General features: G+C 33.1%; 36 protein-coding genes, 3 pseudogenes, 1 riboswitch and 1 other annotated feature. Of the genes and pseudogenes, 2 read left to right on the top strand and 37 right to left on the bottom strand.

The features are described 5' to 3' along the window. The 28 genes and pseudogenes from HMPREF3264_RS04125 to HMPREF3264_RS03990 form a co-directional block, all read right to left on the bottom strand. Positions 1 to 1,000 (bottom strand): AbrB family transcriptional regulator (locus tag HMPREF3264_RS04125; RefSeq protein WP_070872015.1); only part of this gene is annotated, 1,000 nt, incomplete at its 3' end. Positions 1,001 to 1,174: 174 nt separating this feature from the next. Continuing rightward, on the bottom strand, positions 1,175 to 2,458 hold the full coding sequence (gene hemL, locus HMPREF3264_RS04120; protein WP_002443297.1) for a glutamate-1-semialdehyde 2,1-aminomutase: 1,284 nt from the start codon (positions 2,456 to 2,458) through the stop codon (positions 1,175 to 1,177). Positions 2,459 to 2,486: 28 nt separating this feature from the next. Continuing rightward, complete coding sequence (hemB, locus tag HMPREF3264_RS04115; RefSeq protein WP_070872014.1) at positions 2,487 to 3,461, bottom strand: porphobilinogen synthase; 975 nt, start codon at positions 3,459 to 3,461, stop codon at positions 2,487 to 2,489. Beyond that, entirely contained in the window at positions 3,451 to 4,131 is a 681-nt protein-coding gene (locus tag HMPREF3264_RS04110) for a uroporphyrinogen-III synthase (RefSeq protein WP_070872162.1), read from the bottom strand. The genes hemB and HMPREF3264_RS04110 overlap by 11 nt, the downstream gene beginning before the upstream one ends. Before the next feature lie 35 nt (positions 4,132 to 4,166). Beyond that, complete coding sequence (hemC, locus tag HMPREF3264_RS04105; protein WP_070872013.1) at positions 4,167 to 5,093, bottom strand: hydroxymethylbilane synthase; 927 nt, start codon at positions 5,091 to 5,093, stop codon at positions 4,167 to 4,169. A 176-nt stretch (positions 5,094 to 5,269) separates the two neighbouring features. Then, positions 5,270 to 6,082: a cytochrome C assembly family protein gene (locus HMPREF3264_RS04100; RefSeq protein ID WP_070872012.1), complete on the bottom strand. Its 813-nt coding sequence runs from the start codon at positions 6,080 to 6,082 to the stop codon at positions 5,270 to 5,272. A 21-nt stretch (positions 6,083 to 6,103) separates the two neighbouring features. Beyond that, a pseudogene (gene hemA / locus HMPREF3264_RS04095) lies at positions 6,104 to 7,448 on the bottom strand (glutamyl-tRNA reductase). A gap of 192 nt (positions 7,449 to 7,640) precedes the next feature. Further along, positions 7,641 to 8,228: a ribosome biogenesis GTP-binding protein YihA/YsxC gene (gene yihA, locus HMPREF3264_RS04090; protein ID WP_002443309.1), complete on the bottom strand. Its 588-nt coding sequence runs from the start codon at positions 8,226 to 8,228 to the stop codon at positions 7,641 to 7,643. Between the two features lie 155 nt (positions 8,229 to 8,383). Continuing rightward, on the bottom strand, positions 8,384 to 9,646 hold the full coding sequence (gene clpX, locus HMPREF3264_RS04085) for an ATP-dependent Clp protease ATP-binding subunit ClpX (RefSeq protein ID WP_002443310.1): 1,263 nt from the start codon (positions 9,644 to 9,646) through the stop codon (positions 8,384 to 8,386). Positions 9,647 to 9,853: 207 nt separating this feature from the next. Next, positions 9,854 to 11,154 (bottom strand): annotated as a pseudogene (gene tig, locus HMPREF3264_RS04080) (trigger factor). 164 nt (positions 11,155 to 11,318) lie between these two features. Then, positions 11,319 to 12,242: a hypothetical protein gene (locus HMPREF3264_RS04075; RefSeq protein ID WP_070872011.1), complete on the bottom strand. Its 924-nt coding sequence runs from the start codon at positions 12,240 to 12,242 to the stop codon at positions 11,319 to 11,321. A 19-nt stretch (positions 12,243 to 12,261) separates the two neighbouring features. Then, positions 12,262 to 12,870: an NUDIX domain-containing protein gene (locus HMPREF3264_RS04070; RefSeq protein WP_070830931.1), complete on the bottom strand. Its 609-nt coding sequence runs from the start codon at positions 12,868 to 12,870 to the stop codon at positions 12,262 to 12,264. A gap of 129 nt (positions 12,871 to 12,999) precedes the next feature. After that, on the bottom strand, positions 13,000 to 13,356 hold the full coding sequence (rplT, locus tag HMPREF3264_RS04065; protein WP_044466739.1) for a 50S ribosomal protein L20: 357 nt from the start codon (positions 13,354 to 13,356) through the stop codon (positions 13,000 to 13,002). A 39-nt stretch (positions 13,357 to 13,395) separates the two neighbouring features. Further along, the gene (rpmI, locus tag HMPREF3264_RS04060; protein ID WP_001830767.1) at positions 13,396 to 13,596 is read right to left on the bottom strand and encodes a 50S ribosomal protein L35; all 201 of its coding nucleotides are present in this window, start codon (positions 13,594 to 13,596) and stop codon (positions 13,396 to 13,398) included. Between the two features lie 27 nt (positions 13,597 to 13,623). Next, complete coding sequence (gene infC / locus HMPREF3264_RS04055) at positions 13,624 to 14,151, bottom strand: translation initiation factor IF-3 (protein ID WP_002443322.1); 528 nt, start codon at positions 14,149 to 14,151, stop codon at positions 13,624 to 13,626. A gap of 27 nt (positions 14,152 to 14,178) precedes the next feature. Next, positions 14,179 to 14,302: a sequence feature (ribosomal protein L20 leader region), on the bottom strand. Positions 14,303 to 14,362: 60 nt separating this feature from the next. Next, the gene (locus tag HMPREF3264_RS04050) at positions 14,363 to 15,862 is read right to left on the bottom strand and encodes an amino acid permease (protein WP_070872010.1); all 1,500 of its coding nucleotides are present in this window, start codon (positions 15,860 to 15,862) and stop codon (positions 14,363 to 14,365) included. Between the two features lie 225 nt (positions 15,863 to 16,087). Further along, positions 16,088 to 16,263: riboswitch (Lysine riboswitch) on the bottom strand. 50 nt (positions 16,264 to 16,313) lie between these two features. Continuing rightward, positions 16,314 to 18,251 carry a threonine--tRNA ligase gene (thrS, locus tag HMPREF3264_RS04045; RefSeq protein WP_070872009.1) on the bottom strand — a complete coding sequence of 646 codons (1,938 nt, stop codon included), beginning with the start codon at positions 18,249 to 18,251 and terminating at the stop codon, positions 16,314 to 16,316. Positions 18,252 to 18,595: 344 nt separating this feature from the next. After that, positions 18,596 to 19,516, bottom strand: coding sequence for a primosomal protein DnaI (dnaI, locus tag HMPREF3264_RS04040; RefSeq protein ID WP_070830924.1), 921 nt, complete (start codon positions 19,514 to 19,516; stop codon positions 18,596 to 18,598). Next, complete coding sequence (locus tag HMPREF3264_RS04035) at positions 19,516 to 20,904, bottom strand: replication initiation and membrane attachment family protein (protein ID WP_070872008.1); 1,389 nt, start codon at positions 20,902 to 20,904, stop codon at positions 19,516 to 19,518. Before HMPREF3264_RS04035 ends, dnaI begins: the two co-directional genes overlap by 1 nt. 3 nt (positions 20,905 to 20,907) lie before the next feature. Then, positions 20,908 to 21,375: a transcriptional regulator NrdR gene (gene nrdR, locus HMPREF3264_RS04030; protein ID WP_002443329.1), complete on the bottom strand. Its 468-nt coding sequence runs from the start codon at positions 21,373 to 21,375 to the stop codon at positions 20,908 to 20,910. Positions 21,376 to 21,728: 353 nt separating this feature from the next. Continuing rightward, positions 21,729 to 22,754: a type I glyceraldehyde-3-phosphate dehydrogenase gene (gene gap / locus HMPREF3264_RS04025; RefSeq protein WP_070872007.1), complete on the bottom strand. Its 1,026-nt coding sequence runs from the start codon at positions 22,752 to 22,754 to the stop codon at positions 21,729 to 21,731. Positions 22,755 to 22,961: 207 nt separating this feature from the next. Then, positions 22,962 to 23,573, bottom strand: a complete 612-nt coding sequence (gene coaE, locus HMPREF3264_RS04020) for a dephospho-CoA kinase (protein ID WP_070872006.1) — start codon at positions 23,571 to 23,573, stop codon at positions 22,962 to 22,964. A 15-nt stretch (positions 23,574 to 23,588) separates the two neighbouring features. Next, positions 23,589 to 24,461, bottom strand: coding sequence for a bifunctional DNA-formamidopyrimidine glycosylase/DNA-(apurinic or apyrimidinic site) lyase (gene mutM / locus HMPREF3264_RS04015; protein WP_070872005.1), 873 nt, complete (start codon positions 24,459 to 24,461; stop codon positions 23,589 to 23,591). A gap of 15 nt (positions 24,462 to 24,476) precedes the next feature. Next, a complete protein-coding gene (gene polA / locus HMPREF3264_RS04010) occupies positions 24,477 to 27,107 on the bottom strand; it encodes a DNA polymerase I (RefSeq protein WP_070872004.1) in 2,631 nt (876 codons plus the stop codon). 291 nt (positions 27,108 to 27,398) lie between these two features. Next, on the bottom strand, positions 27,399 to 29,096 hold the full coding sequence (pnpS, locus tag HMPREF3264_RS04005; RefSeq protein WP_070872003.1) for a two-component system histidine kinase PnpS: 1,698 nt from the start codon (positions 29,094 to 29,096) through the stop codon (positions 27,399 to 27,401). Then, a pseudogene (locus HMPREF3264_RS04000) lies at positions 29,096 to 29,804 on the bottom strand (response regulator). Before HMPREF3264_RS04000 ends, pnpS begins: the two are co-directional and overlap by 1 nt. A 269-nt stretch (positions 29,805 to 30,073) precedes the next feature. Then, positions 30,074 to 31,342 (bottom strand): NADP-dependent isocitrate dehydrogenase, encoded by a 1,269-nt coding sequence (icd, locus tag HMPREF3264_RS03995; protein ID WP_070872002.1) that lies wholly within the window; start codon positions 31,340 to 31,342, stop codon positions 30,074 to 30,076. Positions 31,343 to 31,396: 54 nt separating this feature from the next. Continuing rightward, complete coding sequence (locus HMPREF3264_RS03990) at positions 31,397 to 32,515, bottom strand: citrate synthase (protein WP_070830907.1); 1,119 nt, start codon at positions 32,513 to 32,515, stop codon at positions 31,397 to 31,399. 349 nt (positions 32,516 to 32,864) lie between these two features. On the opposite strand from HMPREF3264_RS03990, the gene HMPREF3264_RS03985 reads away from it, so the two are divergent. Further along, positions 32,865 to 34,220, top strand: a complete 1,356-nt coding sequence (locus HMPREF3264_RS03985) for an amino acid permease (RefSeq protein ID WP_070872001.1) — start codon at positions 32,865 to 32,867, stop codon at positions 34,218 to 34,220. A gap of 170 nt (positions 34,221 to 34,390) precedes the next feature. Here the strand turns inward: HMPREF3264_RS03985 and pyk are convergent, their stop codons facing one another. The 8 genes from pyk to HMPREF3264_RS03945 all read right to left on the bottom strand — a co-directional run bounded on the left by pyk (position 34,391) and on the right by HMPREF3264_RS03945 (position 46,282). Next, a complete protein-coding gene (pyk, locus tag HMPREF3264_RS03980) occupies positions 34,391 to 36,148 on the bottom strand; it encodes a pyruvate kinase (RefSeq protein WP_070872000.1) in 1,758 nt (585 codons plus the stop codon). A gap of 20 nt (positions 36,149 to 36,168) precedes the next feature. Next, the gene (gene pfkA / locus HMPREF3264_RS03975; RefSeq protein WP_002443348.1) at positions 36,169 to 37,137 is read right to left on the bottom strand and encodes a 6-phosphofructokinase; all 969 of its coding nucleotides are present in this window, start codon (positions 37,135 to 37,137) and stop codon (positions 36,169 to 36,171) included. A gap of 178 nt (positions 37,138 to 37,315) precedes the next feature. Beyond that, the gene (locus HMPREF3264_RS03970) at positions 37,316 to 38,260 is read right to left on the bottom strand and encodes an acetyl-CoA carboxylase carboxyltransferase subunit alpha (RefSeq protein ID WP_070871999.1); all 945 of its coding nucleotides are present in this window, start codon (positions 38,258 to 38,260) and stop codon (positions 37,316 to 37,318) included. After that, on the bottom strand, positions 38,260 to 39,117 hold the full coding sequence (gene accD, locus HMPREF3264_RS03965) for an acetyl-CoA carboxylase, carboxyltransferase subunit beta (protein WP_002443352.1): 858 nt from the start codon (positions 39,115 to 39,117) through the stop codon (positions 38,260 to 38,262). The genes HMPREF3264_RS03970 and accD overlap by 1 nt, the downstream gene beginning before the upstream one ends. Positions 39,118 to 39,224: 107 nt before the next feature. Continuing rightward, a complete protein-coding gene (locus HMPREF3264_RS03960; protein WP_070871998.1) occupies positions 39,225 to 40,454 on the bottom strand; it encodes an NADP-dependent malic enzyme in 1,230 nt (409 codons plus the stop codon). A 315-nt stretch (positions 40,455 to 40,769) separates the two neighbouring features. Beyond that, positions 40,770 to 43,979 (bottom strand): DNA polymerase III subunit alpha, encoded by a 3,210-nt coding sequence (locus HMPREF3264_RS03955; RefSeq protein WP_070871997.1) that lies wholly within the window; start codon positions 43,977 to 43,979, stop codon positions 40,770 to 40,772. Between the two features lie 29 nt (positions 43,980 to 44,008). Beyond that, positions 44,009 to 44,947: a DHH family phosphoesterase gene (locus tag HMPREF3264_RS03950; protein WP_070871996.1), complete on the bottom strand. Its 939-nt coding sequence runs from the start codon at positions 44,945 to 44,947 to the stop codon at positions 44,009 to 44,011. A gap of 36 nt (positions 44,948 to 44,983) precedes the next feature. Then, a complete protein-coding gene (locus tag HMPREF3264_RS03945) occupies positions 44,984 to 46,282 on the bottom strand; it encodes a DRTGG domain-containing protein (protein ID WP_070871995.1) in 1,299 nt (432 codons plus the stop codon). 207 nt (positions 46,283 to 46,489) lie between these two features. On the opposite strand from HMPREF3264_RS03945, the gene HMPREF3264_RS03940 reads away from it, so the two are divergent. Then, positions 46,490 to 46,903, top strand: coding sequence for a universal stress protein (locus HMPREF3264_RS03940; RefSeq protein ID WP_070871994.1), 414 nt, complete (start codon positions 46,490 to 46,492; stop codon positions 46,901 to 46,903). Positions 46,904 to 46,993: 90 nt separating this feature from the next. Here HMPREF3264_RS03940 and HMPREF3264_RS03935 read toward each other — a convergent pair. After that, positions 46,994 to 47,499 (bottom strand): metal-dependent hydrolase (locus HMPREF3264_RS03935; RefSeq protein ID WP_070871993.1); only part of this gene is annotated, 506 nt, incomplete at its 5' end.

Below are 47,499 nucleotides of genomic sequence, written 5' to 3'. Positions count from 1 at the left end.
AGATTCTAAATATATGATAGCTTGATATCATTGCAACGTCAGCACCTGTTGCCATAGCCACAAGTACGATTTGACTCATACCACCTGGCGCTGCACCTAAGAATAATTCATTGATGGAATTATTGGTAAACACATGCACAATGACAACCATGATAAATGCAGATAGAATTAACATGATATTTTGAAATGCAATTGCTACAGCGATCCTGCCCTTTAAGTCATTCAGCAAATACGCAATTTGTATTCCGATGCGAATCATATACACAACTTGTGCAGACGCTAATAACCAATGATCTAATGTAAAAGTAAGATTTGTTGTCATGTTCCAAACTATAAGTACCACGATTGGCGCAAGTAACTGTTTTGTAGGAAAATTAATTTTAGCCATTAAAATATAAACAATTGCAACTAATAATAGTAGAAGTGCAATTTGCCATATTTCTAACGCTTGCGTGAATGGCACTACTTTCATGCTAGCTCCTTCAGAAGAACTACTAGAATCTCTGAAAAAGTAAGAAATCAGCGGTACTAAAATCACAACAAATATAATTCGTGAGGTTTGAGTTAAACTGACTACTAAAATATTTGCTCTTTTATCTTCTTCCGCCATTATTAACATTTGACTTAGCGCACCTGGAATCACGCTTAAAATAGCTGTTTCTGTGTTAACTTGAGCGATCTTTTTAAAGAAGTAAGCAATGAATAACGCTAGGACTAGTAATAGTACCGTAATAATGATGATGGTTAACCAATCATTCCTAATATCACCTATGACTGTCTTCGTAAAGGTAGAACCAATTTGTATACCTAAAAATATTAAACCAGTTTGGCTTAACCAAAATGGCCATTTGATTTCTAACTTGAAAACTTTCACACATAAAATTGCTGCAATCATCGGACCAAACATGAACGGTAATAATATATGTGAAAATTTTAAAATTAAACTTAAAATAATGGCTAAAGCTAAGACAATAAAGTTATTTCTTTGTATTTTATTCATCCTATCACGCCGCTTTCTTGAGTACAGAAGTTAAATAGAAATCGTTGAATCTTAAAATATATGATTCCTTTATCATTCCACTCAGACATTTACTGTCAATATGTTAAATGAGGCTGAGATAATCAATCATGTCTCAGCCTCACTAAATTGTTATCTTATATTAAATTAAATTTATCATACAATGCGACTTAAGGCATTATCAAATGCTTGAATCGTTTTTTCAATGTCCTCTTTAGTATGAGCCATTGATAGGAATGTTCCTTCAAATTGTGAAGGTGGTAAGAATACGCCCTCTTTTGCCATTTCTCTATACATATTACTGAATAGTTCTAAATCACTTTGATTAGCTTCATCAAAATTAGTTACTGGACCTTTATTTAAGAAATAACCAATCATTGAACCAGCTCTGTTAACTGTAATAGGCACATTATGCTTACCAAATACTTCTTTAAGACCTTTTTCTAAAATATCTCCTAATTCATTAAAATATTCGTACGACTCAGGTGTAAGTTGACTTAATGTCTCATAGCCACTCGTCATAGCTAATGGATTACCTGATAACGTACCTGCTTGGTAAATATTTCCAACAGGAGCGATTTGATCCATAATTTCTTTTTTACCGCCAAAGGCACCAACTGGTAAACCGCCACCGATGACTTTTCCTAAACAAGTTAAATCTGGTGTTACACCAAAGTAACCTTGGGCACAATTATAACCTACACGGAAACCTGTCATAACTTCATCAAAGATGAGTAATGCACCATATTCATTTGTAATATCACGTAAACCTTGTAAAAATCCTTCGACAGGAGGTACAACGCCCATATTCCCAGCAACAGGCTCAACAATCACACCTGCAATGTCGTCGCCATACTTTTCAAATGCGAGTTTAAGAGAATTTAAATCATTGTAAGGTACAGTGATAGTATTTTTAGCAATACCTTCTGGTACACCTGGAGAGTCCGGCAAGCCTAATGTTGCTACACCAGAACCAGCTTTAATTAGTAGCGAGTCACTATGCCCATGGTAGCAACCTTCAAATTTAATAATTTTGTTGCGACCAGTATAACCTCTTGCAAGACGCAATGTATCTAATGTAGCTTCAGTACCTGATGACACCATTCTAACCTTTTCTATTGATGGAACACGGTCAATGACAAGTTCTGCAAGTTTATTTTCTTGTAAAGTTGAAGCACCGAAACTTGTACCATTATCTACTGCTTCATGAAGTTTTTCTATAACTTGTTTATTTTTATGTCCTAAAATGAGAGGTCCCCAACTTAGAACATAGTCTATATACTCATTGCCATCGATGTCATATATTTTGGAACCTTCAGCATGATCCATAAAAATTGCAGGCGTATCAACTGATTTAAATGCTCTTACAGGACTATTCACCCCACCAGGCATAAGTTGTTCCGCTTTTTCCATTGCTTTAATAGATTTTTCATAACCCATAATTAAGTGCCTCCTTAGTAGCGTATTATTATTTATCTAAATAACGACAAATATCTTTTGCAAAATACGTAATGATTAAGTCAGCGCCCGCACGCTTCATAGAAACCATTTGTTCCATTACGATTTTTTCTTCGTCAATCCAACCGTTAAGTGCAGCAGCTTTAGTCATACTATATTCACCACTGACATTATAAGCTACTACAGGTACATTAGTATTGTTCTTAACATCTCTCACAATATCTAAGTAGCTTAATGCAGGTTTAACAATCATCATATCGCAACCTTCTTTAAGGTCACTTTCTAATTCTCTTAAAGCCTCTAGACGATTGGCAGGATCCATTTGATATGTTTTTCTATCTCCAAAAGATGGCGCTGAATCTGCAGCGTCTCGGAAAGGACCGAAGAAACTAGATGCATATTTAATACCGTAACTCATGATTGGAATATTTTCATAACCTGCTTGGTCTAAACCTTCTCTGATTTCAGCAACAAAGCCGTCCATCATATTACTTGGAGCAATAATATCTGCTCCTGCTTCTACTTGAGAAATTGCAGTTTTCACTAATAAAGGTAATGATTTGTCATTATCTACATCATGTGTATGATCATCTATCACACCACAGTGACCATGATCTGTATATTCACAAAGACATGTATCAGCAACAATTAATAAATCACTATACATTTTTTTAGCAATTCGAGTTGCCTCTTGAACAACGCCGTTATGATCATATGCGCCAAAACCTACATCATCTTTTTCATTCGGAACACCAAAGAACATAATTGCTCTTATGCCTAGGTCATAAGCTTCTTTAATTTCTTCATGTAATAAATTTAAACTAATTTGATATACACCTGGAAGAGATTGAATCTCGCTTTTAACATCATCTTTTTCAACCACAAAGATTGGATAAATTAAATCTTCTTTTCTCACATGTGTTTCTCTTACCAAATCACGCATTGTTTGTGAAGAACGTAATCTTCTATGTCTATCAAATTTCATTATTGTCCCTACTTTCTAAAATTTTATCTATTAATGATTCTGAAGTTTGTTGATCAGCAATCCGCACATTTTGATGATATTCTTTCAGCGTATCAGCCGTCTGTTTTCCTATCGCATAATAATGATTAAATTCTGGAATATTATTATCACTAAAATAATATCTAACAGCCGATGAACTAGAAAAAGTAATAGCATCAATGTGTTTTTCTTTTACTAATTGTTTTACTTCCTCAATATGGTGTTGATGCGGTACAGGTCGATACAAATCTATCTTAGTAACATCATTATATTTGTTCAATTGATTTGCTAATTTAGGCCGTGCGTACAGACTTGATGGAAGTAATATTTTTTGGTCCTTATTTTGAAATTCTGCTAAAAATCCTTCTTGTGAAAAATTTTGTGGAAGAAAGTCAACATGAATATTTAAATCTTGGCAGTATTGAGCAGTTTTAGCTCCAATAACTGCTACCTTTTTAACTTTAACGCTTTTTAAATATGCATAAAAGTATTTAACTGCATTTTTTGACGAAAAAATAAGCCAGTCATAGCTATGATTGAGCAAATGCTCATTAAAAGAAAGTCCTTGAATTTGTATCAATGGTTTGTGAATAATATCCACTAAATCACTTTGAACTTTACTTGTTTGCGTCATAACTATCACTGGTTTCATCATTTTAGTACCACCTCTAAGGTATGGTTATATAATTAATTTTCTTCATTTAACTTTCTAATGATTTCATAAGCACCTTGTTCTTTTAAAACACGACTTACTTCTTGGCCTAACTCAACAGGATTGTGACCTCTAGCGGTATGTTCATAACGCTCTTCTCCGTCAGGTGTCATAATTAATCCCGTAAATTCAATTTGACTATTACCGTCAATCGTTGCATAACCTCCGATAGGAACTTGACAACTACCATCCATCTCAGATAGGAAAGTACGTTCAGCTGTCACGCATTGTGCAACTTCGTGATTATGAACCTTTTTAAGTAGCTCAAGAAGTTCTTCATCATCACTTCTGCATTCTATACCTAATGCGCCTTGTCCGATTGCTGGTAAGAGAATATCTTTATCTAAATAAGTGGTAACGATATCATCTGACCAGCCCATACGTCTTAAGCCAGCTGCCGCTAAAATAATAGCGTCATAGTCTTCTGTTTCTAATTTATTTAAGCGAGTATCAATGTTTCCACGATTCCATTTAATTTCTAAATGTGGATACTTGGAAAGAATTTGTGCACCACGACGTAATGAGCTTGTGCCCACAATACTACCTTCAGGTAATTCACTTAAAGGTGTATGATTCTTCGAAATGTATGCGTCAAATGGTACTTCTCTATCCGGTATACATCCTAACGTAAGCCCTTCAGGGATAATGCTTGGTACATCTTTTAATGAATGGATAGCCATATCGATATCTTTATTAAATAATTCGTTTTGAATTTCTTTAACAAAAAGTCCTTTGCCCCCAACTTTAGATAATTGTTTATCAACTATTTTATCACCTTTGGTAACAATCTCTTTAATCTCAATATCTAAATCAGGTTCAATTTCCTTTAATTTATCTATAAACTGTTGACTCTGTGTTAAAGCTAATTTACTTCTACGTGATCCAACAACGAGTTTACGCATATGTTGAATGCCTCCTAGGTACTAGTATCTTCTTATAATGATTGAAATAGATGACAGACTGTAGATAAGCCTTTTTAAAACATGACAAAGATCTCAAGACTCTTTTATTTTAACAAAAGATTATTAACAGTCTGTTTTGTTTATTTTGCTTCGTCCTTAAGTGCTTAAATTTATTTTTAAGTAAAGTGGGCTGTAAAGAACAGATTAATCATACAAAGACAAAATAAAATGATATTAAAATACACTAAATTTCTTTGAGTAATCCATTTTTTGATACGTAAAAAAATGTAAACGCCATATAAGAATGTAATGACTGAAGAAAGTATGACTTTAGGATCTATAAATATTTTATTACCTACTGCGAAAACGCCCCATTGCGCACCTAATATAATACTTAAAATGAGTACAATAAAACCTGTTAGAGTTGAATAAAAAATAATTGACTCTAAAGTACCTACACTACCGATTCTAAAATAATTTTGATCAAAGTTTTTCTCTTTTAAGTTTCTATATTGAATAATATATAATAATGCATTCACAAATGCTACGGCAAAGAAAGCGTAACTTAATACAGCTAATCCAATATGTACAAGCAACAATTCGTTAATAACCGCTACTTGTTGGATTTGAGTTTGATAATTTTTCGGCTGGAACGTATTCATTGCCATAAGTATTAATCCTATAAGATTCAAGAAAAATACAGAAAAATTAAGTACTTTAATTAAATTCAATACTAGAGAAATCGTTATAATAATCCACGTCAACGTGAAAAAGACATCAAATATAGAATTTAAAGGGACCTTATCTGTTTGAATGATAAAAACAGATAAAGAGATTGTTTGTAATATCCAAACAATCCCTAGTGAATAAACGCCTAAAGTCCTAACTTTATAACTTTTTCTTATAAAGTCCACAAAGTAGCATACTATACTCAATATATAAATAATTAATATAAATTCATGAAATCTAATAAACAGGGTTTCTTGCATATTATCACCATATTAATATGCTTATTCAAAACTAAAAATTCGACGAGCAGAAATTTCCTTTGCTTTACTTTCTTTTTCTAGCTTAGCCTTCTCTCTAGGATCTTCGGCTTCAATGTCAAATGTTTTGAAATAGCTCTAATTTTTCAGTACTTTTCTTATCACTGCTTAATTCTTTAGCCTGTTTGATTGGATCTTTCAACATTTGGTTAATAATACTTTTTGTATGTTTAGAAATAACCTTTCTTTCTCTTTCTGAAAGATTCGGCAACTTGTGATCGATACTTTCCATCGTTTCAGATTGTATATTCATCGCTTTTTCTCGTAAAGCACGAATAACAGGAACAACACCTAACATATTGACCCATTCATTGTGGGAATCAATTTCATTAGGGATTTGTTGTGCAATTGCTTCGGCTGCAAGTTGACGTTCTCTTAAGTTTGCATCGACTAAACCTTTTAAATCGTCAACATCATAATTGAAAATATTCGTAATCGCATCAATTCCTGGTTCGATATCACGAGGAACCGCAATATCAATCATGACTAGTGAATCACCTTTTCTACGATCAGAAATTTGATCAATCATGTGATTGGTAATGATATAGTCTTGAGAACTTGTAGAACTAATCACAATATCAGTTTGCTCTAATAATGATGGCAAAGCATCTAAAGAATCGTAAGAGACATTGTGCTTATTAGCTAACACTTCAGCTTTAGCTACTGTACGATTGACGATAGTGATATTTGAAATTCCAGAACCTAACAGATTTAAGAGTGATAATTCGCTCATTTCCCCTGCACCAATAATGACAGCATGTTTGCTTTTCAATTTTCCGAATACCTTTTTAGCTAATTCAACGGCAGCATAAGAAACACTGACAGCATTATCTGCAATATCAGTTTCACTGTGTGCGCGTTTAGCAAAAGTAATCGCCTGTTTGAATAAATGATTAAATATTGTTCCAGTAGTACCTGTTTCTTGTGCTAAGAAAAATGCATCACGCATTTGACCTAAAATTTGAGTTTCTCCAAGTACTATTGAATCAAGGCCAGAAATCACACGCAATAAATGTTCTACTGCGTCGTCCCCCACTTTGACTTCTGACATTTCTTTAATATCATCTACTTCAAATCCAAAAGAACGTGCTAAGAAACGTTGAATATAGTAACGTCCTGTATGAATTTGGTCAACTACGGCGTATACTTCAGTACGATTACATGTAGATAATATGACGTTTTCTAAAATGGATTTCGTTTCATATAAATCTTCATGGGCTAATCGCAAGGCATCATCTCTGAAAGCTACTTGCTCTCTTAGTGCTACATCAGCAGTACGATGATTTATGCTAATTGCAATAAAATGCATTTATAACGCCCTCCATATACTAACAATAAACCAAGTATAACACATTTATTTACACAATTAAGTTGAATGCTCAAATAAATTAGAAATATTCTAATGTAACTTCAAATTTTTGTCAAAATAGTAACAAATCATTCAATCGAATTTACAAGATTTTATATTTCTGTGATTTTAATTACTTATACATAAGAATAGTTATAAATAAGAAGCAATGATATCCCAAACTTGCTGTTGATTACTATTTTTAATAGAAGAATAGCTGATTATTTCATCTTCCGGTTCAAGATCTAATTTTTCTTTAATATTTTTAATGTGTTTTTGAACTTTACCTTTAGCAATTTTATCCTCTTTGGTACAAATCACTAATGTTGGAATATCAAAATGTTTCAAATAATTATACATGAGTACATCATCTTCAGTTGGATTATGTCGTAGATCGACCAGTTGAATAACAAGTTGTAGATTTTCTCGTTGTGTTAAATACTCTTCAATCATTTTACCAAACTTTTCTCTTTGAACTTTACTCACTTTAGCATAACCATATCCAGGTACATCGACAAAGATAAGCTGTTCATCTATATTAAAGAAATTGAGCGTTTGCGTTTTCCCTGGTTGTTGGGAAGTACGAGCCATATTCTTACGTCCTATCATACTATTAATGAAAGTCGATTTACCCACATTAGAACGTCCGCTTAATGCAACTTCGGCCATCTCTGTTTCAGGGTATTGAGATTTTTGCACAGCACTGATGATTAATTCGATATTATTAGGATTGATATTCATATTTTATCCTCTCTTTATCACTTAAATTTAACTTAACTCTAACATTATAAATGATTTTATGTCGATAAGATATGTTTGAAATCATATTACGGTGTGATTTACATAAAAAAACTGAGCCACAACTTATGTGGCTCAGTATGTTTCATCAATATGAATTATGCTGAAGTTTTACTTTCGTTAACAAGATTACCTTCAGAATCGTATAGTTCAGGTTCAATTTCTTCATTAATTGTTTGTTCAGTAATAACAACTTTGCTTACATTTTCAGTTGAAGGAACATCATACATGATATCGATAAGTGCTTCTTCAATAATTGAACGCAAGCCACGTGCACCTGTTTTACGTTCGATTGCTTTCTCACTAATTGCTGATAATGCTTCATCAGTAAATTCTAATTCAACATTATCTAATTCTAGCATCTTAGTATATTGTTTAACTAACGCATTTTTCGGTTGCGTTAAGATATTTTTAAGTGCTGCAATATCTAATGTTTCAAGGTTAGCAACAATTGGTACACGTCCAATAAATTCAGGAATTAAACCATATGATTGTAAATCTTCTGGTCGAATTTGTTCTAATAAAGCTTCTTCATCATATTTATCAGCTTCATTACTAGCAAATCCAATTACTTTCTCACCTAAACGACGTTTGATTACTTCATCAATTCCGTCAAAGGCACCACCCAAGATGAATAAAATATTCGTAGTATCAATCTGGATTAACTCTTGGTTTGGATGTTTACGTCCACCTTGTGGAGGGACGCTTGCAGTTGTACCTTCTAAAATTTTAAGTAAGGCTTGTTGAACACCTTCACCAGACACATCACGTGTAATAGAAGTATTCTCAGATTTACGAGCTATTTTATCAATTTCATCGACATATATAATACCTTTTTCAGCTTTATCTATATCAAAGTCAGCAGCTTGGATTAAACGTAATAGAATATTTTCAACGTCGTCGCCGACATAGCCTGCTTCAGTAAGACTTGTAGCATCTGCAATCGCAAATGGTACATTAAGCGTCTTAGCTAATGTTTGCGCTAATAATGTTTTACCGCTACCTGTAGGACCAATTAATGCGATATTACTTTTTTGTAACTCTACATCATCTTCGCTAGGGCCTAATTGTTGGATACGTTTATAGTGATTATAAACTGCAACAGCCAATGATTTTTTTGCTTTTTCTTGGCCAATGACATATTCATTTAAATGATCCATAATTTCTTTAGGAGTTGGTAATTCAGTAAATCCTTCTGACGTATTTTGAGCTAATTCTTCTTCAACGATTTCTGAGCAAAGCTCAATACACTCGTTACAAATATATACGCCACTTCCTGCGACTAATTTTTTAACTTGATCTTGGTCTTTACCGCAGAAAGAACATTTTAAGTTTTCTTCATCTTCATTGAATTTGAACATTCTTTTTTACACCCCTATTCCTTAAAGACTATACTAGATTGCATTCTACAATGCAACTTTGTGCATTTACAATTTATCTGCTTAAATAGTTATAGCAGATACACATTACATGTATCTGCTACCTTTTTCACTTAGTCATTAAATATGAACAATCTTTGATTAATTATACTTTATTGACGATATCGTCAAAGTAACTTCACCTAATAATTAGTCTTCTTTTGTTGATTCAACATATTTAGCGTTATCTCTTAATAAATCGATAACTTTTTGAATACGTACATCATTTTTCACGATATCTGTATTACCTAAAGTTGATTTAATATCTTCAACTGAGATATTAAATTGTTCACTCATTTTTTCTAGTTCTTTATCGATATCTTCGTCAGAAACTTCAACATTCTCAGCATCTGCAATAGCTGTAAGCGTTAAGTTTGTTTTAACACGTTGTTCAGCATCATCTTTCATTTGCTCTCTTAATTGTTCTTCGTTTTGACCAGAGATTTGATAATACGTTTGTAAGTCTAAACCTTGTTGTTGAATTCTTTGACCGAATTCTTGAATCATACGGTCTAATTCAGTGTTAACCATAGCTTCTGGGATATCAATTGTTGTGTTGTCAGTAGCTTTGTTGATTGCTTCTTCTTTTTCAGTATTTTCAGCTTCTGTAGCTTTTTGTTCAGATAAACGTTTACGTAAGTTTTCTTTATATTCATCTACAGTTTCAGCATTTGAATCTAATTCATTTGCTACTTCATCAGTAAGCTCAGGCACTTCTTTATATTTGATTTCATTTACTTTTGTTTTGAAAGTAGCTTCTTTACCTGCTAATTCTTCAGCATGATATTCTTCTGGGAAAGTTACAACAACGTCTTTTTCTTCTCCAGTTTTCATACCTTCTAATTGCTCTTCGAATCCTGGGATGAATGAACCTGAACCAACTTCTAGGTCATAGCCTTCAGCTTGACCGCCTTCAAATTCTTCACCATCAACTGAACCACTAAAGTCAATGTTTACTGTGTCGCCATTTTCAACAGCGCCATCTTCTTTAACAACCATTTCAGCTAAGTGGCCTAAACTGTGATCAATAGATTCTTGTAATTCTTCATCAGTAAGTTCAGTGTCTTGTTTTTCAATTTCAAGACCTTTATATTCACCTAATTCAACTTCTGGTTCAACTGTAACTGTAGCATCGAAGATAAAGTCTTTACCTTTTTCGATTTGAGTAACACTTACTTCAGGTTGTGCTACTGGATTAATACCAGTTTCATCAATAGCTTCTCCATAAGCTTCAGGTAATAAGATATCTACTGCATCTTGGTATAATGCTTCTACACCAAAACGTTGTTCAAAGATTGGACGAGGCACTTTACCTTTACGGAAACCAGGCACATTAATTTGTTTAACTACTTTTTTAAATGCTTGATCTAATGCTTTGTCTACTTTTTCTGCAGGAACAGTAACTGTTAATACGCCTTCGTTACCTTCCTTTTTTCCCAAGTTGCTGTCATGTATAAATACCTCCATGATTGACTAATTTATTTTTTTCAACTTCCCTATTATATCATAGGTTTAAATCGTAAACAAACATTGAAAACACTGAGTTTTTCAAGTTTATTTATTTTCAATAGATACTATATTAAATTTCTTTTTCTAAATTTGCAACAAATGAATTTCAGTTCTCAATATCTAAAGATTTAATAAATTCTAATGTATTTAAATTCTCAACAGTTATTTCTATACCAATTAATGATTTAAAATAAACATCATAAGCATTAATCCATTCATCAATATGGTATAGGGATTTAATTTCTAATGGATATAAGAGTATTGAATGATTATTCATAATATGATGCGCTTCATCTACAATGTGTAATGCGCCTTCTTCAAGCCTTTGTATCACTTGAGGAATCACAGTTTCTTTCATCGTTGTATGTTCTAATCCAGTTAGGTTTGAAGGTATGACGTTTACCTCTTGATCATACTTTCTGATTACAATTTCATTATCGTATTCAGCAAATCTTAAATATTCTAGCATGAGGCTCATAATATTATGAGGTAATTTCAATGTTGATAATAAATGCGCAACACTCTCTTTAAATTGATAATGTCCATTATCAATCAGTTGTAAAACTAACGCTGTTTGTTCTCTACTATTATAATCTTCGAATTTTGAAAGAGATGATGAAATCATTTGTCGATCTTCATCTAATTTAGATTGTGCATACTCTTTTAAAGGAAAGAGTGCCATTCTTGTTTTATGATCACGCACTTCATCAATAATTTGATTGATTACTTCAACTGTCTGATAATATTGACCTAAACCATTTAAACTCTTAACGTAATAAATCATTAAGTCATCATAACAACTAAATCCACGCTTCAATAATATAATGGCTTCTTCTCTTAATTCTAAAAATGAACTCATTTGATTAAGCATCCAACATTTTTTCAAAGCAAGATCTTCAGTAAGTTCGAAATGTCTTTCGTAGATCTCAAATAGGTCATACATTTCTTCATAATCATGATTGTGTTGAGCATTTTTTATTTGCGTGATTATTTTTTGTTCAGATTGTGGAAAAGGAATTACATTCGACAATTATTATGCACTCCAATCTTTATAGGTCTTGAAGAATTAAAGCACTCCATGTCTCAAAATCATCGTAAGATTCAATACTTCCTTTTTCTACCCACTTTATTCTAAGTGTATCAGTTTCTTTTGCTTCAACATCAGAAGTTTGGACAGTAATTTTAAACACTACACCCATATGAACTTTACCTACTTCATTAGTATCATCATTAATAAAACCAATGTATTCCATATTTTGTGAATCTTCACTAGCTAGACCTACTTCTTCTTCCAATTCTCTTTGCGCATTAACTCTTAAAACTTCATTAATAGAATCTGCACCAACGACGTCATTCATGTGACCTCCTACACCAATAGAAGATTGACCGTGTAATCTCTCTTCTCCGCCACCAGATAGACGTTCGTAGACAAGAATTTCTCCTTTTTCATTTTCTAATAAACAATAAGAGATAAGCTGTTTAAACGTAGGATCTTCTTCCATATCACCACGTCTTTTGACTTCATATTCACTTAAAGCATTAAAGATGTCTTTTCCTTTAATATTATTTTTATGTAAAAAACCATTGAAAGCATTTTTATCATCATTAAATAATACACTTCTTGGTACAACGATAATTTGTTCATCAAATTTAGACATTTTTATCTCCTTTTGAATTTATACTTTTATACCTGTCATTTTAGCAAAAATCATTATATTTTGCGATTTAACACTTGCGATTTGGCAATAAAAAAAGAGATGACCTCTACATCATCTCTTAATCAATTATTATTTTAAAGCTTCTTTAGCTTTAGATACTAATTCACCGAAAGCTTTGTCGTCAGAAATAGCGATTTCTGATAACATTTTACGGTTAATGTCGATTTCAGCTTTTTTCAAGCCGTTCATTAAACGAGAATAGCTCATGTCATGTTGACGTGCAGCCGCATTAATACGAGTGATCCATAATTTACGGAAATCACGTTTACGTTGACGACGGTCACGGAAAGCATATTGACCTGATTTCATTACTTGTTGTTTAGCTACTTTGTATAATGTGTGTTTCGCACCGAAGTAACCTTTAGCTAATTTAATCGTTTTTTTACGACGGGCTCTTGTAACTGTTCCACCTTTAACTCGTGGCATAATAAATTCCTCCTTAGATATTAACTATCGTACTATTTCTTATTTTTTGTATGCTAATAATTGTTTTACACGTTTCATATCACTTTTAGACACTAATTTAGCTTTACGTAATTGACGTTTTTGTTTAGTGTTTTTATTTGCGAATAAGTGAGATGTGAAAGCTCTTGAACGTTTTAATTGACCTGAACCAGTTCTTTTAACACGTTTAGCTGCTCCACGGTGAGTTTTCATTTTAGGCATGATTCATTTCCTCCTATTAATTGACGATTATTTTTCATTGACAGGCGCTAACATAATAAACATTTGGCGCCCTTCCATTTTAGGTTTTTGTTCAACAGTTGCGATATCTTTACATTCATCTACAAATTTTTCTAATACGCGTTGACCAATTTCTTTATGCGTAATCGCACGTCCTCTGAAACGAATAGAAACTTTACATTTATCGCCTTTAGATAAGAATTTACGTCCATTTTTCAACTTAGTTTGGAAGTCATGTTCTTCAATAGTTGGACTTAAACGTATTTCTTTAACATTGATAACTTTTTGTTTCTTTTTCATTTCTTTTTCTTTTTTCTGTTGTTCGAATTTATATTTACCGTAGTCCATAATTCTCGCAACAGGTGGTTTAGCGTTTGGTGCTACAACAACTAAATCTAAATCTACACGTTCAGCCATTTCCAACGCTTCACGTTTAGGTTTCACACCAATTTGTTCACCATCTTGGCCTATTAAACGTAGTTCTTTTGCACGAATTTTCTCATTAATTTGAGTTTGATCTTTTGCTATGGTTGACACCTCCTAAAGTTTTACGAAATTGTCCCAAGCAAAAAAGAAGAGCGAGTATCACTACCCGCTCTTCTTTCACACATTTATTGTGTAACATGATTAACCTGCCAACTGCATTAGCGTCGCTACAGGTGAGAAGCGGGTGCTTCTACTTGGTTCGTTTCGTATTCAACGTTTACAATCATATCAGTAATAAACATGTAAGTCAATTGTTTTTTTATTATTTATCATGATGTCTAATTTCTTCCATTGAAACATCTTGTCTTAGATCCACTTTATTAAGTGGAATCATTTTAGTTTTATAGCGTAATTTATGATAAAGGAAGAAGATTAAAAATACAGGTATACCCATATAGGTAATTACAAATCTATTTAGGTCAAAATGTCCTGTTTTAATAAAATCAACATCTTGCCCGATAATAACAATCACACATAATATACCTGCGAATATAGGACCAAATGGGAAAAGTTTGGCTTTATATTTAAGCTTACTTTTATCGTAATCTTGTTTATCAAAAGCGCGTCTAAATCTAAAGTGACTAATCGCTATACCTACCCAAGCAATAAATCCTGTCATTCCACTCGCCGCAACAATATATTCATATGCATCGCCACTGAGGTGTTGTAAAGCGAAAATAAGTACAACTAGTACGCCAGTAGCAATTAATGATAAATAAGGTACACCACTTTTGTTTGTTTTGCCAAATGAAGCAAACGCAAGTTTATCTTTACTCATTGAATATAACATGCGAGTAGACGCGTACATTCCTGAATTTCCGGCTGATAGTACTGATGTAAGTATAACAGCGTTCATGAACGAAGCTGCAAAGGCAAGACCTGCATTCTTAAATACAAGTGTAAATGGTGAAGTAGAAATACTATCTCCGCCACCCATTAATGCCTTACTATCATAAGGAATCAACATACCTATGATAAATATTGCCAAAATATAAAATAATAGGATTCTCCAAAATACTTGTTTGATCGCCTTTGGAACAGCTCTTTCAGGATTTTCAGATTCACCAGCTGTAATACCTATTAATTCAGTACCTTGGAATGAGAATCCAGCTACTAGGAATACACCTAAAATAGAGAGAAGACTACCTCCAAGGTTTCCACCTAGGATAGGACCGTCACCTTTAGTGAATGTATCGAATCCTACAAATTCTCCACCCATGATACCTAGTATTGTTAATAAACCTATCACAATAAAGATAATTACAGTAACAACTTTAATTAAAGCAAACCAATATTCACTTTCGCCATAGACTCTCACTGATAAAGAATTTAATGCGAAAATAATAACTAAGAATATACAACTCCAAACCCAAGCAGGCATCCCTTGCATTGGAGACCAATACTGTATAACTTGAGCTGCAATCGTTACATCAGCTGCAACTGTAATAACCCAGTTAAACCAATAATTCCAACCTAAAGCAAATCCTAAAGAAGGATCTACGAATCTTGTAGCATACGTACTAAAAGATCCTGAAACCGGCAAATATGTCGCCATTTCACCTAGTGAAGTCATTAGGAAGAATACCATCGCGCCAATAATCGCATACGCAATTAATGCACCTAATGCACCAGCATCATGAATGGCACCACCTGAAGTCATAAATAGACCTGTCCCAATACAACCGCCAATTGCGATCATAGAAATATGACGATCTTTTAATCCTCTTTGAACACCGCCATTTTGATTTTCATTTTTACTCATAGAAGTTCCCTTTCCTTGTCTTAGAGGCTAACATGTAACTATTTCTCTGTGTAGAATAACTATACATGTCTTGTATGAAAATTTGATTAAAATCATACATAGTTATGAGTAGGCTTAATTTCATCATCATTGAATTGAAATTATACGAACTTTAGTTACACACAGAACTCAAACAAAAAAAGTGGTTACATACCTTTAAGATATGCAACCACTTTGCTTTTATCTATATAAGGTAGCACATCACATTCAGTGACAGTACAGCTTCTTATCGAAAACTGTCCCAACAAATGTAAATTATGGTTTTACATTTGTTTCGGCATTGTTACCTTTTGCTAATTCAACATATGTTCCATACAACTTCTGATTAGCTACTGATTAACAATGCAACCTCTAACTCTAATTTATATTTGATTCAATTGTAATATACATGATACAGCCTGTCTTTTCAAGCTTATCTATGTTTTTTCAAGCGGATTTCATCAACAAGATTCCAAATGAACTCATCTTTTTCAAGTGATTCTTGGTCTTCTGAACCATATTTTCTAACATTCACTTCGTTATTTTCCACTTCTTTGTCACCGACTACAATTTGGTATGGGATTTTTTGCATTTGTGCTTCACGTATTTTATATCCCATTTTTTCATTACGGTCATCAATTTCGACACGTACACCTTGTGATTTGAGCTCATCTTGTAATTGACGCGCATAGTCATAATGAATATCAACATTTACAGGAATAATTTCAACTTGTTTTGGCGCTAACCAAGTTGGGAATGCCCCTTTAGTTTCCTCAGTTAAGAATGCAACAAAACGTTCCATAGTTGAAACCACACCACGGTGGATAACAACTGGTCGATGTTGTTCGCCATCGCTTCCTATATAAGTAAGTTCAAAGCGTTCTGGTAATAAGAAGTCAAGTTGAGCTGTAGATAATGTTTCTTCTTTACCCATAGCTGTTTTAACTTGGACGTCTAATTTTGGACCGTAGAAAGCCGCTTCACCTATAGCTTCTACATATGGTAAGCCCATTTCATCAACTGCTTCTTTAAGCATTGATTCAGCTTTATTCCACATTTCGTCATCGTCCATGTATTTCTCTTTATCTTCAGGATCTCTATAGCTTAATCTAAAAGTATAATCCTCGAAACCGAAATCTTCATATACTTCTTGAATCATGTTTACAACTCGTTTGAACTCTTCTTTAATTTGATCTGGTCTTACGAAAATATGAGAGTCATTTAAAGTCATACCACGAACACGTTGTAATCCAGAAACAGCACCGCTTGCTTCATATCTATGCATTGTACCTAATTCTGCTATACGAATAGGTAGTTCACGATAAGAGTGTGGTTTATTGTTATAAATCATCATATGATGTGGACAGTTCATTGGTCTTAATACCATTTCTTCAGTTTCATCTAATTTCATTGGCGGGAACATATCCTCTTGATAATGGTCCCAGTGTCCTGAAGTTTTATATAAATCAACATTTGCGAGTACAGGAGTATATACATGGTCGTAACCCATGCTTACCTCTTTATCAACAATGTAACGTTCAATTTCACGTCGAATTGTAGCCCCATTAGGTAACCATAGAGGTAAACCTGCACCTACGAGTTGGCTATTAGTAAATAACTCTAAGTCTTTACCAATTTTACGATGATCTCGTTCGCGACGTTCTTCAAGCATTTGTAAATGCGCTTTTAGATCTTTTTTATCGAAAAATGCAGTACCGTAAATACGTTGTAACATCTTGTTATTACTATCACCACGCCAATAAGCACCAGCAGTGGATAATAATTTGAATTCTTTAATTTTTGAAGTTGAAGGTACGTGAACACCACGGCATAAATCAGTAAACTCACCTTGTGTGTATAAAGTAACATTTTCATCTTCAGGAATTGCATCTATCAATTCTAATTTATAAGGATCATCTTTGAAGAATTCTTTAGCTTCGTTTCTACTTACTACTTTTCTTTCAATTTTATAATTTTCATTGACGATTTGTTTCATTGTTTTTTCGATTTTGTCAAAGTCATCTGATGATACCTTTTCATCCATATCAAAATCGTAATAGAACCCACCTTCAATAACTGGTCCTACACCAAACTTCACATCTCCATATAAACGTTTTAAGGCTTGAGCCATTAAGTGAGCAGTTGAATGACGTAATACTTCAAGTGCTTCTTCACTTCCAGGTGTAACAATTTCAATTGATCCATCTTCTTCAAGCGGACGAGTTAAATCGACCATTTGACCATTAAATTTACCTGCTACAGCTTTCTTTCTTAAACTTGGGCTTATAGATTGAGCGATATCTTCTGTAGTTGTACCTTTATCAAACGCCTTTGAATTACCATCTGGAAATTGAATATTAATTTGATCCATACTTAACCCTCCTAAATAATAAAGCATCTGATCGTTGACTTGTTTAATAAATATCCATAAAAAACACAAAAAATCCCGCCCCAAACAAGGGACGAGATTATCGCGGTACCACCCTAGTCGTTTAACTCTTATTCTCATTAAAGAGTTAAACTTCTCTACATAAGATAACGGTCTTGAGCCGGATATTCATTACAAATATCATTTACTGAAGTAGTAATCATTTAATATGTTAGCCATATTCTCATTAGCTAATGACTTTCTGTGTAACAGTGATTAAATTATCTTGTCTTCAATAATTTCAACGATTTAGATTTAAGTCTATTATACACCTCATAAGATAAAATTCAATTGTTTCTATAATTTTTACCTTCAAGATAATATGAGTTGGATAGCGTCTTAACACGTTCGATAATACGAGCGGCTTTCGTTTTTTCAGATCCATCTCTTGTAATAGATAAGTGATGCTCAAGTTCACTATAATCAAAGTTAGAACTAAAGAAAGTTGGTAGTTCATGTACCATTCTATAATGTAGCAATGGTCCTATGATTTCATCCCTTACCCATGGCGTAACTTCTTCAGCACCAATATCGTCTAACATTAATATATTAGCTTCTCGCACACGTTCTAATTTTCTTTCGAAGCTACCATCCTTAAATCCACTCTTTAAAGTACGTATAAATTCAGGTAAATACACGATAGTAGAGGAAATCTTTTTAGACTTAAGTTGATTGGCAATTGCGCCTAGTATGAATGATTTCCCTGTGCCAAATGGACCATGTAAATACAGTCCTTTTACTTTTTCATCATTAGCAATAGCAGTACAAATTTCTTCTGCAGCCATCGCTACATCTAAACGATCGCGTTGGTCCATATAGATGTCTTTCAACTTGGCATTTAATGTATCTCGTTGCATATGATGAGAGGTTATGAGTTGAGAATTAAATCGTTCTTCGTCATGTTTAATTTTGCAAGGACACATTAAATATCGAATTTTTATTCTATCATTTTCTATGTAGAGTTCAGGTACATGTCCTTTTACAAAATTGGGGCAATCTTCGAAGCGATGACCATCGTAATGCTTTTGTTGATCTTTATATTCTTGCAATACATTTAAATCTTCATCAATCATCGCATTAGTAAGTTCAGATTGATGGTGCTCTAAAAATTGCTTAACATCTGGGTCATTAATTACGTCTTTTTTTATTTTTTCAATTCTTTTATCTAAGTCTTGTGACGACCCCATAATATTTTTGAAGCTTTTCATCACTCATCACCTTCCTCCCATTTTTTATTTAATTTCTCTAGGAATGCTTGACGGTCTTTTTCTAATTTATCGTCATTTTGTTTTGATTGTTTTTCGGAAGTGTTTGCAGATTGATTATCTCGATTTTCTAACCATTTTGGTGTTTTTTCTTTAGATATCAATTGTTTGTTTTGTCTTGAATAATTTCTACTTCCTTTATAATTCTGCTCATAATTTTTAGGTTGATTGACTTGAAGTGCATAATCATAAGCCTGTTTCGCAGTTTTAATGTCTTTTTTATTCCAATTTGACGCTATCTCAAATATATAAGATTTCGGCAACTTCATATCTTCTTTAAGCATAACAAATTGCAATAGAATATTAATGACACCAAAATTCATCTTCTCTCTATTCATTAATTCTTCAATCATACTTTTCTGAGATTGTGTAGGCTCTGACCCAGACCAACTTGCCAACATATCAATTGGACTTGTTTCATCAAGTAATTTCAACCATGCTTCAGTATCATTTTGAGGTGAGATTTCTTCACTATTTGATGAGACTTCTGATTGTTGCTCTTTTAATTGTAATTTGGGTAGATGATTTTCATGTTCTATTAGATAGTAAGAACGCGCCTGTTTCCGCATCTCTTCAAAAGATAATTGTTGCGCACTAGTAATTGAATTTAATATAACCTTTTTCATACCATCTGGGGTTAATCCATATAATGTGGCGAGTTGAACGATGAGTTCTTTAGCATCCTTATCAATGATTTCATTACTGATAAAATGATGATTTAACATTTGTTTTAATAAATCGAAATCGAATCTCTCATTAGATAAATCAACACCATCATAGTGCTTAATTTGCTTAAGTTTGGATAAATCTTGGTCCATCATTTTCTTAGGTACGCTAAATACTTCAGTAAACTTTCGTGTCGTTTGTTGATAATTACTTAAATCTTTTTTATCCCTTTCAAAATGAGCTTTAAGCATTTGATAACGATTCTTATCAACCTCACTATATAAAAATACAGAAAGCATCGGATCATTAAAAAATTGATATGCTGTTGGAGGTTGAATTAATTGATACACAAAATATGTTTGTTTCTCTTCGTGATTTACGAAAGTTTTGACCAATCCTATTGCTTCTAGGTAATCCATTTGCTTCCTAAAATCTAGAAGGTTGATTTTTAATTCATTCATAAATACATAATGTGTTAGCGGATAATGATTATTGTCATCAGTAAACTGATTCATAAAATGATAAAGTCCAATAGACTGGGGGCCAATTAAAGGCGTAAACAGACGATTTAGTATTTCTAAGTGTTCTGTCGTTAATTGAAATTCTTTAATCACTTCAAAGCCATCTTGAGGCCTCAAACCATATTCATAGGATTGTAATCCCATTGATTAATCACTCCGTTTGTTATCATTCAAAATCCCTTGCATGGAAGCAAGTAGTTGGTCCACATCTTTAAATTCTTTGTAGACGGAAGCAAATCTTACATAGGAAACTTGATCTACATGCATCAATAATTTCATTACATGTTCTCCAATGTCTCTAGAAGATATTTCAGTTTGTCCTTCATCTCTTAATTGCCACTCTACTTTATTCGTTATATCCTCTAATTGTTGATATCTTACCGGTCTTTTTTCACAAGATCTTACTAAGCCATTTAATATTTTTTCTCTTAAAAATTGCTCTCTAGTGCCATCTTTTTTAACAACGATAAGCGGACTTACTTCAATATGTTCAAATGTGGTAAATCGAGTACCACAATTTTCACATTCTCTTCTACGTCTTATTGCATTAGCTTCATCAGCATGTCTCGAATCGACTACTCTTGAATGCGTTGAATTACATTTTGGGCATTTCATTTATGTCACCCTCTTAAGTTTGATTATCGTTCATTATACTATAAAATTGGCTTGTAAAAAAGAAAGGTCCTTTAGACTAATAATCGAATTATTATACTTAATAACTGAAATATTTTAGAGTGGATGACATAGATAAATACAATAAGAATAAAAATGCATGTCACAAATTAATATTTCACTTTTATAATACAATATAAATTTTTTGACGTAGAAAATCACCATGACACAACAGGATTTTACTACTTTAAAAATGAGTGTAGTAATAAAAAAGCTCTAAGACAATTCTAAACTGAAATTATCTTAGAGCTATCGTATCGGATTTTATATACCAAATTGATTAAATATATATTTAATTAAACTGCTTTAACTGTTGCTTCATCTTCAATAAGCTGACCAATTTGTTCAGCAACTTCAACAACTCGGTTTGAATATCCCCATTCATTATCGTACCAGGCGATAACTTTAACTTTATTATCTCCCATCACCATTGTAGATTGTGCATCTAACACTGCTGAATTAGGGTTTGTATTAAAATCAACGGACACTAAAGGTGCATCTTCAACGTCTAATATGCCATCTAAGCCTGAATTTCTGAATGCATCATTTACTTCTTCAGCGGTTACATTTTTCTCTAAATCAACCACTAAATCCACTAGGGAAACATTCTTCGTTGGAACACGTAGCGCCATACCATGAAGTTTTCCTTCAACTTCTGGTAATACCTCTTTAAGTGCTTTAGCTGCACCAGTTGAAGTAGGTATAATACTTTCGTTACATGAACGTGCTCTACGTAAATCTTTATGTGGATTATCAATATTCTTTTGGTCATTTGTAATAGCGTGAACAGTTGTCATTAAACCATTTACAATTCCAAATTTATCATTTAAGACTTTAGCTACTGGACCTATACAATTGGTTGTACATGAAGCGTTACTAAATATATCATATTGATTAATATCTAGTTGATTATCATTAACCCCTTTTACAATCATTTGCACTTCTCCGCCTTTTGAAGGCCCTGTTAACAACACTTTTTTAGCCCCTGCGTTAATATGCGCAATCGCTTTATCACCATGATTAAATTTACCAGTTGCTTCGATAACAAGATCAATATCTAATTCTCTCCATGGTAAGTTTTCAGGGTTTCTATCAGATACTAATTTAATTTCATGATCTCCAACTTTGATACCATTTTCTGTTGGTTCTACTTTCTTATCGTATGTACCATGAGTTGTATCATAATTAATTAAATGTGCAATTGTTTCAGAAGGATAGCTTGCGTTAATAGCAACTACATTTAAATTTTCATTTTTTAAAGCTATACGTAATACCATTCTTCCAATTCTACCCATTCCATTAATTGCGATATTCGTTGACATTAAAAGCACCCCTTGAGCATTTATTTATATGTTATACTTTATAGGATTAGTATAACATAATTATTTATTTTTGAAAGCGTTTACTAATTGAAATGAATTACGTTTAGCTATCATTTTAAATAAGTTATACTTATGAGTGATTTTCTGTTTTCACGTAATACAAACAAAAAGCGTACACGATATCTTAATTCGCATACGCTCATACTCTTATTTAATTGAAGAATCGATGTATCCTTGTTCTTCAAGAAGTTGTTGTAAGTTTTGTTTTAATTCAAGTTTATCTCCTAAATTATCTATCACATGATCGGCCATTCTACTTTTCTTATCTATAGAAATTTGGCTATACACACGTGCTTTCGCATCTTCTTGAGATAAGTTATTTCTCTCCATTAAACGTTCTATTTGAATACTTTCGGATGTATATACCACCCATACTTCATCTACAGTATCTTGCAAATCATTTTCATAAAGTAAAGGAATATCCATAATCACATGATATCCTTCATTTAAATAACGATTTTTCTCATTTTCCATGATTTCACGTACTATGGGATGAACAATCTTATTAAGTTCTAATCGTTGTTCTGGATGTTTAAATACAAGTTCTCCCATATATTTACGATTCATTTCGCCATTTTTATCAATCGCCTCTGGACCAAATTTTTCTTTAATTTGTTCTAAACCCTTTGATCCTTTTTTAACCGCTTCACGGGAAGCAAGGTCTGCATCGACAACTTTAAAATCATATGCTGTTAATAATTCTGACACTGTTGATTTCCCAGTTGCGATACCTCCTGTTAGTCCGATAATCTTTGGCATAGTCTCACGCTTCCTTTATTTCTGACAATTTGGGCAAAAATGACTATTTCTAGTGGCAATCACTTTTGTTTCTATTTCATGCCCACAAATTTTACAGTACTTTTGTTTATATACATTTAAATGTAATTGCATCTCTCCTGTTTTACCGTCAGCATGGCGATAATCAGAGATACTCGTTCCACCGTATTTTATACCCTCTTTTAACACTTCTCGAACATAATAAAATAACATTTCTCTTTCTTGATGATTCAACGTGTGTGCAATTTTATCAGGACGAATTCCCGCTCTGAAAAGTGCTTCACAAGCATAAATATTACCGGCACCTGCAATCACTTTGTGATCAAGTATCATTTGCTTAATAGGTTTGTTTGCGTATTTATTGATATCAAAGCAACTTAAATAATACGCTAACGCTTCCTCTTCAAATGGTTCAGGTGCTATTTCTAAAAATGGAGGATAACTTTCAAATCCTGCGACATTTCTAATTTCACCGAAACGTCTGATATCTGAGTAGACTAACTTTTTCTCATTTTCAAGTTCAAAAATAACTTGCCAATGTTTACGGTAATTAGGTGTAGCAATGTCCTCTAGGTCGTCAACAACGAAGAATCCACCCGCCATGCCTAAATGACTAATTAAAATTCTTTGATCGTTATCTCTTTCGATATGAAGCACAATATATTTACTACGTCTTAACACTTGAGTAATTGTGTAGCCTTCGGTAAGCTTTGCAAAGCTATCTAACTCCATACCTTTAATGATTGTTTCTCTATTGTCTTTCTTACCTTTAATGACATTATCTGAAAAAATTACTTTTTTAATTCTTTCGTTTTTAATATAAGGTTCTATGCCTCGTTTCACATGTTCTACTTCTGGTAATTCTGGCATATTTATGTCCTTTCTTTATTTGGCATCATACCATGTTGGTCCATAGCTTGAATCTACTTTTAACGGTACATCTAAATCAAGCGCATTTTCCATAATTTCTTCAACAAATTCACTAAAGTCTTCAACTTCTGATTTAGGTAATTCAAAGATTAATTCATCATGAACCTGTAATAATAATTTTGCATGGTAGTTCGTATTTTTTACCTTTTCATTAAATTTAACCATAGCTAATTTAATAATATCTGCTGCACTACCTTGAATTGGAGTATTCATAGCAGTTCTTTCTGCAAAACTTCTTAAATTGAAGTTTCGGCTTGTAATATCTGGAATATAACGACGTCGATGTAACAGCGTTTCAACATAACCCTGCGCTTTAGCATCTTTGACGATATCTGACATATATTGCTTAACGCCTGGGAAACTAGCCAAATAATCATCAATAAATGCTTTCGCTTTCTTACGCGTAATACCTAGACTTTGACTTAAGCCATAGTCACTAATTCCATAAACTATACCGAAGTTAACAGCTTTAGCTTGTCTACGCATAAGGCTGTCTACGTCATTTGCTTCTACATTGAAAACTTTCATCGCAGTAGCTGTATGAATATCATGGCCATGTATGAAAGCTTCTTTTAAACTTTCATCTTGAGTAATATGCGCAAGCACACGTAGTTCAATTTGTGAATAGTCAGCTGATAAAATCACACTATCTTCTGAAGTAGGTTTAAACGCTTTTCTAATTTTTCTACCTTCTTCTAAGCGGATAGGAATATTTTGTAAATTTGGATCTACACTTGATAAACGCCCTGTTTGTGCAAGCGTTTGATTGAAGCGCGTATGAATTCTATTATCTTTGCTGATTACTTTTTGTAAGCCTTCTACGTAGGTAGATTGTAATTTAGAAAGTTGTCTATATTCTAAGATATGTTCAATAATTGGATGCTCACCTTTTAATTGTTCGAGTACATCAACAGCCGTTGAATATCCAGTTTTTGTTTTTTTAATCACTGGAAGTTTTAATGTTTCAAATAATACGACACCTAATTGTTTTGGTGAATTAATATTAAATTCTTCTCCAGCAGCTTCATGTATATTTTTAATAAGAACATCTAATTTTTCTTGAATTTCATTTTCCATATGCTTCAAATCATTCACATCAGTGTAGATACCAATTTCTTCCATTTCACTTAAAATTTTAGCAAGCGGAAGTTCTAAATCTGCAAGGAGTTCAACTTGATTATATTCTTTTAATTGTTCTTCCATTAATGGTTTAGCACTCGCAATGGCTTCTGTAATTGACGCAACGTGTTCATTTAAGATATTGTCTTCTGGAATATGATGTTTTTTTCCTTTTCCATAAATAGAAACATTATCTTTAACATAATTCTGTCCATATAACGATACGACTGATTTCACATCATCAATTGCACGTGATGGATCAATAATATAGCTTGCGAGCATAACATCAAATTGAACGTTTTGGATGTTAATATCTAAACGATGTGCAGCTACATACGTTTTCTTAGCATCATATACAGTCTTAACAGTTTGTGCATCTTCTAACCATTCGATTAAGTCTGAATGTTGTTTAATATCTTCTGCATTGATTACGATGTGCGTATCATCTGTGTATAATCCAAATTTTAATATATTATCTTTTAGATAATTGGTGTCTTCTAACTCAAAATGAATTGTGGCATGAGATAAATTTTTAAAATCAATGTGTTGAAAATCTGTTTCAACGTCAAACGTTTTATCTGTAACTTCCTCGTTATTCGCATCTTCATCAATATCTGATAACAATTGCTTAAATTCTAGCTTTTTAAATAACTCTATTTTTTCATGATTATCATCTTGGTTTTCCAATTTTGTATCTTTAAGAGAAACTTCAATTGGACTCTCAACATTGATTGTAGCTAGGTCTTTACTCATCAATGCATCATCTTTACTATTGATAAGTTTTTCTTTTAATTTTTTAGCAGTGACTTCGTCGATATTGTCATAAACGCCTTCAACAGAATTAAATTGATTAAGTAATTTAATTGCCGTTTTCTCACCTACGCCTGGAACACCAGGTATATTATCAGAAGTATCTCCCATCAGACCTTTCATATCGATAATTTGCTTAGGTTCTAAGCCGTTATATTTTTCAGCAATAAAACTTGGCGTATAGTGATCGACATCCGTAACACCTTTCTTGGTGTAATAAATAGTGACATTATCAGTAGCCAATTGTGTTAAGTCACGATCCCCAGTAATGATAATTGTTTCGTAACCAGCTTGATCTGCTTCTCTACTTAAAGTACCGATAATGTCATCCGCTTCATAATTCTCAAGTTCATATCTTTTAATATGATACGCATCTAATAATTGACGGATATAAGGAAATTGTTCACTTAGTTCAGGTGGCGTTTTTTGTCTACCACCTTTATACTCACTGTACTTTGAGTGTCTGAAAGTCGTTTTACCAGCATCAAATGCAACTAAAAAGTGATTAGGTTGTTCTTCTTTAATTATTTTTTCAAGTAACATTGCAAAGCCATACACAGCATTTGTATGAATACCAGCTTTATTAGAAAGTAATGGCAAAGCATAAAACGCTCTAAAACTTAAACTGTTACCATCTATTAACACTAATTTATCCAAAATACGTAACCTCCAGAACAGATTTACATACATTTTAGCATATAAAGTGGTACTTGTATTTCAATTGAAATACATAGTACCACTTACGCATGAGTTTTTAACTCATGTGTTCCTCTTTAGTCATTTAACGACTATAGAGCGTTTAGCTTCCCTTAGTGCATCATAGAAATGGTTAATGATTTATCATTTAGCAGTTCTTAGTGCATTTAACCTGAAGTTAAATGCAAACATTAGTTCTACCACCTCTTAATAAAAAAACTGAGACTTAATTGTCTCAGCTCCTTTAAAAATTTATTCATCTATAAAAGTTACTTTAAATGTTGAACCTTCTCCTGGCTTACTACTTACATTAATTCGACCATTATGCGCTTCAACAATATGCTTCGTAATAGACAGTCCGAGACCTGTACCTCCAGAATCTCTACTACGTGCCTTATCCACTCTATAGAAACGTTCAAAGATATGTTTTTGATCTTTGGCACTAATTCCAATACCAAAATCTTGAATTTCTAAATTAACTTTTTTACCTTCTCTATAAACTCGAACAATAACTTTACTGTCCTCAAGTGAATAATTAATTGCATTAGAAAGTAAATTTGTAATCACTTGAGCAACTTTATTCTCATGCGCTTCGATAATCACATCTTTCTCAATTTCTGACTTAATTTCGATATTTTTGTTCGTAGCTTGAGTTTGTAAATTATCAATCGTATTATAAGCTAACTCAGACAAATTCATATAGCTCGTTTCAATTTCATTTTGCTGTTCTATATGCGATAAATCTAATAAATCCATGACCAATGATTCAATTCTGTTCGATTCTTTTAAAATAATATTTAAAAACATCTCGAGTGATTGTTCATCATTTTTAGCCCCTTCAATGAGGGTTTCAGCAAAACCTTTGATAGAAGTAATTGGTGTTTTTAATTCATGAGAAACATTTGCTACGAATTCTCTTCTAAGATTTTCTAATTTTTGGAGATTCGTAATATCATGAAGAACAACAACCATACCTTGTAATTTCTTCTTAGATTTAGATAGTATTGGCACACAAGAAACATCAAAGTATTTCGTATGTACATTATTAATATCTACCTCTATTTGATCGTAGATAACCTTTTCAGTTCTGAAGCTCTCGATAATGAGCTTTTCAATACTATCATCAAGAAATCCAATATAGCTCTTATTTTCAACAATTTGCTCTGGACTAAAAACTTCATAATAGGCATGGTTGGCAACAACGATTTCTCCATGCTTGTCGATCATTAAAACAGAACTCGGTATATTTTCAAGTGTCGTTTTCAAACGATTGGACTGTATCTTTTGTCGATTATTTAATTTCTGTAACCTTCTAGCTAACTCATTCGTAGTCACAAATAATGCGCGTGTTTCTTTAACATTACTTTCAGGGACACGAACATGATAATAACCATCTGCTAATAGAGATGTCGCATACGTCACTTCATTAATAGGTCTTATATATGTTCGATTAATACTTCGTGAAGCTAAATAAACTGTGAACAATACGATGACGCCTATTATAGATAAGTATTTCCACATCTCTCTTTGAAGATTAATAATTTCATCATTAATACCACTTATGTATACAGTTTTATTACCTATACTTTCTTTAAAAGTATAGCGCATACCGATTTTTGTTTTCTTAGTTATTAAATCAGAAGGATTAGCTTCATTGTCAATTCTTTGATCAATTTTACTTTTATCACCAGAAGAGAATATGACGTGATTATCATCTGCATTCTTAATGACAACGACATTTTGTTGATTATCAGCAAGGTTATCGATTTCTTGACCTTTATTATGATTAAGAAGGTTCACATAGTTATGTGCTTCTTTTCTTAATTCACTAGTTTGATTGCTAGTTAAAGTTTGATAAATCGTATTATGAATAATCGCTCCTAAACCAATAAAACTAATAATCGTTATCGTACTAATTAATAATAATAAACGGTGATGGAATTTTAGCATTAAGCTTTAGGTCGCTCCAATTTATATCCTAAACCGCGTACCGTTTTAATTAATTTAGGTTGTTTAGGATTTTCTTCTAATTTATCTCTTAGGTGACTAATATGTACATCTACAATTCTAGAATCTCCAGCAAATTCATAATTCCATACAGAATTTAACATATGTTCTCTTGTAATCACGCGTCCTTGTCTTTCGATTAAGTATAATAATAATTCGAATTCTTTAGGTGTGAGTTCTAACAATTCTTCATCTTTATATACTTCGAAAAATTCAGGACGAATACGAATGGAATCAATGATAATATCTTCCTCATCCGTATCTTCTTTTTCAATTTCACTAACAAATTTTGAACGTCTTAAAATAGCTTTTACTCTCGCAACCACTTCTCTAGGTGAGAAAGGCTTAGTCATATAGTCGTCAGCACCTAATTCAAGGCCTAAAACACGATCAAATTCGTCATCTTTAGCAGTTAACATTAAAATAGGTACTAAATTTTTATCAGATCGAATTGATTTACACACCTCAATACCATCTTTTAGGTAACATGACGTCTAATACTATTAGCTCAGGTTGTTCATCTTCAACCTTTTGTAGTGCCTCTTCGCCGTCATAAGCGACTTCAACTATGTATCCTGCTGTTTCTAAATTATACTTTAGTAAGGTCACGATTGATTGTTCATCATCAACCACTAGTACTTTTTGTGACATGGTGTGCCTCCCTATTTTTTATTACATTTACATTATAACTGAAGTTCAAATAAAAATAACATAGCTACACATCAATTTTACATAAACTTAACAAAACATATAGATTTATAGTTATATTAAGAAAATATTTCTTTAATATTTCCTTAACATTAATTAAGTTATCACCTTTTGAATCATAAAGATATTGATAAATTAAAAATTTACATAATCTTTAAAAAACGGATTGGCAAGAGCCAATCCGTTTGATAACACTATCGATTAAAGCGTTATTATTTTAAGTTTTTGATTAATTCATCAGCAAATTCTGAAGTTGAAACTTCTTTTGCGCCATCCATTAAACGAGCAAAGTCATAAGTTACAATTTTAGAAGCGATAGTAGCTTCGATTGAATCAGTGATTTTATCAGCAGCTTCTTGCCATCCTAAGTGTTCTAACATTAATACAGAACTTAAGATTTCAGAAGATGGGTTAACTTTATTTAAACCAGCATATTTAGGAGCTGTACCATGTGTAGCTTCGAAAATAGCGTGACCAGTTTCGTAGTTAATATTTGCACCTGGAGCGATACCAATACCACCAACTTGTGCAGCTAAAGCGTCTGAAATGTAGTCACCGTTTAAGTTCATAGTCGCTACAACATCGTGTTCAGCTGGACGCGTTAAGATTTGTTGTAAGAAGATATCAGCAATTGAATCTTTGATAATAATTTTGCCTTCTTTTTCAGCTTTATCTTGAGCTTCATTAGCTGCGTCTTTACCTTCTTTTTCAACAATTTCATCATATTGTTGCCAAGTGAATACTTTGTCACCAAATTCGTTATGAGCTAAATCATAACCCCATTGTTTAAATGATCCTTCAGTAAATTTCATAATGTTACCTTTATGAACTAAAGTAACAGATTTACGATTATTATCTAATGCATATTGAATTGCAGCTCTTACTAAACGTTCTGTACCTTCTTTTGATACAGGTTTAATACCAATACCTGAAGTTTCTGGGAAACGAATGTTTGTTGCACCCATTTCGTTTTGTAAGAAATCAATTACTTTTTTAACTTCTGAAGTACCTTCTTTAAATTCGATACCTGCATAAATGTCTTCAGTGTTTTCACGGAAAATAACCATGTCAACATCTTCTGGACGTTTAACTGGTGAAGGAACACCTTGGAGCCAACGTACAGGACGTAAGCAAGTAAATAAATCTAATTCTTGTCTTAAAGCTACGTTAAGTGAACGAATACCGCCACCGATTGGAGTAGTTAAAGGACCTTTAACAGCAATTAAATATTCTTTAATTGTGTCTAATGTTTCTTGTGGTAACCATTCTCCAGTTTCATCGTAAGCTTTTTGTCCAGCTAAAACTTCTTTCCATTCGATACGTTTCTCACCGTTGTAAGCTTTTTCAACAGCTGCATCGATAACACGGCTAGCTGCTTTCCAGATATCTGGGCCAATTCCATCGCCAATAATAAATGGAATAATTGGTTCATTAGGTACATTTAAACCTTCATTAGTACGAGTAATTTTTTCTGCTGACATAAATCTAACCTCCAAGTATATTTAAGCTTTCAATTAATACTATATGTGATTTTATTATCTTTCTTCAATAGGAACATACTTACGATTTTTTTCACCAATGTATTGTGCTCTTGGTCTCATGATTCGGTTATCTCTATATTGTTCTAAGATATGAGCAATCCAACCTGATGTACGACTTACTGCGAAAATTGGTGTGAATAAATCGTGAGGAATATTCATACTGTGATAAACAGTTGCACTAAAGAAGTCTACATTTGGAATTAAACCTTTTTCTTCTTTCATGCGTTTTTCGATTGCTAGTGAAATATCAAATAATTCACTTTGACCTGTTTCTTCAGTGATTTTACGGCTCATTTCACGAAGATATTTAGCTCTTGGATCGCCATCTTTGTATACACGGTGACCAAAGCCCATGACTTTATCTTTATTCGCGAATCTTTCGTCTAAATAGCTATCAACATTTTCAATACTTCCTACTTCTTTTAACATAGCCATAACACGTTCGTTTGCACCACCGTGAAGAGGTCCTTTTAATGAACCAACTGCAGCAACAACACCTGAATACATATCTGAAAGTGATGAAACCGCACAACGTGCAGTGAACGCAGATGCATTTAATTCGTGATCAGCATGTAAAATTAATGCTTTATTAAATGCTTCAACTTCTATATCTGTAGGAAGTTCTCCTCTTAACATATATAAGAAGTTTGCTGCGTAACTTAAATCTGAATTTGGTTTTAAAGGTTCTTTCCCTTCTCTAACTCTTGCGAAAGCCGTTACTAGTGAAGCAATTTTCGCTTGAATGCGAATTGCTCTATCATATTTCTTCTCATCAGATTCATCTTCAGCATCTGGATCAAAGTGAGCAATATAAGATACAGATGTACGAACTGCTGTCATAGGATGAACATCATCAGTTACGTACTCTTCAAAGTGTTTGTATACTCTTGGATTAAGAGTCATGTACTCGAATAATTTCTCTTTCAATTCTTTAAGTTCATCTTTATTAGGAAGTCTATAATTCCATAATAAGAAAATGATTTCTTCGAATTGGGCATTTTCTGCGAGATCGTCAATATCATAGCCCGCATATGTCAATTGACTGTCAATTATTGAACTGATTTTAGTTTCAGCTGCAATAACCCCTTCTAAACCTCTTTGTAATTCTGCCATGATAAATTTCCCCTTTACTGTTTCTTTATGAAATGGCTTTCAACTAGTATTATAGCTAAATTCAAACAATTTGTGAAACATTATAAATCACTTTAAATATGTAAAAATGGTATATTGGCTTGACCTTTTTGTGTGTTATTATCTCTAAAAGAGCGTGAAATTCAACTTCAACCCATACTATTATTATTAAATTTCAAAAATGTAGTTATATTTTCGTTTAGTTATCAAGAATGATTACAAAAAAGAAATATACATTTTAGTGAATTTTCACACTTTTTTGCGAAAAGAATTGTATAAATAGCCTTATAAGTGCATAATATATATTATCTTATAGTAAGGGAGATGTCTTATGGCTGAAAATTTACAAAGAGAATTGAGCAATCGTCATGTTCAATTAATCGCCATCGGAGGCGCTATAGGAACGGGGTTATTCCTTGGTGCTGGTCAAACAATTGCAATGACGGGTCCCTCAATATTACTCACCTATATCATTATAGGTTTTATGTTATTCATGTTTATGCGTGGATTGGGAGAAATCATCATTCAAAACACTAATTTCAAATCATTTGCGGATGTTACGAACAAATACATAGGTCCATTTGCTGGCTTTGTTACTGGTTGGACTTATTGGTTATGTTGGATTATTACAGGTATGGCGGAGGTTACAGCTGTTGCTAAATACGTAAGTTTCTGGTTCCCAGAGATTCCTAACTGGATTAGCGCGTTATTCTGTGTACTTATTTTAATGTCATTCAACTTGTTAAGTGCCAAATTATTCGGCGAATTAGAGTTTTGGTTTGCTATCATCAAAATAGCTACAATTATTGCATTAATAGTTGTTGGTATTGTCATGATTTTATTTGCCTTTAAAACTCAATTTGGACACACAAGTCTAACTAACTTATATCAACACGGAATATTCCCTAAAGGAGCATCTGGATTCTTTATGTCTTTCCAAATGGCACTTTTCTCATTTGTCGGAATAGAAATGATAGGTGTTACTGCTGGTGAGACTAAGGATCCTGAACAAACAATTCCTAAGGCAATTAATAGCGTACCTATTAGAATATTAATCTTTTATGTTGGTGCTTTAGCAGTCATCATGTCGATTATTCCTTGGTACAAAGTTGACCCTGATAATAGTCCTTTTGTTAAACTATTTACTTTAATAGGTGTACCTTTCGCTGCTGGTTTAATCAATTTCGTAGTATTAACTGCCGCAGCATCATCTTGTAATAGTGGTATATTTTCAAATAGCAGAATGTTGTATGGATTATCTAATCAAAGACAAGCGCCACCAGCGTTCTCCAATACAAACAAAAATGGTGTACCACACACAGCTATTATTGCGTCATCTGCATTATTATTAATTGCAGCGTTATTAAATTATATCTTCCCTGACGCAACAAAAGTGTTTACGTATGTTACGACAATCTCTACTGTATTATTCTTGGTTGTATGGGCTTTAATCATCGTTGCCTATATTAATTACAGTAGAAAGAATCCTGAATTACACAAGAAAGCTACTTATAAATTACCAGGCGGGCAATTTATGGGTTATGCAATTTTAATTTTCTTTATCTTCGTATTCGCATTATTATTTGTTAATGTTGATACAAGAAGAGCCATTTATATAACTCCTGTATGGTTCGTTATTTTAGGATTAATGTATTTGAGATATAGAAAAGAAAGCAAACACGCATAAATAATCATAAAGGAGGATGAGATTATAAGTGATCTCATCCTCCTTTAATGTATTTACAGTAAATGTCTGAATTGAGAGCCTGCTTATATCAAGCGTATATCTATCTCTACATACTCAATAAAAAACACTCTCCAACATCATGTCGGAGAGTGTTTTCTCTAAATTGATTATTAAAGTACGTTTGCATAGCCTTCAAAGATTTTACCTTGAGCTGCGTCAACTGTAACTAACATATCATTTTTAATTTCTTTTGTTGCTTTTTCAACACCTACTACTGTTGGAATACCTTTTTCTAAACCAACGATTGCACTTGGTGATGTAATTCCATTTTCTTCAGTTACTAAACCGATTGCATTTTCAACATATGGAACTAACGTTTCGTCTACTGAATTAGTGATGATAACTTTATCAGATAAATCTTTACCTTCTAAGTCACTTGCACTGTCAGCAATAATGGCATGTCCTACTACAGAGCCACGACCTACACCTTGTCCACGAGCGATTTCATCGCCAACTAAGTGAATTTTCATCATATTAGTTGTACCTTTTTCACCAGTTGGAACACCAGCAGTAATGATGATTAAATCACCGTTAGAAACTCTTCCAGTTTCAACTGCTGTCGCTACCGCATTGTTAAGTAATGCGTCAGTGTTTTTACGTCCCTCTTTAACAACTGGGTTAACACCCCAAACAATTGCACATTGGCGTGCTGTTTCTTCACTAGGTGTTACAGCGATAATATCTGAATGAGGACGATATTTAGAAATAGTACGTGCTGTTGAACCACTTTCAGTAGCCGCAACGATAGCTTTAACATTTAAGTTAAGTGCTGTATGTGCAACAGATACACCAATAGCGTTAACTAATGAAGTTTCAACTAATTTTGTACGGTCAGATAATAATTTTTTATAATCTTGAGCCGCTTCTGCTGAAACTGCGATATTTCTCATAGTTTTAACTGCTTCTTCTGGATATAATCCCGCAGCTGTTTCACCTGATAACATCACAGCGTCAGTGCCATCGTAAATTGCGTTAGCTACGTCACTTGCTTCCGCACGAGTAGCACGAGGGTTACGTTGCATTGAATCTAACATTTGAGTTGCAGTGATAACTGGTTTACCTAATTTATTACATTTTCTAATTAAGTCTTTTTGAACCATTGGTACTTTTTCAGGTGGAATTTCAACACCCATGTCACCACGAGCAACCATTAATCCATCAGAAACTTCAAGGATTTCATCAATGTTATCAATACCTTCTTGGTTCTCAATTTTAGGGAAAATTGTGATATGTGCTTTTTCTTCTTCAAGAATTTGGCGAATATCTAAAACATCACTAGGACGTCTTACGAAACTTGCAGCGATAAAGTCAACATTTTCTTTGATACCGAAACGAATGTCATCAGCATCTTTATCAGTAATACCAGGTAAGTTAACTTTTACGCCAGGTAAATTAACACCTTTTTTATTTTTTAATTCTCCAGTATTTAAGATGTCACATTTAACTTCGCCTTTATCTTTATTAATTTCTTTAACTTGTAACTCTACTAAACCATCATCTAATAAGATATATGAGCCAACATGAACATCGTTGATTAAGTCTTCATATGTTACAGAGAATTTCTCAGGTGTACCTTCTACTTCATTCATACTTACGATGACTTCTTTACCTTTTTCTAATTCGATAACACCATCTTTCATGTTATGTGTACGAATTTCAGGTCCTTTTGTATCTAATAAAAGTGCAACTGTTTTATTTAAACGTTTTGCAACTTTACGAATTGTATCAATTCTACCTTTATGTTCTTCATGACTACCATGAGAAAAGTTTAAACGCGCCACGTTCATTCCTGCATTTATTAATTTCTCGATCATTTCTTCAGATTCTGAAGCTGGTCCAATTGTACAAACAATTTTAGTCTTTCTCATTATATAATCCTCCCAAAAATTTATATTGATAATTCCTTAGCTAATTCATAAATATCTTTGTCAAATTTATGATGACTTTCACCAAAGATATCTTCAAATGGTGTAGCAGTTAATTGGTTATTTTTAATACCTACACCTTTAGCTGTCACACCTTGTTTAAGTAATTCAACGGCATGACCACCTAAACGTGAAGCTAATACGCGGTCAGCACCTGATGGGCTTCCTCCACGCTGAATATGTCCTAATACTGACACGCGTGTATCAATATTGATATATTTCATTAATTCATCAGCACATTCTTGGCCGCTCATACAACCTTCAGCGACCATAACAATAGAATGTTTCTTACCTCTTTTAATACCCTGTTCAATTTTTTCAGCAACATCTTTAATGTCGGTATGAACTTCAGGTACTACAATGGTTTCAGCACCAACAGAGAGTCCTGCCCATAAAGCTAAATCTCCACAATCACGTCCCATAACTTCAACGATAAATGTACGTGCGTGACTTGATGCAGTATCTCTAATTTTATCGACGGATTCAATAATTGTGTTTAACGCAGTGTCAAAACCTATAGTGAAGTCCGTACCATTAATATCATTATCAATTGTACCTGGAATTCCAATCGTTTGAATTTCCTTACACTCTTCACTTATACGTTGCGCACCACGATAACTTCCGTCTCCGCCGATAACAACTAATCCTTCGATGCCTCGTTTACGTAAGTTTTCAATCCCCTTCTTACGTACATCTTCTTCTTTAAATTGAGGACATCTAGCAGAGAATAGGAACGTACCTCCGCGCTGGATTGTATCCCCGACTGAGCCTAACTCAAGTTTATGAATGTCATCGTCTAGTAAACCTTGGTAACCATGATAAATCCCATAAACTTCAATATTATTGTAAATTGCTGTACGAACAACTGCACGAACGGCAGCATTCATACCTGGAGAATCCCCTCCGCTAGTTAAAACTGCAATTTTTTTCATGACGACATACCTTTCTTTAACTAGATTTATCTTTAACTATAAATTACCACAATTTTTTTTACTGTTCCATCAAAAGAAAGGCTTTCAATTGATGTAAACGTTTTAAATAATGAATTTTTTCTAAAATAAATAAAAAAGAGCTAATAGCCGTAATCATGACTATTAGCAAGTAACTAAATTATTCTACAACTGAGCCAATGTGTCTAAATTTATCAAATCTATCATTGACTAATTCTTCATTAGACATTTGCTCTAATTCATTTAAATGTTTAACAAATGTGTCTTTAATCGTAGCAGCTTGTGATTCAACATCTTTATGGGCACCACCTAGTGGTTCGTTAATCACTTCGTCTACAATATTTAATCCTTTAAGATCATTTGCTGTAATTTTCATCGTTTCAGCAGCAATTTTTGCTAAATTACTATCTTTCCATAAAAGTGCAGCAGCACCCTCAGGAGAAATAACTGAATACGTACTATTTTCAAGCATAAGTACACGATTAGAAATACCAATTCCTAATGCGCCACCACTACCACCTTCACCGATAACAATAGCGACGACAGGTACTTTTAATGATGCCATTTCAATTAAATTCGTAGCGATTGATTCACTTTGACCACGTTCTTCTGCTGCTTTACCAGGATAAGCGCCTTTTGTATCAATAAATGTAAAAATTGGACGATTAAACTTTTCAGCCTGCTTCATCAAACGTAGCGCTTTACGATAACCTTCAGGATGTGCCATACCAAAATTTCGATAAATATTATCTTTGGTATCTTTACCACGTTGTTGACCAACAACAGTTACAGCACGTCCATTAAGATAACCAATCCCGCCTATCATTGCAGGGTCATCTCTAAAGTTTCTATCCCCATGAAGTTCTATAAATGAATCGAAAATATATGGAATATAATCTAAAGATGTAGGTCGCTCTTGTAAACGCGCGATTTGCACACGATCCCACGGCTTTAAATTGGTATAAACTTTTTTAGTTTCTCTTTCTAGAGACGCTTCCAACATATCAATCTCTTCTTGTAAATCCACTTCATTCTTTTCTTGGGATTCTTTCGATGATTCAATTTTATTTTTAATTTCAAAAAGTGGCTTTTCAAAATCTAGCATTATCGACTCACCTCTTGATGGATTTTTAGAATATTAGATAACGTCTCTTTCATATCCTTACGATGAACTACTTTATCTAATTGACCATGTTCTAAAAGGAACTCGGCTGTTTGGAAATCATCTGGTAATTTCTCATTAATTGTTTGTTCAATGACACGTCTACCAGCAAATCCAATGAGCGCTTTAGGTTCACTCAAGTTAATGTCACCCACTGAGGCAAAGCTTGCAGACACACCACCAGTTGTTGGATTCGTTATGTACGAAATATATAATAATCCAGCATCAGCATGGCGCTTAAGTGATACACTTGTTTTACCCATTTGCATGAGTGAAATAATACCTTCTTGCATTCTAGCGCCACCACTAGCTGAGAATAGAATGAAAGGTAAATGATGTTCAGTACAATAATCAATGATTCTACAAATTTTTTCTCCAACAACTGAACCCATACTTCCCATTCTAAAACGTGCATCCATCACTGCAACACCGTATTTAATACCATCTAATTCAGAAGTCCCAGTGACAACTGCCTCATTTAATCCAGTCTTTTGCTGATCTTTTTCAATCTTTTCAATGTAGCCAGGAAAATCTAATGGATTCGCAGAGGTCATGCCCTTATCGAATTCTGTAAATGTTCCTTCATCTGAAATCGCTTCTATTCTTTTATGTGCAGTAAGTGCAATATGATGATCACAATTGAAGCACACATTTAAATTTTCAGCTAATTCTTTAGTGTACATGATCTTTTTGCACTTCGGGCATTTAGTCATAATCCCTGCTGGCACATCATTTTGTTTAGAATCTTGAACTGTTAAATATTTCTTTTTCTTGCTTCGATTAAAAAAATCTTTAAACATTGGTAAACCTCCAAATAACCTCTGTTACTACCATTTATATATTCTCCTGAAAAATTTATCAAGATGTTATTTCTAGAAAATGTCTCTAAAAGAATTACTATATAGAATTATTTTAAATCAGTTGCTTTCATTGTTTTGTCATAAACTTCTTGTGGATCAATTTCAATTCTTGCTACACCTGATTCCATAGCTGCTTTAGCTACGCTACGTGCCACTGATGGAGCAACTCTCTTGTCAAATGGTCCAGGAATGCAATAATCAGGGTTGAGTTCATCTTCTTCGATTAAATCAGCAATAGCTTCAACAGCGGCTTTTTTCATATCTTCATTAATATGTGTAGCTTCAACATCTAATGCACCTCTAAAGATTCCAGGGAAAGCTAACACATTATTGATTTGATTAGGATAATCAGAACGACCAGTTCCAATTACTTTAGCCCCTGCTGCTTTAGCATCATCAGGTTTAATTTCAGGATTTGGATTGGCCATAGCAAAAATAATCGGATCATCTGCCATGCTCTCAACCATTTCTTTATCTAATAAATCTGCAACAGAAACACCGATAAATACGTCTGCATCTTTAATAACTTCTTTCAATGAACCATCAATTTTATCTTTGTTAGTCCATTTAGCAACATATTCTTTAGTATCATTCATGCCATGAGGGCGTCCTTCATAAATAGCACCCTTAGAATCACACATAATCATGTCTCTAACACCGTATGAATGTAACAATTTCACAATTGCTATACCTGCAGCACCTGCACCATTTAAGACAACTTTAATATCTGATAAATCTTTATCGACAATTCTTAAAGCATTAATCAAGCCGGCCATTGTAACAATAGCAGTGCCGTGTTGATCATCATGAAATACTGGAATATTTGTTTCTTTTTTTAATTTTTCTTCGATTTCAAAACATCTTGGCGCTGAAATATCTTCAAGATTAATACCGCCATAATTAGGTTGTAATAATTTCACTGTATTAATAATTTCATTAGTATCTGTAGTATCTAAAGCGATTGGTACGCCATTTATTCCGGCAAAACTTTTAAATAAAACCGCTTTACCTTCCATAACAGGTATACTTGCTTCAGCTCCAATATTGCCCAGTCCTAAAACTGCAGTACCGTCAGTTACAACTGCAACAGTGTTTGCCTTGATTGTATATTCATATACTTTTCTTGGATTTTCATGAATTTCTTTACATGGTTCAGCAACGCCAGGAGAATATGCTAAACTCAATTCTTCTTTATTAGTCACTTTTATATTTGGTGTGATTTCTAATTTACCTTGATGTTCTCTGTGCATTTCCAATGCATCATCTCTTAAAGACATGGAATCAACCCCTATTTTAAATAATTTTAAGTTAAAATAACTGTTCTTATTAATTAAAAATTGTGTATGTTGAATCTAATTTACTAGTAAAAGTATACCCAATACAGGATAAATTAAGAATAGACAATGGACATACATCATATTGATGCTATAAACTTGATTGTCTGCCTATTCTAATCTTTTGAAATTATTCTTTCTTCTGATTATAAAATTAATCAGTGTATAACCAGAACAAAAAACAATAACAAAAGAAAAACTGATGATTATTATCTTAACCATCAGTTAACTATACCATAGTTTAAATTGTGATAAAAGTTATATAAACCTAATATCACTAGGATTTAAAGAGTCAAACAACTGTTGAATTGTAACTTCATCTTTACTCAAGAATCCTAAGCGATTCATACTATTATTGCGTTCATTAAATGCATTCACTTCTAATAAATGCTGGTTCCCTCTTTTCTCATTTGTGATTAATTCTTCGATACTTGATGGAAGATGATGCGCATTTCGTATAATGACTTTTTTAGAAGCATTTATTTTTTCATTTTTATAGGTATTGATTTCAATAATTTGATTTATAATAAGTTGAATTTGCTGATTCCGTTTCTCAAATTTACCTATCACGATAAACATTTCTTCATTAGAAATAGAAGTTTCATATCTTTTGAATTTATCCGGGAATATCACACCGTCCATTAGCGTCATCCCATCATTAAGTGTTACAAATGCCATGTTTTGACCGTTCTTAGTTCTAATTTGCTTAATTGTATCAAATTGGACAAGTATTGGTTGAAAGTTTTGAGCATTACTTAATTTATAAATACCTAGATATTGTTTCTTTTCAAATTCTTTTTCAACCGGGTGTTTAGAAATATAAAAGCCCAGATATTCTTTTTCATAATTACTCAACAATTTATCTGGTAACTCTTCTTTGTCCTCATAGACTTGTTTTGGCGTTAAAATATCGAAAAGCATATCGTCTTGTTCTACATCTGATGTAGTGTCTAATACTTGATCGATAGCCTGTAATAAAGTAGCACGATTCTTATCAAAATTGTCAAAAGCACCAACAAGTATCAAAGCTTCTAATAATTTTCTAGTTTTAACCCGCTTTGGAATCCTACGTGCAAAATCAAAAAAGTCTTTAAACTTTCCGTTATTATATCTCTCATCGACAATCAGTTTAACACTTTGATAGCCCACACCTTTAATCGTTCCTAACGACAAATATATTCCTTGTGAAGTAGCTTTATAGAACCAATGACTTTCATTAATATTAGGTGGTAGAATATTAATTTTTTGATGTTTAGCCTCATCAATCATATTAGCTGTTTTCTTCTCACTACCAATGACATTGCTCAAAATATTAGCGTAAAAATAATTAGGATAATACACTTTTAGATAACTCATAATATAAGCAATTTTAGAGTAGCTTACTGCATGCGCTCTAGGGAAACCATAATCAGCAAACTTGAGTATTAAATCAAAGATTTGTTTACTCATTTGTTCATCATAGCCGTTGTCTTTCGCACCGTTGACAAAGTGCTGACGTTCACTTTCTAACACTGCACGATTTTTCTTACTCATCGCTCTTCTAAGAATATCCGCTTCACCATAACTAAAGTTAGCGAATTTGCTCGCAATTTGCATTATTTGTTCTTGATAGATAATGACGCCGTAGGTATTTTTTAAAATGGGTTCTAAATCAGGATGCAAATATTCAACTTTAGATGGATCGTGTCGACGTGTGATATATGTAGGTATTTCTTCCATAGGTCCTGGTCGATAAAGTGATGTGACCGCTACGATATCTTCAAAATGTTCTGGTTGAAGTCTCTTTAATACACTACGTACCCCATCAGATTCTAGTTGGAAAATACCAGTCGTATCTCCTTGAGATAATAACTTGAATACTTTTCTATCATCAAAAGGAATGGTTTCAACATCTATATCAATGTTTAAATCTTTCTTCACTTGCGTCACAATTTGGTGGATGATCGATAAGTTACGTAATCCTAAGAAGTCTATCTTTAATAAACCTATGCGTTCTGCTTCTGTCATTGTCCACTGAGTCAGTAAACCCGTATCACCTAACGTCAATGGTGCAAATTTATATAATGGTTGATCGTTAATAATAATACCCGCCGCATGCGTTGACGTATGTCTTGGAAGTCCTTCAAGCTTCTTACTCATATCAAACCAAAGTTCATTTCTGTGATTTCGATGAACAAACGCTTTAAAATTGTCTTGCTGATAAGCCTCATCAAGCGTAATCCCCAATTTATGAGGTATTAACTTTGAAATTTCATTTAATGTAGTCTCATCAAAGCCCATAATTCTTCCAACGTCACGACCGACAGCTCTTGCTAATAAGTGCCCGAAAGTCACTATTCCTGACACATGAAGTTCTCCATATTTATTTTGAACATACTGAATCACTTTCTCGCGTCTTGTATCTTCAAAGTCAATGTCAATATCGGGCATCGTAACCCTTTCAGGATTTAAAAATCTCTCGAAAAGTAAGTTGAATTTGATCGGATCAATCGTTGTAATCCCTAGCAAATAACTTACCAGTGAACCAGCGGAAGAGCCACGGCCTGGACCAACCATTACATCATGTGTTTTAGCATAATGGATTAAATCACTAACGATAAGGAAATAATCTTCGAAGCCCATATTCGTAATTATTTCATATTCGTGCTTAAGCCGTTCTAAATATTGATCATTATGTAAATTCCACTCATTTAATTTATCTATTAATACCGACCATAAATAGTCTTTTGCAACTTCACCATTAGGCGTGACAAATTGCGGTAATAATGATTGATGATAAACGAGTTCCGCCTGACATAAATCAACGATTGTTTGCGTATTTTTTATTACTTCTTCGTCTACATCATCTAAAATATTTTTAAGTTCATTTTGATCAGGAAAGTGCTCACCAAAATCTTTACTTTCATTAATTAAATCTAATTTAGAATTATCTCTAATTGCCTGTAAAGCAGATATCGTATCTGCATCTTCTCTATTTAAATATCTCGCTGATTGTAATTTTACCTTTTTTTTATCAATAATATCGTCACTCGTATGATTCATGTAAACATGGGTATGATCATTGAATGCTTCTAAGATTTGTAAATGCGTCGATACTACATCTTTAAAAATGATAATTAAATTGTCATCATAACGTTTTAACCATTCTAAAGGAACTTCTTCCTTTTCTTTCATTTTAATGGCAGATGAAAGTTGATAGAGTGCTTTGAGTCCCTCATTATTCTGTGCGAGTACTACTGTTTCAACTTTATATAAACCATCCGTTAATATTAAAGTCATTCCGAAAATGGGATGAATATCAGCAGCAATGCAGGCATCGTAAAATTTTGGAAAACCATACAAAACATGGGTATCTGTAATTGCAAGTGCAGTATAGCCTTCATTTTTAGCTTTATTGATTACATCTTCAATTCTCAGACTGGCGTTCAATAAATCATAAGCAGTATGAATATTTAAATGCGCAACCATGTTTGTATCCTCCTTTTAGATATATCTTTTTAAAGTTTTTGACGCAATGCATCGGCTAAACGGTCGAACTCTTCCCAACTATAAACTGATACACCTGATGCATTTGGATGGCCTCCACCTCCAAAATCGTTTGCGACATCATTGATAATCATTGTACCTTTTGAACGAATACGACATCTAATTTCTTCACCTTCATCCACACCGAACATCCAAATCTTCAAACCTTGAATATCAGCAATTGTATTCACAAATTGTGATGCTTCATTCGGTTGAATCTGATATTTTTCTAGAATATCTCTCGTAATTTTCACCTGACAGTATCCTCCATCATCTAATTCAAAGTTTTGTAAGATGTAACCTTGAAACGGTAATAATTTAGGATCTTTTTCAGACATTTTATTTAATTCAGCATTGTGGTCAAACGGAAAAGCAATTAATTTACCAGCAACTTCCATCGTGTGTTGAGTTGTATTATTAAATAAGAAACGACCAGTATCTCCTACAATTCCTAGATATAAAACACGTGCTACACTTTCATCAATGATACGTTCATCATTAAAATGAGTAATAAAATCATAAATAATTTCACTTGTTGAAGAAGCTTCTGTATTTACATAATTAATGTCTCCGTATTGATCAACTGCCGGATGATGATCTATTTTTAGAACCTTCGTTCCAGTGTGATAACGTTGGTCATCTACACGTGGTGCATTTGCTGTATCACAAACAATGACAAGCGCATCTTCGTAAACATCATCTGATATCTCATCAAATGTACCTATGAAATCTAAAGAAGGTTCATTGTTACCAACGGCATAAATATTCTTATCTGGATATTTTATTTTTAAATAATATTTAAGCCCCAACTGTGACCCGTATGCATCAGGATCAGGTCTCACGTGTCTATGAATAATGATTGTGTCTGCTTGTTCAACCTCATGCATGATATCGTTCATAATTTTTTCCATTCTGAATACTCCCTTAAAACTAAATTTTACTTTTTATTAAAAACCTTCGAACATCTGGCATATCACTAAAGCGTTGGCAACTTTCTCATTATTATTAAACATGGTTACTTCTAGTTTCGCGAAATTTCTACCAACATCTAGCATTTCATAATAGACTTCAATGGATGATTCAATAGGCACTGTTTTGATATAAACAATGTTTAAGTTTTCTATCATTACATTACCCTTTTTATATTTTCTCATCTCATGTCGAATTGTTTCTTCAATAATGCCTACAAATACGGCTTTACTTAATGTGCCGTAATGATTTGTGACTAAAGGTGATACTTCAACACTGATGTTATTCGAATTAATGGTAATATGTTTTGCTATCTGATCGTTAATCGTTTCACCTATTTGTGGTTGTCTTCCTAAAAGTTGCATTGATTTCAACACATCTTGTCTGTTGATGACACCTACAGCTTTTTTATTATTATTGGTTACCGGTAATAACTCAATACCTTCCCAAATCATCATATGTGCACAACTCGCAACAGTGTTTGTCAGTTTGACGCTTAAAGGATTTCGAGTCATTATCTTGCCTAATTCATCATCCTCGTTCATATTTATAATTTCTCTACTCGTTACAATACCTACAAGTTTAAAATCTTTATTTACAATAGGAAATCTTGTATGACCTGTTTCGTTAGCTAATTTTTTATAGTCATTAATTTTCATATAATCAAATAATACGGATAGTTCGTTTATAGGTTTTACAATATCCTCGACAACAAGTATTTCTTTACGAATCTTTTGGTTATACATTGCTCTATTGATAATGTTTGCGACTAAAAATGTATCATAACTTGATGAAATAATGGGCAATTCATGCTCATTCGCATAATCGATGACAAATTTCGATGGGTGAAAGCCTCCAGTAATGAGGATAGCTGTTCCTCTTTTTAATGCCTCTATTTGAACATCTTCACGGTTACCCACTATTAATAAAGTGTGTTTCTCTATATATTTTAAAATATCTTGAAGTTTCATAGCGCCTATCGCAAATTTAGAAACTGTTTTTCCAAGTCCTTTTTTACCCGCTAAAATTTGACCTTCCACTATGTTCACAATTTCATTAAAAGTTAAATTATCTATATTGTCTCGATTACGTTTTTCTATCCTTACTGTACCGACACGATCAATAGTTGCTACAATTCCTAATTGTCCTGCATCCTTAATCGCTCTGTAAGCAGTTCCTTCTGATACATCTAATACCTTTGCTATTTTTCTAACTGAAATTTTAGAACCTATAGATAAAGATTCAATATAATTTAAAATTTGCTCGTGTTTCGTCATCCCATTACCTCTTATTTCTATAGAACAGTCTTTTTTATATTATAACTTTTAACTCGAAAAAAATCATTGAACAACCTCGCTCATCGTTGATCGTTTTCTCACTTACCAAAAATATTCCGTTTAAAATTGATTTTGTAAAGAAAATGTGAATATAAATGGAAATTCCATTAAAACTCTATTAAAATATAAGTGAGGAGGGATGTAGTTATGTATAAACATATTTTACTAGGCGTAGACACTCAATTAAAAAATGAAAAAGCATTAAAAGAAGTGTCAAATTTAGCTGGGAAAGATACAGTTGTAACTATTTTAAATGCCATTAATGAGCAAGATGCTCAAGCTTCTATCAAAGCAGGAGTCCACTTAGATAAGTTAACTGAAGAAAGAAGTAAACGTTTAGAAAAAACAAGAAAAGTATTAGAAGATTACGGAATTAATTACGATCAAATTATTGTTAGAGGAAATCCTAAAGAAGAATTATTAAAATACGCTAACAGTGGAAAATATGACATCGTTGTATTAAGTAACCGTAAAGCAGAAGACAAGAAGAAATTTGTACTTGGTAGCGTCAGCCACAAAGTAGCTAAACGTGCTACAATCCCTGTATTAATTGTTAAATAATCATTTTAAGAAATCCCGATTTTTAAATTAAGTCGTTTAAAAATCGGGATTTTTTCTATATGTTATATTTACTAATTTACTATTCTAAAATTAAAATTCTACAGATTGACCTGGTTCAAGGATTTGTACTTCCCCTACATTTACTGCATCTTTAAACTGTTGAGGATCTTGTTCAATTAATGGGAACGTATTGTAGTGAATAGGTACACTAATTTTCGGTTTAATAAATTCATTGATTGCATAACTTGCATCATCAATTCCCATCGTAAAGTTGTCACCGATAGGTACAAAACATACATCCACTGGATGACGTTCAGCAATTAATTTCATATCACTAAATAATCCCGTATCTCCAGTATGGTAAATTGTTTTACCTTCTGCTTCAACAACAATTCCCATTGGCATACCTAGATAAACCGGAATACCATCTTCATGAGTAAAGCTTGAACTGTGGAATGCTTGCACAAATTTTACAGTACCAAAGTCAAATTCAGCTTTACCGCCGATATTCATACCATGCACATTTTCAACACCGTGATAAGTTGATAGATAACCTTGTAATTCTGCTGAACCTATCACTACCGCATGATTTCTGT

Source organism: Staphylococcus sp. HMSC62A08 (assembly GCF_001839105.1).
In the GTDB taxonomy this organism is placed as follows: domain Bacteria; phylum Bacillota; class Bacilli; order Staphylococcales; family Staphylococcaceae; genus Staphylococcus; species Staphylococcus caprae.
This window is presented reverse-complemented; position numbering and strand designations above follow the sequence as displayed.

Bases quoted from the DNA above. Each gene is read 5' to 3' on its own strand.
- hemL (WP_002443297.1), bottom strand. From the start codon at position 2,458: ATGGGTTATGAAAAATCTATTAAAGCAATGGAAAAAGCGGAACAACTT.
- hemB (WP_070872014.1), bottom strand. From the start codon at position 3,461: ATGAAATTTGATAGACATAGAAGATTACGTTCTTCACAAACAATGCGT.
- HMPREF3264_RS04110 (WP_070872162.1), bottom strand. From the start codon at position 4,131: ATGAAACCAGTGATAGTTATGACGCAAACAAGTAAAGTTCAAAGTGAT.
- hemC (WP_070872013.1), bottom strand. From the start codon at position 5,093: ATGCGTAAACTCGTTGTTGGATCACGTAGAAGTAAATTAGCTTTAACA.
- HMPREF3264_RS04100 (WP_070872012.1), bottom strand. From the start codon at position 6,082: ATGCAAGAAACCCTGTTTATTAGATTTCATGAATTTATATTAATTATT.
- yihA (WP_002443309.1), bottom strand. From the start codon at position 8,228: ATGAATATCAATCCTAATAATATCGAATTAATCATCAGTGCTGTGCAA.
- clpX (WP_002443310.1), bottom strand. From the start codon at position 9,646: ATGTTCAAATTCAATGAAGATGAAGAAAACTTAAAATGTTCTTTCTGC.
- HMPREF3264_RS04070 (WP_070830931.1), bottom strand. From the start codon at position 12,870: ATGTCTAAATTTGATGAACAAATTATCGTTGTACCAAGAAGTGTATTA.
- rplT (WP_044466739.1), bottom strand. From the start codon at position 13,356: ATGCCACGAGTTAAAGGTGGAACAGTTACAAGAGCCCGTCGTAAAAAA.
- rpmI (WP_001830767.1), bottom strand. From the start codon at position 13,596: ATGCCTAAAATGAAAACTCACCGTGGAGCAGCTAAACGTGTTAAAAGA.
- HMPREF3264_RS04050 (WP_070872010.1), bottom strand. From the start codon at position 15,862: ATGAGTAAAAATGAAAATCAAAATGGCGGTGTTCAAAGAGGATTAAAA.
- thrS (WP_070872009.1), bottom strand. From the start codon at position 18,251: ATGGATCAAATTAATATTCAATTTCCAGATGGTAATTCAAAGGCGTTT.
- dnaI (WP_070830924.1), bottom strand. From the start codon at position 19,516: ATGAAAAGCTTCAAAAATATTATGGGGTCGTCACAAGACTTAGATAAA.
- HMPREF3264_RS04035 (WP_070872008.1), bottom strand. From the start codon at position 20,904: ATGGGATTACAATCCTATGAATATGGTTTGAGGCCTCAAGATGGCTTT.
- nrdR (WP_002443329.1), bottom strand. From the start codon at position 21,375: ATGAAATGCCCAAAATGTAATTCAACGCATTCAAGAGTAGTCGATTCG.
- gap (WP_070872007.1), bottom strand. From the start codon at position 22,754: ATGTCAACGAATATCGCAATTAATGGAATGGGTAGAATTGGAAGAATG.
- coaE (WP_070872006.1), bottom strand. From the start codon at position 23,573: ATGCCAAAGATTATCGGACTAACAGGAGGTATCGCAACTGGGAAATCA.
- mutM (WP_070872005.1), bottom strand. From the start codon at position 24,461: ATGCCAGAATTACCAGAAGTAGAACATGTGAAACGAGGCATAGAACCT.
- pnpS (WP_070872003.1), bottom strand. From the start codon at position 29,096: ATGCTAAAATTCCATCACCGTTTATTATTATTAATTAGTACGATAACG.
- icd (WP_070872002.1), bottom strand. From the start codon at position 31,342: ATGTCAGCAGAAAAAATTACTCGTACTAATGAAGGTTTAAATGTACCT.
- HMPREF3264_RS03990 (WP_070830907.1), bottom strand. From the start codon at position 32,515: ATGGCAGAATTACAAAGAGGTTTAGAAGGGGTTATTGCAGCTGAAACT.
- HMPREF3264_RS03985 (WP_070872001.1), top strand. From the start codon at position 32,865: ATGGCTGAAAATTTACAAAGAGAATTGAGCAATCGTCATGTTCAATTA.
- pyk (WP_070872000.1), bottom strand. From the start codon at position 36,148: ATGAGAAAGACTAAAATTGTTTGTACAATTGGACCAGCTTCAGAATCT.
- pfkA (WP_002443348.1), bottom strand. From the start codon at position 37,137: ATGAAAAAAATTGCAGTTTTAACTAGCGGAGGGGATTCTCCAGGTATG.
- HMPREF3264_RS03970 (WP_070871999.1), bottom strand. From the start codon at position 38,260: ATGCTAGATTTTGAAAAGCCACTTTTTGAAATTAAAAATAAAATTGAA.
- accD (WP_002443352.1), bottom strand. From the start codon at position 39,117: ATGTTTAAAGATTTTTTTAATCGAAGCAAGAAAAAGAAATATTTAACA.
- HMPREF3264_RS03960 (WP_070871998.1), bottom strand. From the start codon at position 40,454: ATGTCTTTAAGAGATGATGCATTGGAAATGCACAGAGAACATCAAGGT.
- HMPREF3264_RS03955 (WP_070871997.1), bottom strand. From the start codon at position 43,979: ATGGTTGCGCATTTAAATATTCATACTGCTTATGATTTATTGAACGCC.
- HMPREF3264_RS03950 (WP_070871996.1), bottom strand. From the start codon at position 44,947: ATGGAAAAAATTATGAACGATATCATGCATGAGGTTGAACAAGCAGAC.
- HMPREF3264_RS03945 (WP_070871995.1), bottom strand. From the start codon at position 46,282: ATGACGAAACACGAGCAAATTTTAAATTATATTGAATCTTTATCTATA.
- HMPREF3264_RS03940 (WP_070871994.1), top strand. From the start codon at position 46,490: ATGTATAAACATATTTTACTAGGCGTAGACACTCAATTAAAAAATGAA.